The following is a 56,497-nucleotide window of genomic DNA, read 5'->3' as shown; positions in this document are numbered from 1 at the left end:
GGTAGCGTTCTTGGAGCTTTTCCAGGACTGCCACGAGGGTCTCTCCGCTGTCGGCGATGTCGTCGAGGATGAGGACTTTCCTGGCGTCAGAGAGATCGGGGATGTTGAAGATTTCCATGGTTTCGAGCTTCTTCGTGCCGTTGTAGTGGATGGAGTTGAGAGCGAAGAGGCGTCGCGTATCCATAGCGTTGGCCAGGAAATGCCCCATCGTCAATCCTCCCCTCGCCACGGCCAGGAGGGTGTCGGGCCCATAAGAGCGGATCATCTGATGAAGCGTGCGGATATCGTAGAGGAACTCTTCGTATCCGTAGTAGTATTTATCCATTGGGTCCTGCCCTTTAATGCAGGATGAAAACGATCAGACTGATCAGAGTGATGAGGTAGACCCCCACATTGAGTTCGGAGAATTTCCCCTGGGCCAGCTTGAGGAGTGTATAAGCGACAAACCCGGCGGCCAGACCGTTGGTGATGGAGTAGGTCAGCGGCATAAGCAGCACCGTGAAAAAGGCAGCGCTGGCGGTAGCGAGGTCCATGGCGCCGAAGTCCATCTTGCCCAGCTCGGTGAACATCAAGATCCCCACGATGACCAGGACGGGATAGATGGCGGGTCCAGGGATCGCCTTGAAGATCGGCAGCATAAAGAGGGTCAGGATGAAGAAAGCGGCGGTAAAGATAGCCGTCAGGCCGGTGCGTCCGCCCGCTTCGACTCCGCTGGCCGATTCGATGAAGCTGGTCGTGGTGGAAACCCCCAGCAGCGACCCGGTGACCGTGGCGACGGCATCGGCTTCAAACGTTTTTTCCAGCGCTCTGTCGGGGTCATCTCCCTCCTGGAAAAGCCCCGCCCGGGCTCCGACGGCGGTGAGGGTTCCCAGAGTATCAAACATATCGGTTACCAAAAAGGTGATAATGACCGGTAAAAGGGAGAGACTGAGGGCGGAGACCACATCGAGCTTGAAGGCGATGGGTGCGATGGAGGCGGGCATACTCAGCAGCCCCTCCGGCAGTTTCCCAAGCCCCGTGACCCAGGCGACGACGGAAGTGAGCAGGACACCGAGGATAAAAGCCCCCTTGACCCGGTAGATATAGAGGATCAGCGTCAAAAAGAGTCCGAAGATCCCCAGTAGTACTTCGGGAGATCCCAAATGTCCCAGACTTACAAGGGTGGCTTTACTGGGGACGATGATGCCCAGCTGCTTGAGGCCGATAAAGGCGATGAAAGCCCCGATTCCCGCGCTGATGGCTCGGCGCAGGTCCATAGGGATCGAGTGCATGATCCAAACCCGAAAGCGGGTAAAGGAGAGGAGCACGAAGATCACCCCGGAGAGAAAGACGATTCCCAGAGCCGTCTGCCAGGGGAGCTTCATCCCCAGAACCAGGCCGTAGGTGAAGTAGGCATTGAGCCCCATCCCCACGCTCATTGCCACAGGAGTGTTGCTCCAAAAGCCGTTGAAAGCGGTGGCGAGGATGGTGATGAGGGCGGTGGCGGTGATCACCGCGGGCATAGGCAATCCCGCGTCGGCCATGATGAATCCGTTGACCGGGACGATATACATCATGGTCAAAAAGGTGGTCAAGCCGGCAATCAGCTCGGTTCGTACGTTGGTTCCTTTTTCAGCCAGTTTGAAACGTTGGAGCAAGGGCGATCCTTTTTAAAAGGGTAGGGAGAGAAAAAGTATAACACGAAGAGCGAAAGGGCAGGTAAAAAGTTTTTGATGAGCTTCGGGAGGACGGGGGCTTATTGGCAGATCCACTCTGCCTGTACGATTTCCCTCTCTCCTTCATAGACCGTCGCGATGAAACGGTCGCTCCGCTCATAGGTTGAAACACCCTTTGGCGTTCCGGTCATAATGATGTCTCCATCCTCCAGGGTCATAAAGCTTTGGATCTCCCGGAGCATCTTCTGGGGTTTGTAAATCATCAGGTCATAAGAGGCGTGTTGGGCCAATTTTCCGTTGTGATAGAGTTCGAAACGCAGATCCTCCAGTTTTCCCTCAAAGGGGACAAAATGGCTCAATACCGCCGCCCCGTCGAAGGCTTTGGCCCGTTCCCAGGGTAGTCCCTTGGCTTTGAGGCGGTTTTGGATCTCGGCGTGGGTCAAATCCAGGCCGAAGCCGATCCCTGCGATTTCGCCGCTTCTTATCAAAAGGCAGAGCTCCCCTTCGAAACGGGTATCGGGCCTGAAGGCGCGCAGCGTATCGGTGACGGCGGAGTTGGGTTTGTTGAAGATGACCATATCCTCAGGCATTTCGTTGCCCAACTCTTCGATATGCTCGACGTAGTTTCGGCCGATACAGACCACTTTGCTCGGGGTGAGGAGCTCTTTTCCCATTTGGATCGTATTCATCAATATTCCTTGCGGTTTTTATTGCCTATATTCGGGGAGATTTTCAGAGTGATTGTAACAGTTTTTTTGAAAAAGGATGAGGGATAAATCGCCGGGATCAGCGGGAGGAGGAACACTGCAGCATCCAGATCGCCGCCAGCGCCAGGGGCGTGCCCAGTGCCATCCCCCAGGTGATCGGCTCATCCAAAAAGAGGGCGCTCAGTCCGATGGCGCTGAAAGGCACGAGGAAGGTGAAGCTGCTGATGCGGTCAGCCCCCAGTTTTTTGCCGCCGATGAAGTAGATCGAAGTGGCGAAGGTGGTGCTAAAGAGTGCCAGCAGCAGGAGGTTGGCCCAGGGGAGGGTCCCCAGAGTGCCCAGATCGGTACTGAATTCGGTGAAAAAGAGTGCTTCGAGTACCGTCACCCCCAGATACATATAAAAGCTGTAGACCAGGGGTTCGATCCTGCCGGCGATTTTGGCACTGACGAGGGTGAGAATCGCCCAGCATAGAGCCGCCAGGACGAAGTAGAGATTTTCCAGGCGAAAGATATCCCCGGACCGAAAGCTCCAGACATTGAGGATGGTCATCACGCCCAATGCCCCCAGCCCCAGGGCGAAGAGCTGCCGCCGTGTCAGCCGCCTGTGTGCGATCAGGGCGCTGAGGAGAAAGGTGAGGATCGGGATGAGGGTGGTGACGAAAGCGCCGCCCAGCCCGGCGGTGCCCAGCTTGGTCCCGGCGATGAAGAGCCAGGTGTAGAGGATCATGATCCCCGAGCTCACCAGGGTCAGCAACAGGCTTTTGAGCTCGATCCGCCAGGAGAGGCCGAGCCAGAGAAGCACCGGGATCATACTCAGGGCGGTCAAGAGGTAACGGTAGAAGATAATTTCGTGGATCGTCAGAAAGCTGCTGAGGTATTTGACGTGCACCCAGGAAGCGCCCCATCCGACCATAGCCAGGATCATCAGCAGATAGAAGAGGGTCGCTTGTCTGGGCTCTTGCATTGTTCATCCTTGTGAAGCGGTATTCTACTCCCGGGAGTGTTATAATAGACTGGAGAGTAAGCAAAAAGGATCACCGATGAGATTTCTCGTAATGATCATTGCATGGGTGATGAGTATGACATTGTTAACAGGAGGTGAAAAGATGTTCGTCAAGAGTCCTGCCTTTGAGAACGGTGGAGAGATCCCGGCCAAATACGGTTGCCACGGGGAGGATGTTTCGATTCCTCTGGAGTTTGGCAATATTCCCGACGGGACCAAGTCCCTGGCGTTGATTATGGAGGACCCTGATGCCCCGATGGGACTCTTCGTCCATTGGGTTATCTACAATATGCCCGCCACGGTGAGGGGATTGCCCGAGGGGGTTCCGCCCGCTCCCGAACTGGAGTACGGGATCCGACAGGGGATCAACGATTTCGGCAAGATCGGCTACGGAGGCCCCTGTCCCCCGGACCGTCCCCATCGCTATTTCATCCGACTCTTCGCTCTGGATGTGCCGTTGCCGCTGGAACCGGGTATCGATCGCAACACCCTCCTGGCGGCGATGAAGGACCATCTGCTGGCCGAGGCGGAGCTGATGGGGATCTATCCCCGCTAAGCCGATGCAGACCCGCGCCTATATCGGAACGTCGGGGTTCTACTATGAACACTGGCGGGGAGTGCTCTATCCGGAGGATTTGCCCAAAAACCGCTGGTTCGAGTATTTCGCCACCCGATTCGACACGGTGGAGATGAACAGCACCTTCTACCATCTCCCCAAAGCCAAGACCATCACACATTGGGATGAGAAATCCCCGGAAGGTTTCCTCTTCGCTTTCAAAGCCCATCGGGGGATCACCCATTACAAAAAGCTTGCCGATACCCGAGAAGAGCTTCTGCGTTTTTTGCATCTGCTTAAACCCATCAAACACAAACTCGCCGCCGTACTCTTCCAACTGCCTCCCTCGCTCCACCGTAACGATGAGCTTCTAGGGGATTTCCTGGCGCAGCTCCCCCACGGGGGCGGGTGGCGTTTCGTCGTGGAGTTCCGTCACGAAAGCTGGTATGACGAAGCGGTCTATGTGATCTTGCGCCATCACGGGGTTGCCCTCTGTTGGCACGATTACGGCCGCAAAAGCGTGCCCGATGTGAGCACGGCGGAGTTCGCCTACCTGCGCCTGCACGGCCCTTCGGGCCACTACCGCGGCAGCTATGATGACGCGACCCTCCAGCACTGGGCCGAGCGCCTCCAAAAAGAGCTGAACCATAACCGCCCTGTCTTTGTCTATTTCAACAACGATATGGAGGGAAATGCGGTGAGGGACGCACGGAGGCTGAGAGAGCTTTTGGCGAATGAGGAATGAGGAATAAAAATTTTGGATTTTGGATTTTGGATTTTGGATTGAGAAATTTTTGCCAATCCCCAATGACCAATGACTAATGACCAGTGACTAAACGCTTGCGACTTGAGGGGCGAAGCCCCGTGCTTGCGACGTGCGACTAAAATGAAAGGCAAATTTTATGAAGATCGATGACCGATTCTATATGCAGTTGGCACTCGGTGAGGCGTGGCGTTACCAGGGATTGACCTATCCCAATCCGGCGGTGGGGTGCTGTGTGGTCAAAGAGGGGCGCATCCTGGCGGTGGAGGCGCATCACAAGGCGGGGGAATCCCACGCGGAGTTGTGGGCGATGCTGGCGGCCTACGAAGCCTTGGAGGGGCGTGAAGCAGCGGTGGATTCTGCCGATGCCGACGCGGTTTACGACTTTTTGCAAACGGTCCCCGAAGAGCTCTTTCGGGGGGTGAGCCTCTATGTGACCCTGGAGCCCTGCGCCCACCACGGCCGCACCCCCTCGTGTGCCTGGGCTTTGAGCCGCTTTCCCCTGCATCGGGTGGTGGTGGCCACTGCCGATCCGATCCCCGGCCACGGCGGCGGCTTGGAGATCCTGGCCGATCACGGGATCGAAGTGGCAACGGGTGTCTGTGAGGAGGAGGCCCGGGAACTCTTGGAGCCTTTTTTGATTTGGCAGGAGCGGGCCTTTGTCCTCTTCAAGCTGGCCCAGACCACCAATGGACGCATCGGGGGAGGGTATCTGAGTTCCCCCGAATCCCTGGAGCACGTTCACCGTCTCAGAGCCGTGGTCGACGAGTTGCTCATTGGTGGGTCCACCGTCCGCACCGATCGGCCGACGCTTGATTGCCGTTTTGTCGATCAAAAGCGGGCTCCTAATGTCTGCATCTACTCCCGTCAAAATGAGTTTGACCGTTCCATTCCGCTTTTTGGGGTTTCCGACCGCCAGGTGCGTATTACCGATGACATAGAGCCTCTCCTGGATCGTCCCTCCTTCCTGCTCGTCGAGGGGGGTGAAGGGATGCTCAAAGCGCTGCAGGATCGTATCGATTGGCTCCTTCTCTATCAGACCCCTAAGCTGAGTGCGCACCCCTTATCCTATAATGTCGATCAAAAATTGAAGTATCTACACCACGCATCCATCGGTGTGGATCTCATACTCTGGAGCCGTTTTGAATAGCAAGGAAAAACAGGACAAGATCGTCCATATGTTCGACGAGATCGCCGAGACCTACGACTTGGCCAACCGGGTGCTCAGCTTCGGCATCGATGTGCAGTGGCGCAAAAAAGGTTGCGACAAGGCTTATGAACTCCTGGGCAAGCAAAAGGTCGAGCGGATCGCCGATGTCGCTACCGGGACGGGAGATCTGCTGCTGCATTGGCGGGACCGTGCCGCGCTCAAGGGAATCGATGTGGAGGATTATGTCGGCATCGATCCCTCCGGCGGGATGCTGGAAGTGGCACGCAAAAAGGTGGATTTCGCCCGTTTCGTGGAGGGAAAGGCCCAGGAACTCCCTCTCGAAGACGAGAGCACGGAGATCATCTCCATCAGCTACGGTATCCGCAACGTCGTCGACCGCCAGGAGGCACTCTCCGAATTTCACCGCGCCCTCAAACCCGGAGGGATGGTGGTGATCCTGGAGTTTACCAAGCAGGAGAAAAAGGGGCTCACCGCCCCCCTGGTGGATCTCTATATGAAAAAAATCCTCCCCACCGTCGGCGGCCTGGTGAGCAAAAACTATGCCGCCTACCGCTATCTGCCCGATTCCATCGAGCAGTTTCTCACCACCGAAATGCTCAGCAGAGAGCTCGTAGAAGCCGGCTTCGAAATCCGCTACGTCAAACCCTTTTCGATGGGGATCAGCACACTGTTTGTTGCGCAGAAAAGATAGTGGGTAGTGCGTAAATAAATGAGGCATTGGGCATTGGGCATTGGGCAATTTGGAGCACCGGTTATTGGTGTATTGGTCTATTGGTTATTGGGGAATGGGGTCGCCTGCGGCGACGATTTGAATAAATGCGTTGCACAGCAACGCTTACCTAAACTCCTCATTCCTCACTCCTCATTCCTCATTAAAAATTCACGGAGATTTCCGTGAATTTAATAACCGTTTCCGCCCTCAACGAAAAAATCAAGTCCCTCCTCGAAGCGACCTTTATGCATATCCGCCTGGAGGGGGAGATCGCTTCGGTGACTTATCATTCCAGCGGGCATATCTACTTTTCCGTCAAAGATGATCGCAGCACCCTGCGCTGTGTGATGTGGCGTTCCAATGCCGCGCGACTGAAATTCCGTCTGGAGAAGGGGGCGCACGTGGTGATCGACGGCTCGGTGGGGGTCTATACGCCCCGCGGAGAGTATCAGATGATCGCTGTGAGTGTGGAACCGTATGGACGGGGGGCTTTGGCCGTGGCGTTTGAGCAGCTCAAAAAGCGTTTGGAAGCCCAGGGCTATTTCGCCGCCGAGCGCAAAAAGCCACTTCCCCGCTACCCGCGACGCATCGCGTTGGTGACGGCAGTGGGAGGGGCGGCGCTGCAGGATATGCTCAAGATCGCCCGAAGGCGCTGGCCTCTGACGGAACTCATCGTCGTTGATACCCTGGTGCAGGGGGAGGGGGCGGCGGAGTCCATCGCCCGGGCCATCGCCTACGCCGACACTCTGGGAGCCGACATCATCGTTACCGGACGGGGCGGGGGGAGTGCCGAGGATCTCTGGGCCTTCAACGAAGAGGCGGTAGCCGAAGCGATCTTCCAAGCCCAGACTCCGGTAGTGAGTGCGGTCGGACACGAGGTGGATACCCTCATCTCCGATTTCGTCGCCGATCTGAGAGCGCCCACCCCCAGTGCGGCGATGGAGATGATCCTACCCGATCAAAACGAGCTGCTCCGCACCCTGGATGAGCGGGCCGATCGCCTGCGGCGAAGGATGCGGGAGCTGTTGCGAAGCAGCGAAGAACGCCTGCGCCGGGAAGAGGAGGCACTGAAACGTGCTTCGATTTTGAGCCGACTGCAAAGCGCTTTAGAAGAGTTTGCTCGGCTCCGGCGAGACTATCGGGAAGTGATCCGATACCGTCTCAGCCAATTCGAGGGGGAGTTGCTTCCCCTGCAACGTCGCTGTGACGAGACGATCCGGCGTCAGTTGGCACGCCAGGAGGGGCGGGTGAAGATACTCGAAGAGCAACTGCGCCTTCAAAATCCGAGACAACGCACCCGGGAGGGCTGGGCCGAGGTGAGCCTGGATGGCCGGAGGGTGCCTCTGGAGCACCTCGATCCGGAGATGGAGTTTCAGCTGACCGATGCCCAGTCACGCCTTCGTGCCAGGGTTTTGCACAAGGAGCCCCTGGATACAAAAGTCCGCTAAATCTTTCCGCTTCGGTCAAGGAGAGATCGTACTGAGCAGAGGCATGATCCGGAGACGCCGGGTGACTTTTTTCTCAGCCGGCAGGGATGAAAATGCTATAATCCTTCCAAAAATCAAAGGATTGTTTATGCCGATGCTCGATAGCTTCATGGTCGATCACACCCGGATGCCCGCCCCGGCGGTGCGGGTCGCCAAGACGATGCAGACTCCCTGTGGGGATACGATCACTGTCTTCGATTTGCGTTTCTGCCGCCCCAACGAAGAGATGATGAGTGAGAAGGGGATCCATACCCTCGAGCATCTTTTCGCCGGGTTTATGCGGGAACATCTCAACCGGGAGGGGGTGGAGATCATCGATATCTCTCCGATGGGATGCCGGACCGGATTCTATATGTCCCTGATCGGCACACCGGACGAAGAGGAAGTGGCCAAAGCCTGGGAAGCTTCGATGCGGGATGTATTGGAAGTTCCCGCTCAGGAGGCGATCCCCGAGCTCAATATCTACCAGTGCGGCAGCTGCAAGATGCACTCCCTGGATGAGGCCAAGGAGATCGCCCGCCGGGTGCTGGATCGAGGAATCGGCGTGATGAACAACGAAGAGCTCAAGCTCGATCCCGAGAAGATCAAAGGGGCGACATGCTGATCTTGGTCCCCGTCAAAGGTTCGGATCCCAAAAAGGCGCAGATCGCTTCCCGCTCCGAGGCTGAACAGTGGGCGCTGATCGATTTCGATGAGGGAGCCGTCCGCGAAGTGACCTTCCATCCTACGTGGGAAGAGACGGGTGCCGATTGGATCGATTTTGCCGTGCTTGAAAACCGATTCGAGAACTATATGGATTTGATGGAAGCGGGAATGATGGTTCTCGTGCGCCGCGAAGGTCAGGATACCCTGGAGTTGATCGTCGAAGCCTTCAAATTCAAAGAGTTGGATGAGATAGGGCTTTAAGATCCGAGATTAAAATTATTCCGGTGTCGTTCCTTTTATCCTCAGCAAGCTATTCCATTGATTAGGATAAGATTCTTGAAACTACACAAAGGATTACAAATGTGGAAAGATTTCAAAGAATTCCTGATCAAAGGGAATATGGTCGATATGGCTGTGGGCTTCATCTTCGGTGCGGCTTTTGCTACCGTCGTCAAATCGATGGTCAACAATATTATTATGCCGCCGCTGGGCCTGCTTCTGGGCAAGGTCGATTTCTCCCAACTTTTCATTCCCCTCGACGGCAAACACTATCCGAATCTTGAAGCTTTGGACAAGGCCGGTGCGCCCGCCATCAAATACGGTCTGTTTATCAACGATTTCGTCTCATTCGTTATTTTGGGATTCGTCGTCTTCATTTTCGTGCGCTATTACAACCGCCTGACGAAGAAAGAAGAGGTTGTCGAAGAGGCCACGACCAAAAAGTGTCCCGAATGCGCTATGGAAATTCCCATCGAAGCCAAAAAGTGCCCCTACTGCGAATCTATGCAGCCCTGATTTTCTTTCGGGAAACGGGACACTTGAAGTCTCATCCCCTTTTATCTGATTCCTTTTCCAATCTTTTTTGAAAGTTTAACCGAGGTATTTGCCCAGGGATTATTCTTTTGAGTGGATTCTTAGACGTTTGAGCTTCAAAGCGCGGAGAGGACCGTAAAGAATATAGCCGAGGATGATAGCGGCAAAACCTTCCGCAGGGTAGAGATAGAGCAATGATCCAAGAAGCGTCAGGACGATCAGTGTCTTGAGGACGAGGGGACGACGCAGATCGATCTTTTTGAAGGAAGGGTAACGGATATTGCTGACCATCAGCAAAGCCACCAGGAGTGAAAGAACGAGCAGGGTTCCTTCCAGAAGCCGCAAAGAGGGGTGTTCCGTCAAAAGCAGGGACGTCGAGGCGACAAAGACAGCGGCGGTGGGAATGGGTACCCCGATAAAGACATTGGGATCTCCCGCTCCGTGGGTCACGTTGAAGCGGGCGAGGCGAATGGCTCCGAAGATCACATAGAGCGCACTGACCAGGACGCCGAATCTCCCATAGTTGTGGCCGAATTGAAAATAGATCAGCATCGCCGGAGCGACGCCAAAAGCGATGATATCTGCCAGGGAGTCGAATTCTACACCGAATCGGCTGGTGGTCCGGGTCAGGCGGGCGACCCGTCCATCCAAGCCGTCGAAGACCAGGGAGAGGAAGATCAACCACGCCGCCTGGACGAAATCTCCCTGGGAGGCTTTGATCATGCTCAGAACCCCGGTAAAGATCGATGCCGCGGTGAAGAGGTTGGGCAGGACATAGGCCAGTCTTGATTGGGACATCAGCAGCTCCTATCCAGAGCGTTAACCCTCATTCTGTCCGCTCGGGTCTTGTTGTTTTTCATCGTTCTCTCCGGATGATTCGCTCTCGGAAGAAGATTCATCTGACGGCTTTTCAGCCGTGTTCCCTTTCCGCTCTTCGGCGCGCTTTTCCGCCCGCTCTTCCCGGGCACAGCGCTCCTCTTCGACCTTGTCTTTATGGGCCAGGCGGCTGGGGAGATTGTGGCGCTTTTCAAACTCTTCGATGATCTCCCGGACCTTACATCCCTCGATTACTTCGACATCGAGGAGCACCTTGGCCATTTCATGGATCGCCTCCGCATAATCCTTGAGGGTGCTCTTGACATGCTTGTAGCGCTCATCGAGGAGCTTTTTGACCGCTTCGTCGATCGCTTCGGCAGTCTTTTCGCTGTAATCTTTGATCACTTGTCCACCGTTGAGGAAGGCGCCGCCGGCATTTTTCTCCAGGACCATCAGCCCCGCTACATCGCTCATACCGTATTTGGTGATCATATCCTTGATGATATCGGTGGCACGCTGCAGGTCGTTGCCGGCACCGGTGGAAATGTCTCCGATGAAGATCTCCTCGGAAGCCCGTCCCCCCAGCAGGACATCGATCTCGGCCAGGAGTTCATGTTTTTGCTTGAGGAAGCGGTTCTCTTCGTCAGGCAGGTGCAGAGTGTATCCCAGAGCCCCGAGCCCTCTCGGGATGATCGAAACCTTGGTGACCCGGGTCGCTCCCTCGGTCAGTTCCGCCATCAGGGCGTGGCCGCTTTCGTGGTAACTGACGATACGCTTCTCCAGGTCGTTGATCTTGCGGTTCTTCTTTTCCAGTCCCACAAAGGCCCGTTCGATCGCCTCCATCAGATCGGACTGTTCGATCTGTTTCTTGTTCTGACGACCGGCAAGCAAGGCTGCTTCATTGATGATATTGGCCAGATCGGCCCCCGCCAGTCCGGCTGTGGCTTTGGCCACCTCCTCCAGGTCGACATCAGGGGCCAGCTTGACATCCCGGCTGTGGATCTTCAGGATCGCCAGACGTCCCTCGAAATCGGGCTTGTCCACCAGGACTTGCCGGTCGAAGCGCCCTGCGCGCAAGAGCGCCGGGTCGAGGACTTCGGGGCGGTTGGTCGCCGCCAGGACGATGACCGGCGTGTCCGAACCGAAACCGTCCATCTCCGCCAGAAGCTGGTTGAGGGTCTGCTCCCGCTCGTCGTTGCCGCCCATCGGGCCTCCGGCTGTCCGGCTCTTTCCAATGGCATCGATCTCGTCGATGAAGATGATGGAAGGTGCCTCTTTTTTGGCCTGCTCGAAGAGGTCACGGACCCGGCTTGCCCCCACCCCGACGAACATTTCGATAAAGCTCGATCCGCTGACGGAGAAGAAGGGGACACTCGCCTCTCCGGCTACCGCTTTGGCGAGCAGGGTTTTTCCGGTCCCCGGAGGGCCCACCAGCAGGACCCCTTTGGGGATCTTGGCTCCCAGGGCGATGTAGCGTTCGGGATACTTGAGAAAGTCGACGATCTCTTTGACCTCTTCTTTGGCCTCATCGACTCCGGCGACATCATCAAATTTGACGTTGGGCTTTTCACTGTTGATCAGTTTACCGGCCTTGCCGACACCTAGAATGCCGCCGCCCATTCCCTTGGACATACGTTTTGCCAGGAAAATCCATATAGCGAAAAAGATAAAGATGGGCAGAAGCATACTGATCATTTCACTGACAAAGCCGTTCCCCATCACCCCACTGTATTCGATATGCTTTTCATCGAGGATTTTGATGAAATCGGGGTCATTGGCGGGAATTTTCTCCGCGATATACCGGAGGGTGCGTCCATCCTCTTCCCCGATCGCCTCGATGGTGGTCGGGGTGATCTTGACCTTTTGGATCTTGCCCTCTTTGGCCAGGTTTTTCACAGCGGAATAGGTGACCTTTTTGGTCGCGACAATGCCCTGTCCCTGAGGCATCATCATCTGATTCAGCCCACCGGCTTGATCGCCAATCAGGAGTTTGAAAACCAGGATAATGACGATGGAAAAGAGGGCGAAGGCCAGCAGTGGGTTGTCATTGAAAAAATTCTTATTGTTTTTGTTGTCGTTGGGTTTCTTAGCCATTGACGTCCTTTTTATTTGTATAGATCAGGGTGACCCATTCATCTCTTTGCTTGCGTTCCAGAAGCTCAAGGTCCTGGAATGCCGCCGATACAATAGCCTCTTTTTTATCCAAAATCCCTGAAAGAATCAAGAGAGAATCTTTTTCCATTCTTGCTTTTAGTTGCGGGGCGATGGCTTTGAGGACATCCGCGATGATATTAGCCACGACGACGGTGTATTTTTGATCGGTTTTATGGGCCGAGCCTTCCCAGATTTTCTCAAACCGCTCATCGTTAAGGCGGAAGTTTTCGGCGGCGCTCTCCACGGCCAGGGGGTCGGTGTCACAGAGCTCCACAGTAGCGCCGAGTTTCCGGGCTGCCAGGGCCAGGATCCCGCTGCCGCAGCCCACATCCAGGAGACGATCCTGGGGAGTGACATACTCGGCGATCGCCTCCAGGCAGCTATAAGTCGTAGCGTGATGCCCCGAGCCGAAGGCCAAAGCGGGGTTAATCAGGATGTTGATCTTCTCCTCCTTGGGAGGATACCACTCGGGATGGATGTAGAAGGGCCCCGCTTCGATGGGTTGTACCGAATCCTGATAAGCCTGGATCCAATCGACGTTCTCCTTCTCCTCCTCGGAAATTTCCAGGGGAAAGTCATTGGAGATTTCACGAACCATCGCTCGGACTTTGTCGATTAGTTCCCCGGTATCCTGTTCCGTGCGCAGGATGATGCGGTCCTCCCCGTATTCGATCGCCTCGTTGCTGACGGTGCCGATAAAATCGGCCAGGAGATCCACATAGGCCGAATCGGTGACAAAGGTCACTTCACTGTAACGCTCCTTCATCGGTTGGCTCCTTTCGCCAGGCGGAAAGCCTCTTCGAGATCAAGCGTCCCTTCGTAGAAGGCTTTGCCGACAATCGTTCCGTAGATTCCGGCTTCGATGAGACGCCGGATATCTTCGATGTCTCGGAGGCCGCCGCTGGCGATGGTGGGTAGGCCGCTGGCGTGGGCGATGGAGCGGGTAAATTCGACATTGATACCGCTGAGCATTCCGTCGCGTCCCACATCGGTGCAGATGATCGCTTCAACTCCCGCGTCGGCAAAGGCTCTGGCCAGGTCGGTGGCCTTCATTTCACTCACTTCGGCCCAGCCCTCCACGGCCACCATCCCGTCGATAGCGTCGATCCCGACCACGATGGGGTATTTTGCGGCCATTTTCCGCACGAAATCGGGGTCTTTGACCGCTACGGAACCCAGGATCAAACGATCGACCCCTAGATCGAGATACATTCGGATCGTCTCCTCGTCCCGAATACCTCCGCCCAGTTCCAGTTTCAGGTTGCAGTTTTCACGGATTTTCCGGATTTGCTCCAGATTCTTCGGTTCACCGGCGAAGGCACCGTTGAGATCCACCAGATGGAGCCATTCGCTCCCAAGCTCTTCGAAATGCTTGGCGACCTGCCAGGGCTCGTCGCTATAGATCTTGGCCGAATCCATCAAACCCTTGGAGAGACGGACGGCTTTTCCGTCTTTGAGGTCTATCGCGGGGAGGATAATCATTTTTGACCTTTGTCAAAAATATGTGAGGAGTTCGAGGTCATATTCATCCTTTGTTATACCAATAGGTTTTTAGAGTTTCGTGAAATTTTTGACGATCTTCAAGCCGTTATCGTGGCTCTTTTCGGGGTGAGGCTGGATGCCGAAGATATTCTCCCTCTGGACGGCAGAGACAAATTCATAACCATAATAGGTCTTGCCGATAGCATACTCATCATCGCAGACCGCATGGTAGGAGTGGACGAAGTAGAGATAGAATTCGTCGGGCAATCCCTCAAAGAGGGTTGATCTTCCATCTTCCGACTTCCATCTTTTATCTTCCCCTCCTTTCGTTCGCTGAACGAAAAGCTCGTTCCAGCCCATATGGGGAACCTTCAGAGTATGGTCGAATTTGCTTTCATCAAAGCGGACCACCCGACCGGGGATCAAACCCAGCCCCTGGTGCTTTCCAAACTCTTCACTCTCTTCAAAAAGAAGCTGCATCCCCAGGCAGGTTCCCATCAGCGGTTTGCCGCTTCGGGCGAACTCCCGGATCGCTTCGTCCATACCGGTCGAGCGTAAGTGCTCCATCGCATCGGGAAAGGCTCCCACTCCGGGCAATTGAATCCGATCGTATTTTTTGAGGTGTTTGGGATCACTCACCAGCTCAGCTCGGGCCCCCACCTTGGCAAAGGCGTTCAGGACCGAACCGAGGTTCCCCATTTTGTAGTCGATGACCCCAATCACGATGTTCTCCTGACGGGAACAAATGAGGAATGAGGAATGAGAAATGAGAAATGTGGAGTGACGCTAACTTGTTTTGCTTTTCTTGAATTCACCATTCTTCCCAATATACCAATACACCAATACACTAATACACCCTTCTTTCTGTAAGTATGCGATTATATCCAATGGGAGCTAACGTTAAATCTCCAAGCGTTCCAGCTCCTTTTCGATCGCTTCGGCGAAGGGGAGATAATATCCTTGTTCCTGCGGCATTTTCTCTTTCATCGATAGGAGAAAACGGGCATAGTCTTCCCGGGTCAGTTTGCCTCTGAGCAGTTCGTATTTCAGCCAGAGCCAATAGGTATTCAACACGTCCGATTGGCAATACTCTCTGATCTGTTCCAGTTTTCCCTCGTAGTAAAGTTGCGTTACCTGATCACCGCTCACATCGTATTTGCCCGGGATGCCGGCCATCGTGCAGAGCAGGTCGAGCTTGAGGTTCCTCACGGCGCCGAATCCCCCCAGACTGTCGAGCAGGTCGGTGTGGAACTCTTCGGCATAGCGTTGCCGGTAATTTTCCCATTTGGTTTTGTTGAGCTGGGGATTGTTCTGGTCGAACCAGGCCGGAAATGAGAAGTTGTAGCGCATGGCACGGATCAGAAGCATCGGCATATCGAATCCGCGGCCGTTGAAGGAGACCAGCCGGGGATTCTTTTCTTCGATGAAGTCAAAAAAATGCCGAATGATTTTTGCCTCATCCTCCGAATTGTGCCCGAAATCTCCCACTTTGATGAAATTGCCGAAATCATCGGCGATGACTGCGGAGAGGGCGACAACGCGATGATAGGGAAGCGGCAGAAAGGTATTGCCGTTGTGCGCTTCTGCATAGAGTTCTTGGGCTTTTTCGATGGCTTGGAGATCATCAAGCCCGCTCACCTCGAGGTTTTTACGGATCAGTTCGATATCGGGAATGGTTTCGCAGTCAAAAATACAAATCATTGTTTGCCTTTCGCTAGAATTATAGCAAGAGCCCAGAGAACAGGGAGTATTTCCGCTATGAGAAAACATCTCGAGTACTATGCCGTCAGAACGCTCCTGGGGGCTTCCCGATTTATGCCCCGCCCGGTACTCTACGGATTGGCTCGTTTGATTGTCGAGCGGAGCTATGCCCCCGGAGGACGGCGTGAACGGCGCATCCTGGAGCATCTAGCCTTGGCCTTTCCCGACAAATCGGCAAAAGATCTTGATCGTCTGGTCGAAGAATATCGATGGCATAAAGCGCACTTCTATACGGAGATGGTCCTGATGCTGACCAATCGAATGGATTATCGAGGGAGTATTGTCAATCTGAAGGAGGCCCAGGAAAAGATTGAAGCGCTCAGAAAACAGAATGAGCGAGGCATCGTTTTCCTGGTTTCCCACTACGGCAACTGGGAATTTCTGGCCCAGTTCTTTGCCATCAACGGATTCCCGGGTACTTTGGTCGCCAAAGCCCAAAGCAAAAATCCGCTGATTGATGAACGAATCATCCAACCCTATCGCCAACGCTTCGGGCATCGTGTCGTGGAACGCAAAGGTGCTTTGCGCAGCATCGCGAGAATTCTGAAAAAGAGGGAAGGGGTCGGAATGCACATCGATCAGATGATTCCGCCTCCCAATGGGATAGAGGTTCAATTTTTCGGCCATAGGGCCTATGCATCCAAAAGTATGGCGCAGATGAAGCTGAAATTCGATCCTTTGATGGTCCCGATCTTCGCTGTGCGCAAAGGCAGGGAACAGTTTCGCATTCTCATCGATGAACCGATCGAGTATGTGGCGGATGAGATTGATGCGTCGGATGAGAAATTGCGTGCGATCACCCAATGCTACACGAATGTGCTGGAAAAACAGATTCGGAGGGAAGCTTCACAATGGGAGTGGGCCTATCAGCGATGGAGGAAACCGAATAATGAGTAACCGAGCAACCGAGTAACGGAGCAACCGTTAAATTCCCCCCATAATTACTTCAAATTGCCACTGTCCAATACCTCTCAACGCTCAGCTCTCAACACTCCCAATGCCCAATGACCAATACGCAAATGCACAAATAACCCACGAATCCTGTCTAAATTCTCTTTCATATAATGTAAGTACAAAAAAAATTTCGATATTTTCGTAAATTTTCCTGCAAACCCCTTGACAAGCGGTGGAGAATTGTCTATAATACGCGTCCTCAAACACAGAGAGCGATTGAAAGCGATCTGAGAGAGATACCCAAAGTATGGGATCTTGAGAGTGTTTGAACGTGATCTTTGACAACCGAATATAAGTAAACAATCAACCGTCTATCCGATAGGTTTTTTTCAATAAAAACAATCGAGATAGAAACACAATAGTGATTTCATCTTGAGACACTGGATTGAATGTCCATTTTTAATGGAGAGTTTGATCCTGGCTCAGAGTGAACGCTGGCGGCGTGCCTAACACATGCAAGTCGAACGAGAACGGCCCCTGGCTTGCCAGGGGTGTCAGCTAAGTGGCGCACGGGTGAGTAAGGTATAGCTAACGTGCCCTATGGAGGGGGATAACGGCTGGAAACGGCCGCTAATACCCCATATTCCTTCACCACATAAGTGGTGTTGGGAAATGGATTCCGCCATAGGATCGGGCTATATGGTATCAGCTAGTTGGTGAGGTAAGAGCTCACCAAGGCTATGACGCCTAGCTGGTCTGAGAGGATGATCAGCCACACTGGAACTGAGACACGGTCCAGACTCCTACGGGAGGCAGCAGTGGGGAATATTGCACAATGGGCGAAAGCCTGATGCAGCAACGCCGCGTGGAGGATGACACCCTTCGGGGCGTAAACTCCTTTTATAGGGGAAGATAATGACGGTACCCTATGAATAAGCACCGGCTAACTCCGTGCCAGCAGCCGCGGTAATACGGAGGGTGCAAGCGTTACTCGGAATCACTGGGCGTAAAGCGCGCGCAGGCGGGTTGGTAAGTTGGGTGTGAAAGCCTGCAGCTCAACTGCAGAACTGCACCCAAAACTGCCAGCCTAGAGTCTGGGAGAGGTGAGTGGAATTAGTGGTGTAGGGGTAAAATCCGTAGAGATCACTAGGAATACCGAAAGCGAAGGCAACTCACTGGAACAGTACTGACGCTGAGGCGCGAAAGCGTGGGGAGCAAACAGGATTAGATACCCTGGTAGTCCACGCCCTAAACGATGGATGCTAGTCGTTGCCATGCACGTCATGGCAGTGATGCAGCTAACGCATTAAGCATCCCGCCTGGGGAGTACGGTCGCAAGATTAAAACTCAAAGGAATAGACGGGGACCCGCACAAGTGGTGGAGCATGTGGTTTAATTCGAAGATACGCGAAGAACCTTACCCGGCCTTGACATCCCGCGAACCCTCCAGAGATGGAGGGGTGCTACTTCGGTAGAGCGCGGTGACAGGTGCTGCACGGCTGTCGTCAGCTCGTGTCGTGAGATGTTGGGTTAAGTCCCGCAACGAGCGCAACCCTCGTGTCCAGTTGCTAACGGTTCGGCCGAGCACTCTGGACAGACTGCCTGGGTAACCAGGAGGAAGGTGAGGACGACGTCAAGTCATCATGGCCCTTACGGCCGGGGCGACACACGTGCTACAATGGGCAGGACAATGAGATGCGATACCGCGAGGTGGAGCAAATCTAGAAACCTGCTCTCAGTTCGGATTGCAGTCTGCAACTCGACTGCATGAAGCTGGAATCACTAGTAATCGTGGATCAGCCATGCCACGGTGAATACGTTCCCGGGTCTTGTACTCACCGCCCGTCACACCATGGGAGTTGAGTTCACCCGAAGACGGGAAGCTAAACCGGCTACCGTCCACGGTGGGCTCAGCGACTGGGGTGAAGTCGTAACAAGGTAACCGTAGGAGAACCTGCGGTTGGATCACCTCCTTTCAAGAGTACGCACGGCACTTTCTCACGGGAGTGTCGTCAGAGCCCTGAGGGTAGACGGTTGATTGTGAGCCGATATTCGGTTGTCAAAGATCACAGCGTGTTCTTTGAGAGAGTAGAGAAAGAGGGCGTATAGCTCAGCCGGTTAGAGTGCACCCCTGATAAGGGTGAGGTCCCTGGTTCAAGTCCAGGTACGCCCACCAGAGATGGGGAATTAGCTCAGCTGGGAGAGCGCCTGCTTTGCACGCAGGAGGTCGCCGGTTCGATCCCGGCATTCTCCACCAGGTGAAGTTTGATTGAAATCTTTTGCGGAAGATTTCAATTAGACTTCGGTCTAAGGTTATTTAACTTAGCATTGTTAAGAGTCTGACGTAATGCCGCAAAGACTTGAAAAAGAATTTGCGAACAATTACACTGTAAACAGAAATCTTCGAAAGAAGAATTCTTCCAAGCGAAACACTCAGAAGCAACATTGTTTGATGCGTGATGCATTGAGCAAGGTAGTGCCTTAGATTCAAGAGATTGAATCAAGGGCAGACGGTGGATGCCTTGGCACAGAGAGGCGATGAAGGACGTACTAGGCTGCGATAAGCCGCGGGGAGCTGCCAAGAAGCTTTGATCCGCGGATTTCCGAATGGGGCAACCCGGCTGGCTTAACGGCCAGTCACTCCTTTTAGGAGAGCGAACCCGGGGAAGTGAAACATCTCAGTACCCGGAGGAAAAGAAATCAACCGAGATTCCCAAAGTAGCGGCGAGCGAAATGGGATTAGCCCGGTCAGTGATAGCACAGTGGATAGTAGAAGGATCTGGAAAGTTCCGCCATAGAGGGTGAGAGTCCCGTATACGAAATCCATTGTGTGGTACTAGGCTGACGAACGAGTAGGTCGGGACACGAGAAACCCTGACTGAAGATGGGAGGACCACCTTCCAAGGCTAAATACTACTCTGTGACCGATAGTGCACAAGTACCGTGAGGGAAAGGTGAAAAGAACCGCGGTAAGCGGAGTGAAATAGAACCTGAAACCGTCTGCCTACAATCATTCAGAGCCCTATGTTCTTCGGAACAGGGTGATGGACTGCCTTTTGCATAATGAGCCTGCGAGTTGTGGTCACTAGCGAGGTTAAGCACACGCGAAGCCGTAGCGAAAGCGAGTCTGAACAGGGCGAATAGTTAGTGGCTGCAGACCCGAAACTAAGTGATCTATCCATGGGCAGGTTGAAACCGGTGTAAGAGCCGGTGGAGGACCGAACCGGTGGAGGTTTAAAACTCCTCGGATGACCTGTGGATAGGGGTGAAAGGCCAATCAAACTTAGTGATAGCTGGTTCTCTCCGAAATATATTTAGGTATAGCCTCATGTTCGAAGCACAGGGGGGTAGAGCACTGATTCGGCTAGGGCCGTACACCAAGGTACCAAACCGAGTCAAACTCCGAATACCCTGTGTGGATTCATGGGAGTCAGGCCCTGGGTGATAAAATCCAGGGTCGAAAGGGAAACAGCCCAGACTACCAGCTAAGGTCCCCAAGTCCTACTTAAGTGGAAAAGGAGGTGGGGTTGCTTAGACAACCAGGAGGTTGGCTTAGAAGCAGCCATCCTTTAAAGAAAGCGTAACAGCTCACTGGTCTAGCGATCCTGCGCCGAAAATATAACGGGGCTAAAGTAGGCACCGAAGCTGTAGGTTCTCACTGATGTGAGAGCGGTAGGAGAGCGTTCTTGTCAGCGTTGAAGGTGTACCGGTAAGGAGCGCTGGAGCGGCAAGAAGTGAGCATGCAGGCATGAGTAGCGATAAAACAGGTGAGAATCCTGTTCGCCGAAAACCCAAGGTTTCCTACACGATGCTCGTCAATGTAGGGTTAGTCGGGTCCTAAGCCGAGTCCGAAAGGGGTAGGCGATGGCAAATCGGTTAATATTCCGATACCGGCTATGGCGCGCGATGGGGGGACGCATAGGGCTAAGCGAGCTCACTGATGGAATAGTGGGTCGAAGGGTGTAGGCCGCCATCCAGGTAAATCCGGATGGCAGTAAGGCCGAGACCTGACAGGCCCCCTGAAGCCTTCGGGCGGAAGGGGGAAGTCGCTGATGCCGTCGTGCCGAGAAAAGCCTCTAAGTATAGCCATAGTCGCCCGTACCGTAAACCGACACAGGTGGGTGAGATGAGTATTCTAAGGCGCGTGGAAGAACCCTGGTTAAGGAACTCTGCAAACTAGCACCGTACCTTCGGAATAAGGTGTGCCTCCTCGGGTGAAGCTCCTTGCGGGTGGAGCCTGAGAGGTTGCAACAAAGAGTCCCTCCCGACTGTTTATCAAAAAACACAGCACTATGCTAACTCGTAAGAGGATGTATATGGTGTGACGCCTGCCCGGTGCCGGAAGGTTAAGTGATGGGGTTAGCCCTTTGGGCGAAGCTCCTGATCGAAGCCCCGGTAAACGGCGGCCGTAACTATAACGGTCCTAAGGTAGCGAAATTCCTTGTCGGTTAAATACCGACCTGCATGAATGGCGTAACGAGATGGGAGCTGTCTCGACCAGGGATCCAGTGAAATTGTAGTGGAGGTGAAAATTCCTCCTACCCGCGGCAAGACGGAAAGACCCCGTGGACCTTTACTACAGCTTGACACTGCAATCGGGATATACATGTGCAGGATAGGTGGGAGGCTTTGAAGCCAGGGCGCCAGCCCTGGTGGAGCCGTCCTTGAGATACCACCCTTGTATATTCTGGTTGCTAACTTGCGCCAGTTATCCTGGCGGAGGACAATGTCTGGTGGGTAGTTTGACTGGGGCGGTCGCCTCCTAAAAAGTAACGGAGGCTTACAAAGGTTGGCTCATGGCGGTTGGAAATCGCCAGTAGAGTATAATGGTATAAGCCAGCTTGACTGAGAGACACACAAGTCGATCAGAGACGAAAGTCGGTCATAGTGATCCGGTGGTTCTGTGTGGAAGGACCATCGCTCAAAGGATAAAAGGTACCCCGGGGATAACAGGCTGATCTCCCCCAAGAGCTCACATCGACGGGGAGGTTTGGCACCTCGATGTCGGCTCATCGCATCCTGGGGCTGAAGCAGGTCCCAAGGGTATGGCTGTTCGCCATTTAAAGCGGTACGCGAGCTGGGTTCAGAACGTCGTGAGACAGTTCGGTCCCTATCTGCCGTGGGCGTTGGAAGATTGAGGAGAGTTGCCCCTAGTACGAGAGGACCGGGGTGAACGAACCACTGGTGTACCAGTTGTCCTGCCAAGGGCACCGCTGGGTAGCTATGTTCGGATGTGATAACCGCTGAAAGCATCTAAGCGGGAAGCCAACTCCAAGATGAATCTTCCCTGAAGGTCCGTCGAAGACTACGACGTTGATAGGCTGGATGTGTAAGCGATGAAAGTCGTTTAGCTGACCAGTACTAATAGACCGTTTGAAATCTCTTGAAATCTAGGCACTACCTTGCCCAGTGCATCTTGAGCGTTTGATCGTGTATGCATTACCCGGACTCTTAACAATACTAAGTTACCTCTCCCGAGAGAGACAAGCACATTACGATGTGTTTCTCTCTCTCGGTGGTGTCGCTGGCGAGAGGGTCACACCCGGCTCCATTCCGAACCCGGAAGTTAAGCCTCTCAGCGCCGATGATACTGCAGACTACGTCTGTGGGAACGTAGGTCGACGCCACCCTGAGATATCCTCTTATTTTTTAATCTCCCTATTGTTCTATTTATAATGTTTTTTACTTGTAAGAACTTCCAAAATAATTTTTCTTGACCAAATCTGGTTCAGGCCATTGTGCATATTATTCGGATATCATATAAAGCATATCAATGGAGTTGGACAGTCTCTAGATGCCAAAGAATGTGTTTGAGCCGATTCATATCTATTCACAGGATAGTTGCGAGCTTGATCAATATAAACGTATCACTGAACCCCGATGAACTTTCAGTAAGGATTTCATCGGAGAGAAGAGCCCCCCATCCAGAGCATTGGTCGTATTGGCAATGCCAAGATGAGAATGAGTTTTATAAGTGAAAAGATAAAGAAGATTGCGTTCAAGACTTCGATAGGCTGAACGGAGTCGATCGTGGGTGTAGTGCCATCCGCGAGGAGAATCATCTTCCGTTTTCTCTTCATAGAAGTCCTTGTGTCTCTGAAGCCAAGCTTCTGGCATATAACGGAAACGACAGGGAGTGGTTTTGCCGAGATATGATGCAATACGTTTGAGATCCCTGGAAGCTTGATAGGTGGGTCTGCGCGTAAGATAACGGGTCAATATCGCCTGTTGGTGAAAGTGGCACATTTGAACCGGAAGATCAGCAAAGAGCCCGAATAATCCCCGTCGGCCATCGACGGTCGCTGCCTGAATTACAAAGCCCTGATCGAGAAGGCTTTGACGAATCATCGCATATTCATTGAGTGTCTCAGTCTGAATAAAACGATACGCTACTGGTTGGCCACTCAGAACATCCTTGGCCACAAGAACACCAAAGCCTTCTCCCCGTTTTCCGAAGAATGTCGCATCGATGACCAAAGTGACCGGCCTGGGACGAGGTAAAGCCTTCTGCGGTTCATAGCTATGAATCTGACGTTGAATCCACTCCCGATCCTTATGATAGGTCCGGGATAAGGCTTTGAGGGTTTGGTGTTCATAGAAGTAGGCAATAAAAAGTTGTTTCTGTATTCGGGAAGGACGTCTACTTGAAGAAAAGCCATGCCGACAGCTTTAACAAAAATAGCGCTGAATTCCGGCTCTTTTCCCATTCTTTTTCGTCTGCCGGGAACCGCATATAGGGCACTTTTTTACAAGCCATCTGTAAAAAAGTCCTTTTTAGACCCTATATTACCGAAGCTATAGAGGATTTTTAGCAACCCGAAAAACCGCTTTAGCTCGAAATATAAAAAAAGGATGGAATTAGAGTCTCAATTGATAATTGGTAGTTAATTCCACCTTAGTACAGGTGGAATTAAGAGAAAGCTGCATTTAAAAACGGTAGCTGATACCCACCATTACCCGGTTATCATTATAATCGACATTAGAAGGACCGGCATGTACAAACTGTGCCGTATCATAATCTGTATAGCGATACTCGATACGGGCATGGATATTTGTCGTCAGCTTCATTTCTACACCGGCGCCAATGGTCCATCCGTTGACAGTATCCTTTTTGCTACCCCACCCCCCATCGGGAATATAGGAAGTTTCCAGCTCTGTCCACGCAACACCACCGGTTACGTAAGGCATCCATGTATCATCGATCACTTTACCGATTCTCAAAAGAATCGCAGCATCCCAGTTCTGTTCGACTTTGTACTTTTCTCCACCCATACCACCACTAAGGCCTTCATCATCTGCAGAGATGAAATTACCTGCAACTTCGAGGCCAATAAGAAAGTCGTTCTCCAGCAGCCAATTATAACCGGCATAAACTCCACCTCCGAATCCATCGGGGTCGAGGCTGAAATTGCTGGGATAGGCGGGGATATTTACATCCGCATTTCCCCAGATTCCTCCCGCCTGCAGACCGACGTAGAAGCCGCTCCAACTATCGGCAGGTGCGGGAGCGACAGGAACGATGTCTCCTCCTGCCATTGCGAAACTACTCAATGCGACAGCTGTTGTTAACGAAAATATAACCCTTCTCATTTTAACTCCTTTTTTTAGAATCGCTTTATGATCGCACAAAAGATGTTAAATCAAAATTAAACCAAATTATTTATATTGGAATATTTAGAAGTTCATAATGTATTTGATTGTAGATAGATCCCATCTTATGGAGTGGGATAATAAAAAATGAAGAGATGAAACAAATTATCGGGTTCAATCGACCGGCCGATACTCTTTTTCTTTTTTCTTCTTCTTTTCAAGCGCCTCTTTTTTCTTCCGTTCCATCATCACGGCATCTTTGAGCTCCTCTTCACCGTCGAAGCGTGCGCCGTCGAGGAATTTGCTCTGGTCCTCGAATTGCCCGCTGCGCAGTCCCCAGAGCAGGGCGATGAGTCCCAGGGCTCCGAGAAAAGTGGAGACCCCAAGCATCAGGGCCATAATCGAATCGCTCATTGTCGTTCTCCTTTTAGTCGAAGGCGCAAATTTTTGCGCCGGTCATTGGGAATCGGTATCACCTTCGGTGACGATTCCAATAGAGGCGTTGCAAAGCAACGCAAACCGAAATTCCTCATTCCTCATTCCTCATTCCTCATTTCTTTAGTTTGATTCTCGTCGAGTTCCCCACAACGAAGAGGGAACTGAGGCTCATCGAGAGGGCAGCGACAAGGGGGTTGACGAAGCCCAGCACCGCCAGAGGGACGGCCACGAGGTTATAAAGCAGTGAAAAGCCAAGATTCTGTTTGACGGTGCGGAAGGTTTGCCGACCGATCCGGTAGGCGGCCAGGAGGCTTTCGGGCTTGTCTTCCAGGAGTACCACATCGCTCACTTCGATAGCCACATCGGCGCCGCTGCCCATAGCGATGGCGATATCGCTGGAGGCAAGGGCCACGGCGTCGTTGATTCCGTCGCCAGCCATGACGACGATGTGCCCCTCTTCGTGGTAGCCTTGGATCTTCTCCGCCTTTTCCTGGGGCAGGAGCCTGGCGTGGACCTCTTCGATCCCTACTTCTTCCGCCACTTTTTTGGCACTGGCTTCGTGATCTCCGGTGAGCATCACCACCCAGATCCCCATCGCTTTGAGGTGGGTAATCACTTCCCGGATACCGGGGCGGATGCGGTCGCGCAGCTCGAATTCTGCGGCGATTTTGCCGTCGACGGCATAGACGAAAAGTGTATGCTCGCTTTCGAAGTCGCAGGCGATCCCCAGGCTTTGCATCAGCTCCCGGTTGCCCCCGGCCAGCTTTTTGCCGTCGCAGAGCGCCGTGACTCCTTTGGCTTCGATGCTCTTGAGTTCGCTGAGTTTGATCTCGGCCAGATTCTCATAATGCTCCAGCAAATAGCGTTCGATCCCCCGACTGACGGGGTGGTTGGAGCTATGCACCAGTGCCAAAAGCTCGGCGGGGTCGAAGCTCTCATAGGTTTTGATCGAGAGGACGCTGGGGCGCCCTTCGGTGATGGTACCGGTCTTGTCCAGTGCCAAAAGGTCGCTTTTGGCCATCGTCTCCAATTGCGCCGCCTCTTTGAAGAGGATTCCCTCTTTGGCGGCCCGGCCGATACCCACCAGGGTCGCCATCGGGGTGGCCAGGCCCAGAGCACAGGGGCAGGCGATGACGATAACGCTGATGGCGACGATGAGCGCCGTCTCAAAGGAGCCGCTGTGCCAATACCAGCCGGCAAAGGTGAGCAGGGCAATGCTCAGGATCGCCACGGAGAAGTAGCCTGAGACCACGTTGGCCAGCTGTTCGATTCGGGGCTTTTTGGTCACGGCGTCGCTGAGCAGCTCGGTGATCTGGCTCAGCAGCGAATCGCCGGCCCGCTTGGTCGCCTCGTAGCGTACCACCGAATCGAGGCAGATGGTCCCGCTGAGGATCTCGTCGCCGGGCTCCTTGAAGACCGGTTCGCTCTCGCCGGTGAGGGAACTCTCGTCGAAGAGGGCTTTGCCGCTGCGCAGGATACCGTCTACGGCCACTTTCTCCCCCGGTTTGAGTTCGATGAGGTCCCCGATCTCGATATTCTCCACGCTGACAAGGGCTTTGGATCCGTCGGCTTTGACCACCATAGCCTCGGTAGGCATGGAGCCGATGATCCGATCGAGGGTGTCGGCGGCCTGCTTTTTGCTCAGCACTTCGAGGTATTTGCCCACCAGGACGAAGGTGATGATCATCGTCACCGAGTCGAAGTAGACTTCCCCTTTGTGGGTGATCATCGCGTAGATGGAGTAGAGGTAGGCCAGGGTGGCGCCGGTGGCCACCAGGACGTCCATATTGATGAGGCGGTTCTTGAGTCCGTACCAGGCCCCCCGAAAGAAGATCCAGCCGCTGTAGAAGAGGGTGGGGGTAGCCAGGATGAATTCGGCGATATTGAGGATGTTTTTGTGTCCCTGCTCCATCCCGGTGAAGTAGCCGGCGTATTGGGCGATGGCGATCCACATAATGTTCATTGTGGCGAAGACGCCGACGAGGATGCGGGAGTAGTAGTCGTTGCGGGTCTTGACGGCCCGCTCCTCCTGGAGCGCCGGGTCGTAGGGGTAGGCGTTGTAGCCGATATTGCGGATGGTCTCGATGATCTGGGAGAGTTTGATCTGTTCGGGGTCCCAGACCACCTTGGCTTTGTTGTTGGAGTAGTTGATGGTCGCTTCGATGATGCCGGGGGTCTGGTGGAGCACCTTTTCGTTGAGCCAGACACAGGCGGAGCAGTGGATTCCCTCGATGATGAGGTGGATCTCGTTGAACCCCTCCGGCGTGGTGCGGACATATTTCTTGTGAAAGCCCTCCAGGTCGAAACGGGCCAGCTCTTCGCCTTTTTTGAGGGCGGTCTCGGCCGGTTCGAGGGTCTGGTTGCCGAGCTTGTCGTAGAAGCTCTCCAACCCCTCCTCTTTGAGCAGATGGTAAACCCCCTGGCAGCCGCGGCAGCAGAAGTGGAGCTTTTTGCCCTTCTCCTCTTCGGTGATCATTACCGATTCGTCAAACTCCAGATGACAGTGGGTACAGGGGACTCTGGCCAATCGAACGCTCCAAACTATAGATGGGGCATTTTAGCCAAAAAGGGTAAATCTTTGCTCGGACATAGATGAGGGTGATTTACCGATACCAGTTAAAATCCCCGCTCGCAAACCCGATCGGATCCTCGCTGATGAATCTCTGAATCGTAGGATCATAATAGCGGGCGCGGTAGTAGTAGAGCTCTTGGGTGTCAAACTCCCTGCCGGTGTAGGCGTAGGGGTTGTTGGTCTCTACACTCCTGGTATGGCTTAGGATTTTACCATAGTGGTTGTCGTAGGTAAAGGATTCTACTACTTCTCCGCTGCTGTCGGTCAGGACTACGATGGAGCCCTATGGCGGGCGAGGTTCTCGGATTAGGTTTGTTTGGTATCGTAATTGTATAAAACACTAAATCTTATTACAAAATCTTTTAAAGTCATATCCAAAATTGTATGTAATAATTCTTCATCGTCGATTTTTTCTTTACCAAACAACTTAATATTGAGTACATAAATATTTATATTTTTGTATATTTCTATGTATTTCTGATATTGCCTGTCTATAAAATACAACTAATCATAAACAGCATGAGAACAATAATGATCATTATGCCTAAAAAGAAATTTATTTAAAGTGATATTTTAATTTGTATTTTTTATGGGAAGACAAAATATATTATAGATCTTTTGATCCAACAGATATGGGAGCTGTTCACAATTCAAGTATTTTGATAGATTGTCAAGAAAGTGTTTTTTGCTTTTTTGATAAAAGATTATATTCCTCGGGAATATAACTAATATCTTTTTTGCAGATTTCCGCAAAATGCTTTTCAATTTCCGACATCCAATCTCGTACACTAGTATATTTCAATCTGTCATAAATAAGTGCAAAGATCACAACGATGAAAATGAGTATGAGATATATCATTCTAGACTACCTTTAATAAATAATTCGCCAAAGGACCCAAAAAATACCCTGTTGAAAAAGCCCAGATACCAATAGTGGCATCCCCAAATTTTCAAGTAGTTATTGTTAATAAGAATCCCCCGTCTTTAAACTGGAAAGTAGAAGCAAATTATATTTTTTTTCATATTCATAAAGTTTCAGAACTTTAGTGGAATTTTCCTTTGTCGCATTTGCATCATTAATACCAACACATATGTACCCCTGCTTCAATATAATATTTTCATCATCAATGCCAGGGATTTTTTCACTTAAACCTTTTAAGCATAAAAATTTTTTTATATAATTGTCATTTTGTCTAACCTTAGTTTTCAAGTCATAAATATTAAATTTTTTGTAGAATAAGATCATATCATTTTTTGATTCAATATTATATACACAAGTATCTTTCTTGTTGCATCCAAATAAAAAGAAAACTGATATCAAGAATATCATTTTAATAATTTTCAACTTTGTATAGGTCATCTTCTTAAAGATTTAATATTCTCAAAATTATGTTTTGCAGAATATTCAAAAAAGTAAAAGAAATCATCCATTTCAAACGGATCGATATCTTTTGACCACTGTTTACAAAGATAATCTACTGTATTATTGATTTTTATCTTTACTAATCTTATCAAAAAGTAGAAATCATTTATTTTAATTGCAATATCATTATTCATTCTATAGTATTTTTTATCCCAGATGAAAAAAACTTCTCCATTTAGATAAAACAATCCTGTTGTGACGATTTTCTTTTTAAACAACCCACATTTTTCAAAAGCCACCCAGCCAGTGAACTTGTCATGCTTGATACTGTTTTCCAGCAGGAGTAAGACATTTTTATCCAAGTCGTAGAGATACAGTTTGTCGCTGTAATAGTCTGACAAAACAATGTTATTAGCAGGCATAAGACTCCTCCGGCTCTAAGCCGTTTTTCATTGGGTGGTTTCTTCCCTTTTCCCTCTTTGCTCTTGCATCCATCGCTCCAGGTCCTCTTTGAGCTCCTGGGCATTGGAGTTGCGTAGATAGTAGATTTTTCCGTCTTTGAGGGTGAGTTTGACCACCGGTTTGTAGAAGCGGAGCATCGCACCCAGGGTTCGTCGCCATTTTCGTTCCCGGGCGGGGACGACGTCGATGGCGGCGATCTGGTCCTTGTCGATGGCGAGTACGCGGTTGCCCAGGGCGATCATCCTGTCATCCGTGACAAAGAGTTTGGCGTAATAGCGCCAGAGGAGGTAGTAAAGACCCACATAGAGGGCCAAAAAGAGGAAGAACTCCAGGAACCATATGAGATGCCCCAGGGGCGCGTCGATGCGTTCGACCCAGTAGGGATCGTGAAAGATCCATTTGCCCACCAGGTAGATGACCCACCCTTCGGCCAGCGCGGCGAGGAGGTAGGTGACGATGAAAATGAGCGTCCCGGTGAAACGGCTGCTGAGACGGCGACTCAGTCTGACGTCCCGTTGGGTGAAGCGTATTCCCTTGATCCTCATCAGCCATGAGGGGTAGAAGACTATGGTCAGGATAAAAAGAATTAAAGTCAGCAGGCTCATAGCCACAAGCTCCATGGGGAAGAAGGCGTAATCCCTCCAGACCTTCAGATAGCGGTGCCGGGGAGCGAAAGCTTCCGAAACCGTTCGGGCGAAGGTCTCGGGGGTGATCGACTTGAAGAGATCGTAGGGGGTTTTGTCGGTGATATTGAAATCTTCCCGCAGGTATTGCATGGCTCCCAGCATACTCATCAGTGTATCGGTGTCGTGCTCGATGTCAGTGAAATTCTCTTTTTCATACCTCCAGAGCGTCTTTTCGATGAGGGGGTGCGGCATCTTTTGGCGGTCGGCGGAGATCATCGCTTCGGCGGCGTGGATGTTGGCGTCGAAACTGCGGTGGGGGCCGTCGAGGGAAATCCCCATCACCTGGGCATATCCCCGGCCGAAGGAGGTGGCGCTGACGGTATAGGTCTTCCCCGCGCGGTTGCGCAGTTGCTGCTGGAGTCGCTCGGCCAGCATATCGGTATAGGCATCGAGGATCAGATAGCGACGGTAATCCTTCATCACAAACATCGTCGCGACACTGGCGTAGCTCTTGGGGGAGCCCAGATTATAGGCGGCGTAGGGTTTCTTCGGCAGCCGCGGTTGGGGGTGGGGTTCGCTGACGCTGAGGGTCCCGCGGCGTTTAGTTTTGCCGAAACTCTCCCGGATGGTTTGCCGCATACGCTCGGGGTCGAAGTTCCCGGCGACGAAAAGTTTCATATTGGCCGGGTAGTAGTAGGTACGGTAGCGCCTGAGAACATCGCCGAGGGTAAAGCGTCGGTTGTTGATCTGGGCGATGTAGGGGGAGGGGAGTTCTTTTTGTTTGGGGAGCGAAAACCAGTCACGGTAGAGATCCTCCGATGGGGGAGTGATGGTCTGGATGAGACGGCCGATCTTATAGAAAATCTGATAGATCAAGTGAGGTTCACCGATCTCGATCTGGAGGGCTTTTTTCTCGACGTTCAGATCCTCCTGGGTGAGGTTCTTATCCAGCAGCATCTGCGCGAAGCTTTGAATGAGCCACTCGGCCTTGGGGGGCGCGATGGTGGCGTAGTAGTCGGTCTCGTAACGTTTGGTGCTTGCATTGACCCCGGTGCCGCCCTGGTCTTTGATGTAGTCGAGATAGTCGTGATGGGGGATGCGCCGGTCGCGGAAGACCATATGCTCCACCAGGTGGGAGAGGCCGTAATTCTTTTCGTTTTCATTGTCGTATCCCACTCCGACATCGACTTCGGCCTGGACTTTTGATGCCTTGGGGTCGGGAAGCAGATAGACCTGCATCCCGTTGGGGAGTCGATAGTAGATCACCCTTTTGAACGGGTCGGGGTGGGTATGGGAGCTTTGGTTGTTCTCCGATGTAGTCGAAGCGGCCATCGCTGTTATGCCATAGGTGGCAAGCAGCAATGCGATGGTCGATCTTTTGAAAAAGCGCATTAATTTTTCGGTTCCGCTCACGGTGCGATCCCCCTTTTGGTTTCATATTTGAACTGCACATCAGGCTTGAGTACTGCGTCGAAGTCGTAAGTCTCTTTGCCGTTGAGGTAGTAGTGCTCCACGACGACGGTGGCGATTTCTCCGCTGGGGATGTTTTTCATATAGTCCATAAATTGCCGGTGGGTCGCATTTTCGATGCGTGTGGGACCTTCCCCGACGGCGTAGATCTTGTCTCCCCTCTCCAGGCCGAGGCGCACCTGTGCCGGGGAGCCCGGCCAGACGTAACGGATCCAGGCCCGGACATCCTCCCGGCGGTCCCCGGGGTGGTAGTAGCCCCGAACCCAGAAGCCCCATCGCGTATCTTTGGGCTTCGGTTTATCGGGGGTATAGAGGTAGCCGTTACGGCCTATTCCGTAGCCGTCGAAAGCGTAAGCGTAATAGATCCCTTCCCCCTGAAGGCGTTTGGCCGTGTCGAAATGCCACTGCATCTGGGTATTGAAATGCAGCACCTGGGCCATCGTGGCGATGTCGAGCCTCCATTTGCCCTCTTCTTTCCTGAAAAAGTAGGGAGAGCATTTGCGGTTTTTGTCGTAGGGGAGTACGGCAAGCACCGCATGAGTTCGATCGGGGTTGTAGAGGGTCTCCATCCGGTCGATACAGGGGGAGAGGAAGCGCACTTCGTTGTTCTGGTTGACCTCGGTGACGGTCCAATGGTGAAAAAACTTCCTGCTTGCCTCGGTGTAGATGTCGAGGTCGGGGTTTTTGTTGTGCTTTTTGAGTACCTCGTTGAGGTAGCGTTTCAGGACGGCTTTGGGGGGTTCGGCTGCCTTGACCGTCACTTGGGCCCCCTCTTTGGCGTGGGGGTCTTTTTGTCCGATGTGGGCTTTGTTTTTGGCCCCGCCTCCGATCGATTTGGTCTTCATGGGCGGGAGAAACTCTTTGCCGGCCGCTGCGTCGTTGAGCCGGTCTTTGATCAGCTCCATTGCCATAAAGACCCCTTCGGCGATGGATTGGTCGCGGAAATAGGGGATGAAGCCCTTGCGCTCGATGTAGCTAACAAAAGCGTCGGTGAAGATGGGCTCCAGCGCTTCCGAAACCTCCAGGCGCACCTTGTCCTGAACGGGGTTGATCACCAGGAGAAGGGCTTTACCGCTGTGGCTGCGGCTCTCTTTCATCAGTGTGTTGAAGCGGCGGTTGGCGTAAAGGTCGATATCGCCGTCGTCGATGGTGGTTACGACTCTGAAATCGATGTCATAACGCTTTTTGAGCCAGCGGTTGTATCGGGTGAATTCCCGGACGAATCTGTCATTGTCCAGCAGTACGGCGGCATCGTCGTAGATGATCTGTGCGGCCGGAGCCTGTGAGGCCACGCTCCGGGAGTTCTCCGCCTGATTTTGGCAGCCGATGAAGAGGGTGGAGATCGTCAGGAAGATCAGGGTTTTGACCAGGGTTTTCATAGATTCAGCTCCAGGGGTTTTTCTGAGCCGGGTGCGGCTTTGAAATAGGCTTTGCGCCGGAAGTGGGCGAAGCCCGCCACGATGCTGGCGGGAAAGGTGCGCATATAGCGGTTGAAATCCCCGACCGCTTCGTTGAACTGCATACGGGTGATGTTGATGCGGTTCTCGGCTCCCTCGATCTGGGATTGCAACTGCAAAAACTGCTCCGAAGAGCGCAGAACGGGGTAATTTTCCGCCACGGCGAAGAGCCGGGCGGTCTGTTTCCGCAGCGCTTTTTGCAGGGTGTCGAGTTTGGCGAGCCGCGTTTCGTCGGGGCCGCTGGAACTCTCTTTGAGCACCGAAGCGGCCTGGGCGCGCAGTGCGGCGATCTTCGTGTAGAGGTCGCGTTCGTGTTTGGCGTAGGCTTTGACGGTTTTGACCAGGTTGGGCAGCAGATCGACCTTGCGCTGGAGATTGCTCTCTACTTGCGACCAGGCGGTTTTGACCGCCTCTTCTTTGGCCACCAGGGTGTTGTAGCTCAGGATGAACCAGATCAGCATCCCCGCCGCCAGCAGCCCCAGCACGATGAGGAGGTAGGCTCCTACGCCCCGTTTGCTCCGCGTGATTTCATTCTCTTTCATTCTTCCTCCTTGTTGCTTGGTAATGGCCCGATCAGCCTGGCCAGGGCACCGACAAGCCCCCGGCGCAGCCGGAGATATTCGCTTCGGGTTTCGGCCCGCTCGTTTCGACATTGCCGTAGAGCCGTCTCCAGCTCGTATCGCCAGGAATCGACGGGATTTTCGTCGGGGTCGAGGCGAAGGACAAATTCACGGCGATCGGCGGAAGGCTCCTCCTGCTTGGATCTGCCGGCTTTTTTCTCCAGGGCCTCCTGCATCAAAAGCAGATGCTCCTCCTCGGCATCCAGTTGCCCCAGTCGCGCCGCTTTTTTACCCAGAGCGGCATAGGAGAGCCTGGCAAGCAGATAAAGTACCACGTAAGCCACACAAGTCCACAGCAGCAGGACGATTCCAAAAAGGGCGTAGCCCGCTATGCCGCTTTGCACCGGGGCATTGAGGTTTTGACGGACATCTTCGACAGCCTGGGGAGCGGAGGCCGTGCCTGTGACGAGCCAAAAGAGCAGGATCATACTCTCCAACAGAAACACCCCGATCCACTCCATGGTGTGGGATCTCGGGGGGAGATCATCGGCGGGGCGGCTTTGGAGGGAACCGCGCAGCTCGATGGCCTCTTTTTCGTCGAGGATCCCTTTTGCCAGCATTTGCCGGATTCGTTCTTCATAGTTCACCGTTGATCTCCTTGATACGTCGGATTCCCTCTTTGGCCGAGATTGTGCCGCTTTCGATGGCTTCGAGGATCTCTGTGATCGTCTGTTCGTCATGCTCTTTGAGTTTCTTGAGGGCCAGGGAGAGGGCATTGAGCCTCTTTTTGAGGGTGGGATAGCTGATATCGAGGGCTTCGCTCATCTCTTTGAGATTGCCGCCATACTCGATGAGGGTCTCGGCCAAACGTTGGAATTGGGCATCGAGGCGAGCAAGCCTGGGAAGGATGAATTCCCCTTCGTATGCGGTCTTGCATGCATCGCATCGAAGCTTCACCGCCTGGAGCGGTTCATGGCAGATGGGGCACTCTTTCATCTATAGCCTTTTAATATAATTAAAAAATTATATCCTGAATTTTAATTATATTCAAATACAAATCTAACACACAGAATAAGATCAAGGGAAACATTTCCAAAGTTTATGCAAGAGTTGCTTGGGGGAGAGTACAGAGTTGAGCTGATCTGGGCGGCTATGGGGTGTGAATTTTTAGAGTCCCCCATCGGGGATCCGTAAACCCCACGCCTTTAGGCGGCCGGGATATGGTATGCTTGAAAGATGCAAGAGTATAGAAATGGTGGGCATACAGTATGGGACTGTAAATACCATCTCGTGTGGACGACAAAATACCGTTATCCCGTCTTAAAAGGGGATGTGGGGTACCGATGCCGAGATTTGTTACGTGAGATTGCGATGAGTCGGGAGATGGTGATTTATGCAGGATCCATCAATCGGGATCATGTACATTTGTTGATAGGGATACCGCCAAATATGTCCGTATCAAAGGCAGTGCAATATTTGAAAGGGAAGAGTTCGCATAAATTGATGAGTGAATTTCGGATGCTGAAGAAGCGGTATTGGGGGCAGCATTTGTGGGCGAGAGGATACTGGGTTGCAACGAGTGGAAATGTGACCGATGAAGTCTGGATGGAATATATCAAGAACCAACAACCACCAGAGCTTGATGATGAGTTCCGAGTTGTCTGATCAACCGACGGCCTTCAGGCTGAATGACCGGCTTTCAGCCGTAATCTGAAGCCACCGGCTATTAGCCGGTGGAGACATTCACAGGTCTCAATGTCCCAGGAGCGCTTGTGCCCCTTTGGCCGCCAGCAGCACCAGCAGTCCCGCCGCGAAGCCGGCGAGCACGTCGTCGAGCATGACTCCCAGGCCTCCTTTGACATTACGGCGGATCCAGCCGATGGTGGAGGGGGCCAAGAGGAGCATCAGGAGGTAAGCACCCAGGGCTCCGGCGGCGAGGAGCCAGAGGTTCATCGCAGAGGAGGGAAGCCAGCGCAGGGCGGAGGCGCTCACGCTCAGAGCAACCCAGACTCCCACCGCTTCGTCGATGACGATCCAGGAGGGGTCGTGGACGCCTGAGCGGTTCTCCTCTTTGGTGATTTCGAAGATCCCGATGATGAAGAGGGCGAAAGCGAGGGTGAAGAGGCTCTCTGCTCCCAGGGCCCAGAGCAGGCCCAGGCCGATGATCCAGGCGAGTACCGTCGCGCTGATCCGCGGGGAGGGGAGCTTGCCCGCTCCCAAAAGGCTCAAAAAGATCTCTGAAAGGTTCATAGCGTTTCTCCTTGGTGTTTTTTCGCTTCCTGTCGGATCAGGTGAGGGAACTGGTCTGGTAGAGCTCCATCAGTTTGACGTAAAACTGCTCGTCGCTCTTGGGTTCGAGCAGCCCGCTGCTGGGCATCAGGGAGTAGTAGGTCTCCTGGAGATTTTCGAAGCGGTTGGGGAAGAGGGAAGCGAGAATATTGGCGGAGATCTCCTTGCGCACCAGGATTGGCGGGGGGAGGATCCCGTTTTGGATCAGGGTCATGATCGATTCGGAGTGGTAGTGGATGTGGTGGTGCTGTCCGTGGGGACAAGTCTCGGTGCTTACCAGGGTTCGGCAGGTATCGCAGTAGACATACTCGTCGACGGTAGTGATCTCCAGATCCAGGCCGCTGAGGGTATCGAAGATGGTGTTGAGGCGGTTCTGGTCGTAGTAGAGCCCCAGGCCGGCGTGGTTTTTGCCGATGACCAGTTCGTTGCAGCCGGCGTTCCTGGCCAGGAGAGCGTCGAGGACCAGTTCGTTGTATCCGGCGAAGATGTAAGTATTCTCAAAGGGGACCACCAGGACCTTGTTGCGGGGGAGGAAATTGTCGATGAAGAGTTGCACGGCATTGTGGCGGATGTCGTAGCGCAGCCCTTCGTCGGTGAAGGGTTTGCGCAAAAAGAGCACCACCAGGTCCGCCCGGGTGAGGATCTGGCGGATGATCCGTTCGTGGGCCCGGTTGAGGGGGTTGGCGGCCAGCATCATCGCCGAGATCTTCTGCGCGCCGGTGCGCCGGATCATCTGGCGGATCCGGTTGACGGTATCCCGGATCAGCGGATACTCCACCCGATAGGGACCGCTGACGGCCCACTCTCCCAGGCGGGCCATCGTGTTTTTGACGCCGGGATGGGTGGGGTCGGCCGAGCCGTAGATGTGGATCAGCCGCTCCTTCGGGTCGATGGGAAAGACCTCCTCCACCGTCAGTTCGCCCACCTTTTTCCCTTCGTTGATCAGATCGACGGTTTCACCCGGCTCGAGGGTAGGGATGATCGTTTCATTGCGTTTCCCCCTGGGGGCCAGGATGAAGGAGAAGGGAAAAGGCAGCCCCTGGTATTGCCGGGTGCGGTCAACCTCCTCGGCTTCCCGGCGCCCCATGAGCTTCGTGACGGGGGCCAGCAGCCCCTCCTGGACCAGGGCCAGGGTCGAGAGGGCTTCGGTGTCGATGTAGAGGCTCTTATTTCTTTTTGAAGAGGTCATACTTTTTCCTTTTTTCCCAGAGGCTTTTACGGGAGATCCCCAGCTTTTTACTCAGTTCGGTATCGGGGAATTTGTATTGGAAGGTTTTCACGATGTATTGGACATACTCGTCGATGGTCAGGATCTCGTCCTGGTCGTAGAGTTTGTTGTCGGCGGTGAGGGTGAGGGTGGGGTAGGGGGTCTCCACCTCTCCGGAACTGTCGGTCAGGAGGAACAATTTGCCCTCCAGGAGTTCGAAGAGCTGCTGGCGCTCGTTCTTTTTGAGCTTCTCCAGGTGGATGATGTAGCCGATGTGCTCATTGTCCAGGGCCGCCACCTTCTCCTTCCAGCCCGCTTCGTCCAGGGAGATGAGGGTGAGGATGTTTTTCTTGATCCGATTGAGCCGAAGGGCCAGCTTATCCGCCGCGCGCTGGTAGTTGGTGCGGATCACCAGGGGCAGAGTAAGGCTTTCCGCTTCCACGTTGCACTCCACTTCCCGGTAGAGGTGGTCGAGATACTCCTGGTAGAAGCGGTTGCGTTCCTGGAGCATCCGGTAGTCATGGAAGTGTTCGATTTTGCGCAGGAGCTCCTCGATGGTGAAGGGTTTGACGATGTAGTCCCGTGCTCCTGCTTTGAGGGGTTCGCCCACGGTGTCGTTGTTGATGTAGTTGACCATGAGCAGGACGTTCTTGTCCCGGAACTTTTCGATCAGGGGCATGAAGTTCTGCCCCGGGAGGTTGGTCGAGAGGAGGTAGACATCGGCCCGTGCTTCCATCGCCTCTTTGACTGAGCTGTAGATCTCCGTATCGAAATGGAATTCCGAAAGCTTGGCGGCGATGCTTTGGGCCAGGTAGAGCTCGTTTTCTATAATGACGATTTTCATACTTTTCGACTCCAGTCGTAGATTCCCAGGGTGGCGACTGCCTGGACCGCGACCCCCTCTTCACGCCCGATGAAGCCCATCTTTTCGGCGGTGGTCGCTTTGACATTGACCCGGGCGGGGCTCAGCCCCAAAAGCCTCGCCAGTTTGCGGCGGATGGGCTCTTTGTAGGGGCCGAGTCTGGGCACCTGGGCGATGATGGTCAGGTCGGCATGCAGCGGGGTCAGTCCGCAGCCCTGGATCCGCTCTAGGACCGTCTGGAGCAGTCGTGTGCTGTCGGCGCCCGCCCAGCGGGGGTCGGTGTCGGGGAAATGCTCTCCGATATCCCCCATGCCGGCGGCGCCCAGCAGGGCGTCGATGAGGGCGTGGATCGCCACATCACCGTCGCTGTGGGCTTTGAAACCCACGGGGGCATCGACAGAGACCCCGCCCAGGACCATCGGCTTGCCCGGCTCGAAGGCGTGAATGTCCATCCCGAAACCGGTGAAGGTCTGTGCTGCCGGGGGGATCAGGCACTCGAGGTGTTTCAAGTCCTGGGGATGGGTGAGCTTGCGGGCTTTGGCAGAGCCCTCTACCAGGAGGACTTTGCCGCCGGCAGCGTGAATGGCGCTGCTCTCGTCGGTAAACTCCTGGTCCCGGCTGAGGGCATCCCGCAGCAGGGCGGCCCGGCTCAGCTGGGGGGTTTGGATGAGGCGGATCTTCTCTCGATCGATGGGACGGCCCTCTTCGTAGACTGTATCGACCGCGGGAAGAGCGGGGACGATGCAGTCGGCTTCACCGCAGCGGGAGAGGACCCTACGGAGCATTTCCCGGTCGAGGCAGCAGCGCGCGATATCGTTGACCAGGACCCATTCGCTTTGGACCTGGTTTAGGGCATTGAGCAAGGACGCCTGCCGGCTCGCTCCGCCGGGGACGAAGGTATAGTCGGCGAATTGGCGCATATACTCCAATTCGTCGGGATGGCCCGTGATGATAATGTCTCGGAAATCCCCCGCCGCTTCGAAGGCTCGGGCTACGTGGAGCCAAAGGGGGATCTCTCCCTGATAGAGCCACTGTTTCTTGACGGGTAAAGCGAAGCGTGTGGAGCTGCCTGCCGCCAAAAGTATGAGGGAGATTCTATTCATTTAATGTTCCTTTTGGTGTCATCAAATCCATTCACGTATCGAATAAATACTCTGTTTATCTCTATACTATTGACAATTGTAGTATAGCTATGTAACGAAATTATACACCCGGAATCTTATAGAGCATAAGAACGCCACTTTTTGGAACAATCCCTCATCGACCCCTGTCGAAACTGGCCAAAGTGGACAATTTTACTCATAATTTCTCTCGATTTAGGTTTCGTTTAAGATTCGGTTGGTATAACTCCTAATACCACTTCAGCACGAGGACAAAGAGTATGCGAGAAGAATGGCTTGAAAAGCGCAAGAACGACCCGGTGCGGACCCAGATGTACTATGCCCGTCAAGGGATTGTCACCGAAGAGATGCGGCATATCGCCGCCAAAGAGAAGATCGATCCGGAGTTTCTCCGCAGCGAAGTGGCCAGAGGCCGCTGCATCATCCCCGCCAACGTCAACCACAAGCAGCTCGATCCTATGGCGATCGGGATGGCGGTCAGCTGCAAGATCAACGCCAACATCGGTTCCTCGGCCCTGGCCAGTGATATCGCCGGTGAGATCGAGAAGGTCGATGTCTGCCTCAAATACGGGGCCGATACGATTATGGACCTCTCCACCGGCGGGGATCTCGACGCCATCCGCGAAGCGGTGATCGCCCACTCCACGGTGCCCATCGGGACGGTACCCATCTACCAGATCCTCCACGACATCAACGACAAGGTCGAGGACCTCACCATAGACATTATGCTCAAGACCCTGGAGAAGCAGGCTCGGCAGGGAGTAAGCTACTTCACCATCCACGCCGGCTTCCTCTTGCGCTTTATGCCCCATGTGGCCAAGCGCAAAATGGGGATCGTCAGCCGGGGCGGCTCATTGATGGCGGCCTGGATGATGCACCACCACCGGGAGAACCCCTTCTATGAAGCGTTTGACGAGATCCTGGATATCTGCCGCAAATACGATGTCTCTCTTTCCCTGGGAGACTCCCTGCGGCCCGGCTGCCTGGCTGACGCCAGCGACGAGGCGCAGCTGAGCGAATTGAAGGTGCTGGGGGAGCTGACCCTCAAAGCGTGGGAGAAGGATGTGCAGGTGATGATCGAAGGGCCCGGCCACGTGCCCCTCAATCAGATCGAGCGCAATATGAAGCTGGAGCGGGAGTATTGCCACGAGGCGCCCTTCTATATCCTGGGGCCTCTGGTGACCGACATCGCCGCGGGATATGACCACATCAGCTCCGCCATCGGCGCGGCGGTGGGCGGTTGGCACGGAGCGAGCATGCTCTGCTACGTCACCCCTAAGGAGCACCTGGGCCTGCCCAACGCCGCCGATGTGCGCGAAGGGATCATCGCCTACAAGATCGCGGCCCACGCCGCGGACATCGCCCGTGGCCGTCCCGGTGCCCGGGATGTGGACGACGCGATGAGCGATGCCCGTTACGGCTTTGATTGGAACCGGCAGTTCGAGCTGGCCCTCGACCCCGATCGGGCCAGAGAGTATCATGACGAGACTCTGCCCCAGGATGTCTTCAAAGAGGCGGAGTTCTGCTCTATGTGCGGGCCGAAATTCTGCTCCTACAAGATCACGCAGAGCATCGTCGAAGAGCACGGCGATGTAATGGAGAGTGAGGAATTAGGAGTGAGGAATTAGGAATTGAGGTATGCGTTGCTTCGCAACGCTTTTTCTTATGGAAAGGCGGGCAGGGTTCGCAAATACTAATGACTAGCGACTAAAGCTCAATGGTCATAAACTTGCGACGTGAGGGGCAAAGCCCCGTGCTTGCGACTTGCGACTAAAAATTAAAAGAAGGAGTTTTAATGACAGAAGATAAAGTATTGGAGGCGTTGAGCCACGTCATCTATCCGGGATTTACCAAAGACATCGTGAGCTTTGGTTTCGTCAAGGGTGTCGAGATTGACGACAACGACCGGGTCAAAGTGACCATAGAGATCACTTCCAGTGCCGATGAAGTGAAGATGCAGCTTATCAAAGACATCGAGACCGAATTGGCCAAGGCGGGTGCCGAGGATGTGCAGGTAGAGATCATTGCTCCCAAAAAGCCCGTCGAGCGCAGCAACTCCATGACCGGCAAAAACATCGCTCCCCAGGTCAAAGACTTCCTGATGATCAGCTCCGGTAAGGGGGGCGTGGGTAAATCGACCACCGCCGTCAACCTGGCCATCGCGATGGCGATGCAGGGCAAAAAGGTGGGTCTGCTCGATGCCGATATCTACGGCCCCAACATTCCCCGGATGATGGGGATCGAGAATGTCAAGCCCGAAGTGGTGGGTAACAAAGTCAAGCCCATCGAAGCCTACGGGATCGAAGTGATGAGTATGGGAAGCCTGATGGAGCCCGGCCAGTCATTGATCTGGCGGGGGGCGATGATCATGAAGGCGATCGAGCAGTTCCTCCGCGATATTCTCTGGAGCGACCTGGATGTCTTGGTGATCGATATGCCTCCCGGGACCGGGGATGCCCAGCTGACTCTGGCTCAGAGCGTACCTGTGACCGCTGGTGTCACCGTCACGACTCCCCAGGAAGTGAGCTTGGACGACAGCCGCCGGAGCCTTGATATGTTCCAGAAACTCCACATCCCCATCGCCGGGGTTATCGAAAATATGAGCGGCTTCATCTGCCCGGGTGACGGCAAAGAGTACGACATCTTCGGAATGGGGACTTCCAAGCCTGTTGCCGAAGAGTACGGTACCGAGCTTCTGGCCCGTATCCCCATCGAGCCTCAGGTCCGTATCGGTGGAGATACCGGAAAGCCGGTAACCTATCATCATCCCGAGAGCGAAACGGCCAAACGTTTCCAGGAAGCGGCCAATAAAGTAATCGCCTTTATGGAAAAAGTCGATGAAGAGGGCGGTGCCGACAATGCCGCCATCCAACCGACCACCCCTCCGGGTGTAAGTGCCTGCAGTATGAAATAATTTCGGCCAATCCCTCAGATTTCACGTCATCTGTATCGATCATCGGCGTCATGAGCGCCGATGTGAATGCTCAACGCACTTTCCAAGTGCGCCTGCGCTTCCCATCAACACTCCTACACACCAAGCATCGACACATCTGACGCAAACTCTTCGGCGTTGTCCGAAAAACGATAAAAATAACAGGGATAGCAGGAATAATGCTTATTCAGGTTTTTTTCAGTTTAATTCGCTAATATTCTACTCCACTTTCAGTCGGGGTGTGGCGCAGTCTGGCTAGCGCGCTACCTTGGGGTGGTAGAGGTCGCAGGTTCGAGTCCTGTCACTCCGACCATTTTTCTCAATTTCAAATCTTCTTCCCAACTTATTACATTATTTTTGTCAGTGTTCATCTGATCCTTCCCATATTTTCATTTTAGCTCTTCATTTGTGTCAAATTTACTCAGCCGATCATTCATATATTATAAAATCGAATAAAATAAAATTAATTAAACAAAAAGGAATAAATTGATCGTTAAAATAGATTATCTTTACAATGGAAGGGAGATATTCTATGAAATTCTTCAAAAACCTCTTTGCGATTATCGGCCTGCTGATCACGATCCTGATCATCTATCTCTGGTTCGCCCTGGATCTCGGCACGCGTATCGAGCAGGTCAAACAACTCGACCCCAAGGCCAAGGATGTCTATACCCATATGATGTCCACCCTCCTGGAGACAGGAGATATCGGTAAGGCTACGGTCCGTAAAGTAAAAGTGGAGAAAGGGATCGAACCGGATGAAGTGGTCGATGCTCTCAACAGCGTCGCGACGGAGATGGGAATCAAGCCGGTGGGGGACCTGCCCCTCTCCAAAGAGGTGGCTTTGCGTACCGGCAAGCCCCAGCCCTATACCCGGGTGCTGAGCTATTGCAATCCCGCCATCGCTATTAAGATGGTCAAATGGTCCATGGCCTACGGAGCCTATCTACCCTGTCGCATTACGCTCATGCAGGATAAAAACGGCGACTATTGGCTCTACACCCTTGATCTGGATATGATGATCCACGGCGGCAAACCGCTGCCTCCCGATATGCTCAAATACGGAAATCAGGTCAAAAACACGATCTATACCATGATGGACAAAGCCGCCCACGGCGATTTCTAATCCTCAATTGCTCTCCCCCTTTATGGGGAAGGCTCTATTGAAGACCTCCAGACAATTCATCACTTTTATCAGGAGTATTTATGCATAAAGATCTAGTGATTTCGGGATAAGGTGGTTTCGTCTTCCTTCTCACAAGGCTCAATATCCTGGAACCGACGGACTTTAGCGGGGTGGAAATTTCACTCTTGCCACTCTTCCTTACCCGGGAAAACCGATTCAACCCAATGCCGCAGCGATGAAGATCATTGGCGAGATCACGTTGATCGTGGTACTTTTCAGATCGAAGCATTGAAGGGTTTTTGGCAATCATAATTTCTGCTTTAACTCAAATTCTTTGTGTGGAGTCGGGATATTAGGTGGTAGCTAATATTACAGATTGCTGTGGCGGCTTTTCATCTCTTCTTCAGTGATACCGTAATGTTTCATTAGCTCGCTGACGGCGGCTTCGAGGAAGAGTAGAGCGCTCAGTTCAAATTTCGATCCCAGAGGGAGGGGGCTGCTTCCATCTTCTTTCGGGTCATTTGAAGGAATATAGATGACGAAGTCGCTCTTCTGAGCCAGAGGGGAAGAGGTGTCGGCGGTGAGAGCCAGTGTTTCGGCTCCATGGCTCAGCGCTTTTTTGGCGGCATTGACGACGCTGTCGGTCGTGCCGGAAGAGGAGATCGCCAACAACAGATCATCCGGGCGAATAGAGGGAGTATTGGTCTCCCCGACGACGAAGGCTTCATAACCCAGATGCATCAGACGCATGGCAAAACATTTTCCTACATAGCCGCTGCGGCCTGCGCCGGCTATAAAAATACGCTTACCGGGCTGGAGTCTGTCGAGAAATCGCTCAAATGCCTTTTCATCCGTTTTGGAGAGGATCCTCTCGAGATCGTTTAGAATCTCTTCTGCGATCATGATGCTTTCCGGATTTTCTTCGAGATTTTTTTGGCGATCTTTTTGGGGTTTTTGGCTCCGGTGATGGCCCCGCCAACGACGACCACCTCCGGCTTGCAGGCGATAATCTCATCAAGCGTATCCAGATTGATTCCTCCGGCGACGACGAGGGGAATATCGACGGCCTTGGAGAGCTTTTTGAGGTCCGCCAATGGGGATTGGCCTGCATTCTGTTGATCGATTCCTGAGTGGATCCCGACATAGTCGGCTCCCAGCTCGGCAACCTCTTTGGCCCGGGTGATCTTGTCGGCGACGTTGATCATATCGACGACGACCTTTTTGCCATGTTTTTTGGCACTGACAATCGCCCCTTCGATCGTTTTGATATCGGCTACCCCCAGGACGGTGACGATATCCGCCCCCGCTTCGAAGCAGAAGTCCGCCTCATACTCTCCGACATCCATGGTCTTCAGATCGACCAGAAGTTCCTTCTTCGGGTGAAGGGCTTTCATCAAAGAGATGAGGCGGACTCCTTCGTGCTTGATCAGCGGTGTGCCGATCTCGATGATATCGATGTATTTGCTTGTCTTTTTGGCCAGGACAAGGGCCTCTTCACTCGTTAGAACGTCGATCGCCAATTGCAGTTTCATATTTTTCTCCCGGGAAATGATTGATCAAAATGTAGCGGGCCTGTTTTTTTCGTAGAGATGCCTACTCTTTCTCATCGGCTTCAGGAATCTCTTTGAGTATCAGTAGCGGCTGATCGGGCGAGAAACGCTCCATCTCTTTCAGCGTAGCGAGCAGGGCCATCAGTTTGTTGCGGACTTCCAGCTCTTCGAGCTCGGGGCGGCTGTCGGCTACGACGCCGGCGCCGGCTTGGAGGATGATCTTGTCGGGTTGGATCAGGGCGGTGCGGATGGCGATGGCGGAATCCATATCCCCCGTAAAGGAGAAGTAGCCTACGCTGCCGCTGTAGAAGCCCCGCTTGAGCCCCTCGAAGCGGGCGATGAGCTCCATCGCTTTGATCTTGGGGGCACCGGTCATCGTACCGGCGGTGAAGGTGGCGCGGAAGAGGTCAAACATATCTTTCCCCTCGTCGATCTGTGCCACGACGTCACTGACCATATGCATGACGTGGGAGTATTTTTCCACGCGCATCATCTCGGGGACTTCCACGGTGCCGGTTTTGGCGACCCGGCCCACATCGTTGCGTCCCAGGTCCACCAGCATCAAATGTTCGGCGCACTCTTTGGGGTCGCTCAGCATCTCCTGTTCCAGTTCGTGGTCGCGCTGGGGGGTGGCCCCCCGTTTGCGGGTACCGGCGATGGGGCGCAGCAGGATCTCCCCCTGGGTGAGGCGGACCATCACTTCCGGGGAAGAGCCGCAAATGCTGAAATCCTCGTAATCGAGGAGGAAGAGGTAGGGCGAGGGGTTCTTGGCGCGGAGCACCCGGTAGAAGCTCAGAGGGTCCACGTGTCCCCGCTGGGTATAGCGGTTGGAGGGAAGCATCTGAAAGACATCCCCGGCGCGGATATGTTCTTTGGCCTCTTCGACGATCTCCATATAGCGCTCCGGGGTGATGGAGAAGCTCCCTTCTCCCTCCAGCCGCGCGGGTTGAAAAGGGAGGGGATGATGAGCCTTGGGGAGCAGAGCGGCCACGCTTTCGAGCATTTTGGGATTTTCCCCGCCCGGGTCGATGAGGGTCAGTTCGCTGCTCTTGTGGGAGAAGCCGATGATGAGTTTGGGGCGGATCAGGTCGAGATCGGGAGTCTGGAGCGGATCTTCGAGATCATCCATCCACTCCCGAAGCACCGGCTCGAAGACTTTGACCATATCGTAACCGATAAAGCCGATAAATCCGTCGACGAAGGAGAAGCCGGCGTCCCGGGCGATCGCGCGGTAGCGCTCCTTGTCCAGGCGGCGGTAATACTCCTGGAGGAAAGCGAAGGGATCTTCCTCCAACTGCCGTGTGGTCCCGGTGTTGTCGGTATAGAGGGTCTCATTGTCCCGATAAACGAGGCGCTCTTTGGCTCCGATGACAATGAAGCTGAAGTTCCCCTCTTCGGAGGTGACCACACTCTCGAAGAGCATGGTGACTTCCTCGGGATAGAGTTTTTTGATTTCGCCGTAGAGGGCGACCGGGGTGAGCTGGTCGAAGAGATAGCTGCGCAACATCTACTGCTTCCTTACGACGAAACCGGAGATGCCCAGTTGATCTTTGATCGTGGGTAGTTTGGCCTTGGCATCGGCATAGGAGCCGTAGGGCCCGACACGGACCTTGATCATTTCGCCGGCTTTGACGATAATGGGCTTGTAGCCCCGGGCTTTGATCTTGTCGAGGAATTTTTTGTCCGGCATTCTTTTGAACGAGCCGAGCTGGATAAAGTATTGTCGGGTTCCAGTCGCCGTTTTCGCCGCCGGCTTTTTGTTTCGACTCTGTTTGGCGAAGAGCTCTTTGGGGCTTTTTTTCACTTTGGGCTTGGGCTTTGGTTTGGACACACTCACTTTGGCTTTCGGTGTTGACTGGGTCTTCGGTGTCTGCTTCACGATGTGGGGTTTACTCGGTACCTTGGCCGTTACAGGAGGATGAATGGGTGTGAGCTCTTCGGTGGAGGGGAGCGTCTCTTTGCTGATGGGTTGCAGCTCTTCGGGGAGGGCTTCACTCTTGGAAGCGGTCGGTTGCCGGGGCTTGGCGGCAGGGTGGGCTGCGGGTTTGCTGATCCCGGTAAGCTCGGTTTCCTGGGCTTCCTGGGGAACATCGGGTCCGCCCAGGATCAATTTGGCCAGGAAGACCCCGACGATCAGAATGATCAGGATCAGGCCGACAAGGGTCAGAAGGCTCTTGCTTCCTTTGTTGCCCGAGTCGGGTTCACCGATGATAAGGTCGTCAAGGTTGTGATCGTTCATTGGAGCACTCCAAGGTGAGATAGAAGATTATAACCAAAAAAATCTGAGCAATATATTACTTAATATATTCATAGGGAAGGGTGAAAATATTGTAGCGCTCGGGAAGGCGCCGGTCGGGAAGGATCTTCCAGGATTTTTCCAGGCGCGTCTGGAGCATATCGGAGATTTGACCCCCCATTTCATGCAAACGCTCAAGGGGCTGTTCCGGTACCTGAATGAGGACGGTGCGGCGATGTTTATGCTTGCCTCGGTAGAGACGGTAGTCTGTGATCCCGAGATGGTGGAAGAGGTGTTCGAGGATGGGGATGAAGAGTTCCGGCTCTTCTCCGAAATACTCCACGACCAGAAGATCGCCCCGCCCCTCACGGAGCAGAGGAAGAGCCAGGGTGACTTCACGATTCAGATGCTGACGGATCAGGATGGGATTGACCTCCTGATCGTAACGGCGGAATTTGCTGTAGAAGGTCCGTCCCTCGTGCAGGATCTTTTCTACGATGGCGGGGGATTTGAGATAGTAACAATGAGCGCCTTTGGCCAGGTCGCCCAGCTCCGACTCGAGTATAGAATCGGTTCGCTTAGTAGATGGGTCGGTCATAGATGACGAACTGCAGAGCAAGCTCTTTCATCTCCTCTTTGACTTTGGCTTGGAACTCGTGGTCGTCGATGCGGTCAAGGACATCGCAGATACGGTTGGCGATGAGCTCGAACTCTTTCTCTTTCATACCCCGGCGGGTCAGGGCGGGGGAACCGATGCGGATCCCGCTGGTGACGAAGGGGCTGCGGGTCTCTCCGGGGACGGTGTTTTTGTTGACCGTAATTCCGGCGCGGCCCAGCGCGGCGTCGGCATCTTTGCCGCTGAACTCTTTGTCGAGGAAGGAGACAAGTACCAGGTGGTTGTCGGTGCCGCCGCTAACGACGTCGTAGCCCCGCTTCATCAGCACATCGGCCAGGACCTTGGCGTTGGCTTTGACCTGCTTGGCGTACTCTTTCCACTCGGGAGCCAGGTTGTGCTTGAAGCCCACGGCTTTGGCGGCGACGACATGGACCAGAGGGCCGCCCTGCAGTCCGGGGAAGATGGCGGAGTTGATCTTCTTGGCGATCTCTTCGTCATTGGTCATGATGGCGCCGCCGCGGGGGCCGGCCAGGGTCTTGTGGGTGGTGGTGGTGACCACGTGGGCATGGGGGAAGGGGCTAGGGTGTTCCCCGGCGACGACGAGCCCGGCGATGTGGGCGATGTCGGCGAAGAGGAGGGCGCCTACCTCGTCGGCGATTTCACGGAAACGGGCGAAGTCGATCTCTCTGGGGTAGGCGGAAGCGCCACAGACGATGATCTTGGGCTGGACGATCTTGGCGATGTCGCGAACCCGGTCGTAGTCGATACGCCCGTCGAGTTCCACGCCGTAGGTGAAGCTGTGGTAGTTTTTGCCCGAGAAGCTGACCTTGGAGCCGTGGGTGAGGTGGCCGCCGTGGCTAAGGTCCATCCCCAGGATTTTGTCACCGGCTTTGATCAGCGCGGCATAGACGGCGCCGTTGGCCTGGGAACCGGAGTGGGGCTGGACATTGGCGTATTCGCAGCCGAAGAGCTCTTTGCAGCGGTCGATGGCCAGCTGCTCGACCTTGTCGGCGTATTCACAGCCGCCATAGTAGCGTTTGGCGGGGTAGCCTTCGGCGTATTTGTTGGTAAAAACCGAGCCCATCGCCTCCATGACGTCGGGGAAGGTGAAGTTTTCGCTGGCGATCATCTCCAGGTGCTCGGTTTCGCGTTTGAGTTCGTCGACGATGGCCTGATAGACCTCGGGGTCGAATTGTTCGATGTAATAGCTCATTCTATTCCTTTGTCTGGGGTTCATTTTCATTGGATTCGTTGGATTCGTTGGATTCCGCGCTTTCGAGTTTGGCTTCGGGGCGCATAGCGGGGAAGAGGAGCACGTCGCGAATGGAGTGCTGATTGGTCAGCAGCATCACCAGCCGGTCGATGCCGATCCCTTCGCCGGCGGTGGGGGCCATACCGTAGCTAAGTGCCCGCACATAGTCCAGGTCCATATGCATCGCTTCGTCGTCTCCGGTGACCTCTTTGGCTTCGACCTGCATTTTGAAGCGCTCGTATTGATCCAGGGGGTCGTTGAGCTCGTTGAATCCGTTGGCGATCTCCTTGCCGGCGATGAAGAGTTCGAAGCGCTCGGCGATCTCGGGGTTCTCGTCGCTGCGGCGGGCGAGGGGGGAGATCTCGACCGGGAAATCCACGACGAAGGTGGGGTTGATCAGCTTCTCTTCGACGAAGGCGTCGAAGAGCTCCGCCTGGAGGTAGCCCAGGCTCAGATTGGGGTCGGTCTCGACGCCGTGCTCCTTGAGATAGGCACGGGCCTTCTCTCTGTCGGTGATCACCGCTTCGGGGACCCCGCCGATGGTGTGCAGGGATTCCAGGTAGCCGACTTTGCGGAAGGGGGTGGTGAAGTCCACCTCCTGATCGCCGTAGGGGAGTTTGCGGGGGAGGCCCAGATTCTCGAAGAGATAGTCGAATAGCTCCTCGGTCAGGCGCATCAGGTCTTCATAGGTGTGCCAGGCCCAGTAGTATTCGATCATCGTGAACTCGGGGTTGTGGGTGTGGTCCATCCCCTCGTTGCGGAAGTTGCGGTTGATCTCGAAGACCGCCTCCATGCCGCCCACGATGAGGCGTTTGAGGTAAAGCTCGGGGGCGATACGCAGATAGCGGTCCACCCCCAGGGCGTTGTGGCGGGTGACGAAGGGGCGGGCGTTGGCCCCGCCGGGGATGGGGTGCATCATCGGGGTTTCGACTTCCAAAAAGCCCTTCTCTTCGAAGAAACGGCGCACCAGGGAGACGATGCGGCTGCGGAGTTTGAAGGTCTTTTTGACCTCCGGGTTCATGATCATATCAAGGTAGCGCTGGCGATAGCGGATCTCCTGATCAGTGAGGCCGTGGAACTTCTCGGGCAGGGGGTGGACCGCTTTGGAGACGATGCGCAGGTCGGTGCAGTGGAGGGTAATCTCCCCGGTGCGGGTAACGAAGGGGAAGCCTTCGGCTTCGACGATGTCGCCCACTTCGATGAGTTTCTTGATCTTGTTGTAGTAGCCCTCGGGGAGGTCGTCGCGGTTATAGTAGATCTGCACCAGTCCTTCGCTGTCCTCGAGTTTGGCGAAGGCGGCCTTGCCCATGATCCGGATGAATTTGATCCGGCCCGTGAGGCGGTAGTGGCGGTCCTGGGCGATGCGTTCCCCTTCGGGGCGTTCAAGCAGGTCCCGGTTTTCGGCGAGAAACTCTGCCGAGGGGGTGCCGCGGGTCCGGCCGGCGGGATAGGGATTGATCCCCTCTTCGCGGAGGGTTTGGGCTTTTTTGATCCGTTCCTGGACGTAGGGGTTTTCGAATATCAAAGGGTCTCCTGTTTTTTGTCTTGTTGTGAATTTTTCTCTTCGGCTTCACGGCACTCTTTGCAAATGCCGATGATCTTCATCGTGTGGTCGGTGATGGTGAAATCGAAGCGGCGCCCCACGGCCTCCTGACGCTCTTCGATCACCTCGTCGACGAATTCGATGATCTTTCCGCAGCGGGTGCAGATGAGGTGGTCGTGGTGTTTCTTCAGCCCGATCTCGTAGCGTTTTCCCTCCTTGCCGAAGGAGAGGGAATCCGCCAACCCCTCCTCTTCGAGCAGGGCTAGGGTCCGGTAGACCGTAGCGATGCCCACCTTGGCGTCGGGAGCGGTCTGCTGGACCAGGCGGTGGATCTCCTCGGGGGAGAAGTGGCCGGGATTGTCATAGAGGGCTTTGAGGATCAGCTCTCTTTGGCGCGTGAATTTTAATTGCTTTTCTTTGAGGATTCTCTTAAGCTCCTGGAGGAGGAAATCGTAATCGACCATTGTAGGCTCCTAGTGTCGGCGCAGCGGGGCGAGATGGATCACGCTGCGTCCGCTTTCGAGTAAGATGGGTGCCAGCAGCGAGCCCCGGGTGAGGGGCTGCAGTTTGTGGCGCACCGAAGGGGTGCGGTGGAGGGCGGCCAGGATTATGGCGAAGATCAGAAAATATTTCACTCCGGCGATCACGAAACCGCCGACCCGGGCCAGGGTGCCGCGCTCGCCTCTCGGGAAACGCAGATGGACCCAGCGTCCGAGCCAGCTGAACCCACCCCAGACGACAGAGAGGATCAGGACAAAGGCGATGAGGCGTGTCAGGGCCGGGTTGGGAAGATGGACGAGATGGGCTTCGACCCAACGGGCTAGAGGGGCTGCGCCCCGTGAAGCGAGGAAAACCCCGCCGATCAGTCCCAGAAAAGTAAAGAGCTCACGCTGCAGCCCGTTGAAAGCTCCTTTGAAGGCAAGCAGCAGGATCAGCAGGGTGACGATCAGGTCAAAGAGGTTGACGGACATAATGTTTCCTCGTCTCCACGTCAAAGTTGCCGGCGGAGTTCATCGGGCTTGTTAGACCACTGCAGGGCATCCTCTTTGCTGATGACCCCTTGCCGGATCAGGCGGAGCATCACCTGGGTCTGGGTCTGCATCCCGCTATCCTCCTGGCCCAGCTGCATGGCGGAGTAGATCTGGTGGACCTTGTCTTCACGGATCAGGTTGGCGATGGCGTGGTTGGTGATGAGGATCTCGGGCACGGCCACCCGGCCGCCGCCGATCTTGGGAAGCAGGGCCTGGGAGATGACCGCGACCAGGGAGCTGGAGAGCATAGCCCGGATCTGGGGTTGCTCATCTCCGCTGAAGACGTCGATGATCCGGTTGACGGTCCCGGGAGCGGAGTTGGTGTGCAGCGTGGCGAAGACCAGGTGACCCGTTTCGGCGGCGGTCAGGGCCGCGGCGATGGTCTCCTTGTCCCGCATCTCCCCGATAAGGATGATGTCGGGGTCTTCCCGCATGGCGTATTTCAATGCCGCGGCGAAGCTCTTGGTGTCTTCGCCGACGCTTCGGTGGGAAAAGACGCACTTTTTATGCTGGTGGACGAATTCCACGGGGTCTTCCACGGTGATGATGTGTTTGGACTCGGTGAGGTTGATCTCGTTGAGCATGGCGGCCAGGGTGGTCGATTTACCCGAGCCGGTGGGGCCGGTGACGAGAATGAGCCCCTTTTCCCTCCGGATGATCTTTCGATAGACCGGGGGAGCGTCGATCTCGTCCAGTGTCGGTACGGAGAGGGGGATGATCCGGAAGGCCGCCGCCATATCTCCGAGGGTGCGGTAGTAGTTGACCCGGAAACGCCCGACCCCTTCCAACTCCACGGCGAAGTCGAGTTCATTCTCCTCTTCGAAATGTTTCTTTTGCTTCTCGGTCAGCAGACCGTAGCACATCTCCTCGATATCCTCACCGGTGAGTTTGGGCATATTGATGGGGCGGAGCTTTCCGTCGACCCGGAGCAGGGGCTCTTTTTTGGCGATGAGGTGGAGGTCGGAGGCTTTGTGGACGACGACGCTTTGGAGCAGTTTTTTAATATTGAAGGCCATGGTCTTCCTTTTTCGGACGATGTTTAGTCGATAATGGCTGGAACGATGAAGTAGTCGTCACGGCTCTCGGGTGCATGATCCAGAATGATCCGGGGCACGTCGGGATCGTTGGCGGGGAGATCCTCGCGCATCGGGGTTCCCCCCTCGAGGGTGGAGAAGTAGCTGTCGAGCCCCTCGGTATCGAGTTCGTTAAGGTTCTCCACATAGTCGAGAATTTCGCTCAACTGGGCCAGTACCTCCTCCCGTTTACTCGCGTCGATACGCAGATGGGAGAGCTTTTCGAGCTTTTCAAGCGTCTGAAGATCGAGAGCCAAAGGCAATCCTTTTTCTACTGGGTTCTGAATGAGATAGGGCTTATTATATAGGATTTAGGATTAAGGATGGCGTCGGCAAAGCTCCCGGGCTTTCCCGGTGGGTATAATTGCGGGAATTTTGACCCGAAGAGTCCGGGTGGACGAGTAAGAGACGAAAGGTAGAAATCATGGGTATCGATTTGAAATGGTTGGAAGGTGATGCGGTCAACTCGGCGCAGCTGGAAGCGCTGCTGGCGGCACGGGAAGCCGGAGCGTGCGATTTTCTGCTGGTGGATGTCCGGGAGCCCTATGAGTATGAAGAGGCCCACATCCCCGGGGTGGATCTGCTGCGCCCGACCAGCCGCTTCCAGGAGTGGGCGGGGGAGCTGATCGAACTGAGCCGGCAAAAGCCGGTGATCCTCACCTGTCGCACCGCCAACCGGACGGGGCAGGTGCAGCAGATCATGAAGCAGCACGGCGCCGGGAAGCTCATCGACCACCGCAGCGGGATCATGAGTTGGCACGGGCCGGTAGAGGGGGGCACCTATGGAGGTGACTGATCTGCTGATTCGGCTGCTGAGCGCCCCTTCGGTCACCCCCGATGACGCGGGGTTGATGGAGTTTGTCCAGGAGTACCTCCCGGGCTACGAGATCATCCGCCTTGACGAAGGGGGAGTGAAAAATCTCTTTATGTATCGGAAGTTCGGGGAGGGAGAACACCTCTGTTTCGCCGGGCATGTGGATGTGGTGCCCCCGGGAGAGGGATGGCGCAGCGACCCTTTCACCCCCCGGATCGAAAAGGGGGTGATCACCGCCCGGGGCGCCCAGGATATGAAGAGCGGCGTGGCGGCCTTCGTCGAAGCGATGAAACGGGCGGAGCGCTTCAACGGTACCCTTTCGCTGCTCCTGACCAGCGATGAGGAGGGGGACGCCACCTACGGTACCCGGATCATGCTGGCCCATCTACGCCAGATCGGCCTCTTGCCTGACTACGCCATCGTCGCCGAGCCCACCTGCGAAGAGCGCTTCGGCGACGCCATCAAGATCGGCCGCCGGGGTTCCATCAACGGCGTCATCGAGAAACGGGGGCGCCAGGGCCACGCCGCCTATCCCGAAAAGGCGGTCAACCCCATCCACAAAGTCTCCCAGGTCCTTCCCCATATGGCCGGGGTGAACCTGGACGAGGGGGACGAGTTTTTCGCCCCCAGCCAATTCGTCATCACCGATATCCGGGCGGGAATGGAAGTAACCAACGTCACTCCGGGCAAACTCAAGATGATGTTCAATGTCCGCAACAATACCCATACCGACTTGAAAGATGTGGAAGAGTTCGTCCATCGCTATTTCTCGGGGATGGATTACGACCTCAAACTTTCCCAGAGCGCCAAGCCCTTCGTCACCGATCCCGATACCCGGGTTGTCCGGGTTCTGGACCGGGCCATCGCCGAGGTGACGGGCCTGGCGCCCAAACACTCTACCGCCGGCGGCACCAGTGACGCCCGCTTTTTCGCCGAGTACGGGGTAAAAGTCGTGGAGTTCGGGGTGCGCAACGACACCATCCATGCCCCCAACGAGCGGGTGCCCATCGATGAGGTGGAGGGGCTCTACCGGGTCTTCCGCCGGGTGATCGAGGCTTTTTGATGCAGATTTGGCATTGGGTCGCACTGAGTTTTCTGGCGGAACTGGTGGAGACCTCGTGGCAGTATGCGCCGCAGATGCGCACGGTGATGGAGAAGGTGTGGCGGCTCTACCGCCGTTCGGTCTTTGTGCTGCTGCTGGCCCATACCGGATACCTCTACATCCTCTATCTCTCCCTGCGCTTTGACCTGCTCAACTGGCCCATCATCCTGGCCATCGCCCTCAAGACCCTCGATATCTTTACCAAGATCGAAATGGTCCGCAAGATCTATGTCCGTCACGAGAGCGATCCGCTGACGGAGGAGATGCTCAAGATGGAGATGCCTTTCTGGCTCTGGGCCGTCGGGCCCCTGACCTATCCGTGGCTGGTCTGGCTGGCCCTGACCCACGTGTCGGTTTGACATTTAAGGCCAAAAAGCATTATAATGACGCCACTTACAAAACGTGCTTCACAGGATTCGCCTGCGAATTCCTAAGAGTGGACAATCTTTGCATTCATCTCTGCACATTTTTTACTTAATCTCCATAATTACGAGGACCCATGGAAGAAAACCGCCAGAAAAACGGCCATAATAATGGCAGAAAACAGCATCAGCGTACCCATACCCCTGTCGAAGGGTACAAGATCGAAGATTTGCAGAACAAACCGCTCGACGAGTTGGTGGAGATCGCCCGCAAACTCAAGGTGGAAAATCCCAACGAATATCAGCGCAAAGACCTGATCTTCGAAATCCTCAAAGCCCAGGTGAGCCAGGGAGGGTACATCCTCTTTACCGGTATCCTGGAGATTATGAGCGACGGCTACGGCTTTTTGCGTTCCATCGACGGCAACTTCGCCAACTCATCGAATGATACCTACGTCAGCTCGACCCAGATCAAGCGTTTCGCCCTGCGTAACGGCGACATCGTCACCGGCCAGGTGCGCGCCCCCAAGGAGCAGGAGAAATACTACGCTCTGCTCAAGATCGAAGCGATCAACTACCTGCCGCCCGAAGAGTCCAAGAAACGCCCTCTCTTCGATAACCTGACCCCCCTCTATCCCCAGGAGAAGCTCAAACTCGAGTACAACCCGATGAAACTCACCGGACGGGTCATCGACCTCTTCGCCCCCATCGGCAAGGGGCAGCGGGCCTTGGTGGTGGCTCCGCCCCGCACCGGTAAGACCGAACTGCTCAAAGAGGTGGCCCACGGCATCACCCACAACAACCCCGAAGCGGCCCTGATGGTTCTGCTGGTCGACGAGCGGCCCGAAGAGGTCACCGATATGCAGCGCTCCGTCAAGGGGGAAGTCTACGCCTCCACCTTCGACCTGCCGGCACAGAACCACGTGCGCACCGCCGAGATGGTCATCGAGCGGGCCAAGCGCCGGGTGGAGCTGGGCGAGGATGTGATCATCCTGCTCGACTCCATCACCCGTCTGGCACGGGCCTACAACACCGTTACCCCTAGTTCCGGTAAAGTCCTCTCCGGGGGGGTAGACGCTAATGCCCTGCACAAGCCCAAGCGCTTCTTCGGTGCCGCCCGGAACATCGAAAACGGCGGCAGCCTCACCATCATCGCCACCGCCCTCATCGAAACCGGCAGCCGGATGGATGAAGTGATCTTCGAAGAGTTCAAGGGAACGGGTAACGCCGAAGTAGTCCTCAGCCGCCACGTCGCCGACCGCCGTATCTATCCCGCCATCGATGTCACCAAGTCCGGCACCCGCAAAGAGGAGCTCCTCACCGATCCCGAAACCCTCCAGAAAGTCTGGGCGATCCGCAACGCTATGCAGAATATGGAAGAGGTCGAAGGGCTCAAATTCCTCTTTTCTAAAATGCTCAAGACCAAGAGCAACGATGAATTTCTTTCCATCATGAATGAAGGGGCATAAGCCGCTTCATTCATTACGCGATTTTGGATTTTGGATTTTGGATTTTGGATTAAATGAAGACGAGTCTTCACTTCTGGAGGCTAAAGAGAACAAAAATGAGATTGTTGAACTCTCATTTTCTTTTGCTAAACGTATAGTCTTACTTTATCGTCACCTCTGTAAAAAGCATAACGAGTATATTCTTTCCAAGCAGATTCTTCGTTCAGGGACTTCCATAGGTGCCAATGTCGAAGAGGCCCAAGCTGCACAGAGTCGCAAAGATTTTGTTTCCAAACTCACCATCGCGTCAAAAGAGGCGAGAGAAACCCGATATTGGCTTCGTTTGTTGATTGAAACAGGCTATTTGGAGGCTGACAGAGATCACGTGAAAAGTATGTTGGCAGATATCGAATCCATCAATCGCCTTTTGACAAGTATTATTTTGACACTTCAGAAAAACCAATGAAATCCAAAATCCAAAATCCAAAATCCAAAATTGTCAGAATCGGAATCTTCGACTCCGGCTTAGGCGGTTTGACGGTTCTGCGTCCCATTATGCAAGCCTTGCCGGGGGCGGAGATCCTCTATCTGGCCGATACGGCCCATGCGCCCTACGGGGAGAAGAGCCGTGAAGAGATTCGTAGCTACTCCCTGGGGATTGCCGAGTATTTCATCCGTGAACACGACGTCGATGCCCTGGTCGTCGCCTGCAATACCGCTACCTCCGCCGCCATTGCGACACTACGGGAACGTTTTCCCGATCTTCCCATAGTCGG

Annotated in this window: 56 protein-coding genes, 3 tRNA genes, 3 rRNA genes and 1 pseudogene (2 of these 63 running past the window's edge); 25 read left to right on the top strand and 38 right to left on the bottom strand. The window is 54.2% G+C overall.

Annotated features, from left to right (window positions below):
• From NITSA_RS08625 to NITSA_RS08610, 4 genes are all read right to left on the bottom strand, one after another.
• A protein-coding gene (locus NITSA_RS08625; protein ID WP_013554633.1) for a phosphoribosyltransferase crosses the window boundary here: on the bottom strand, positions 1-325 show its 5' portion. It extends 122 nt beyond the left edge of the window; 325 of the gene's 447 nt are visible here — the first part of the coding sequence; its start codon is at positions 323-325; its stop codon lies beyond the left edge, outside the window.
• Positions 326-338: 13 nt separating this feature from the next.
• Positions 339-1,637 carry an NCS2 family permease gene (locus NITSA_RS08620; protein ID WP_013554632.1) on the bottom strand — a complete coding sequence of 433 codons (1,299 nt, stop codon included), beginning with the start codon at positions 1,635-1,637 and terminating at the stop codon, positions 339-341.
• Positions 1,638-1,735: 98 nt separating this feature from the next.
• On the bottom strand, positions 1,736-2,344 hold the full coding sequence (locus NITSA_RS08615) for a fumarylacetoacetate hydrolase family protein (protein WP_013554631.1): 609 nt from the start codon (positions 2,342-2,344) through the stop codon (positions 1,736-1,738).
• A gap of 97 nt (positions 2,345-2,441) precedes the next feature.
• The gene (locus tag NITSA_RS08610; protein WP_013554630.1) at positions 2,442-3,326 is read right to left on the bottom strand and encodes a DMT family transporter; all 885 of its coding nucleotides are present in this window, start codon (positions 3,324-3,326) and stop codon (positions 2,442-2,444) included.
• A gap of 76 nt (positions 3,327-3,402) precedes the next feature.
• Between NITSA_RS08610 and NITSA_RS08605 the strand changes: the two genes are divergently transcribed.
• The 8 genes from NITSA_RS08605 (at position 3,403) to mscL (ending at position 9,494) form a co-directional block, all read left to right on the top strand.
• Complete coding sequence (locus NITSA_RS08605) at positions 3,403-3,921, top strand: YbhB/YbcL family Raf kinase inhibitor-like protein (RefSeq protein WP_013554629.1); 519 nt, start codon at positions 3,403-3,405, stop codon at positions 3,919-3,921.
• A 4-nt stretch (positions 3,922-3,925) separates the two neighbouring features.
• On the top strand, positions 3,926-4,666 hold the full coding sequence (locus NITSA_RS08600; protein ID WP_013554628.1) for a DUF72 domain-containing protein: 741 nt from the start codon (positions 3,926-3,928) through the stop codon (positions 4,664-4,666).
• Between the two features lie 157 nt (positions 4,667-4,823).
• A complete protein-coding gene (gene ribD, locus NITSA_RS08595; RefSeq protein WP_013554627.1) occupies positions 4,824-5,834 on the top strand; it encodes a bifunctional diaminohydroxyphosphoribosylaminopyrimidine deaminase/5-amino-6-(5-phosphoribosylamino)uracil reductase RibD in 1,011 nt (336 codons plus the stop codon).
• A complete protein-coding gene (ubiE, locus tag NITSA_RS08590) occupies positions 5,827-6,546 on the top strand; it encodes a bifunctional demethylmenaquinone methyltransferase/2-methoxy-6-polyprenyl-1,4-benzoquinol methylase UbiE (protein ID WP_013554626.1) in 720 nt (239 codons plus the stop codon). Before ribD ends, ubiE begins: the two co-directional genes overlap by 8 nt.
• Before the next feature lie 203 nt (positions 6,547-6,749).
• Complete coding sequence (xseA, locus tag NITSA_RS08585) at positions 6,750-8,015, top strand: exodeoxyribonuclease VII large subunit (protein ID WP_013554625.1); 1,266 nt, start codon at positions 6,750-6,752, stop codon at positions 8,013-8,015.
• A 127-nt stretch (positions 8,016-8,142) separates the two neighbouring features.
• Entirely contained in the window at positions 8,143-8,658 is a 516-nt protein-coding gene (luxS, locus tag NITSA_RS08580) for an S-ribosylhomocysteine lyase (RefSeq protein WP_013554624.1), read from the top strand.
• Entirely contained in the window at positions 8,652-8,960 is a 309-nt protein-coding gene (locus NITSA_RS08575) for a hypothetical protein (protein WP_013554623.1), read from the top strand. The genes luxS and NITSA_RS08575 overlap by 7 nt, the downstream gene beginning before the upstream one ends.
• Before the next feature lie 99 nt (positions 8,961-9,059).
• Positions 9,060-9,494, top strand: a complete 435-nt coding sequence (gene mscL / locus NITSA_RS08570; RefSeq protein ID WP_013554622.1) for a large conductance mechanosensitive channel protein MscL — start codon at positions 9,060-9,062, stop codon at positions 9,492-9,494.
• Between the two features lie 99 nt (positions 9,495-9,593).
• Here the strand turns inward: mscL and pssA are convergent, their stop codons facing one another.
• From pssA to NITSA_RS08540, 6 genes are all read right to left on the bottom strand, one after another.
• Entirely contained in the window at positions 9,594-10,310 is a 717-nt protein-coding gene (gene pssA, locus NITSA_RS08565; RefSeq protein ID WP_013554621.1) for a CDP-diacylglycerol--serine O-phosphatidyltransferase, read from the bottom strand.
• 21 nt (positions 10,311-10,331) lie between these two features.
• Positions 10,332-12,422 (bottom strand): ATP-dependent zinc metalloprotease FtsH, encoded by a 2,091-nt coding sequence (gene ftsH, locus NITSA_RS08560; protein ID WP_013554620.1) that lies wholly within the window; start codon positions 12,420-12,422, stop codon positions 10,332-10,334.
• Positions 12,415-13,248: a 50S ribosomal protein L11 methyltransferase gene (locus tag NITSA_RS08555; protein WP_013554619.1), complete on the bottom strand. Its 834-nt coding sequence runs from the start codon at positions 13,246-13,248 to the stop codon at positions 12,415-12,417. Before NITSA_RS08555 ends, ftsH begins: the two co-directional genes overlap by 8 nt.
• Entirely contained in the window at positions 13,245-13,964 is a 720-nt protein-coding gene (hisA, locus tag NITSA_RS08550) for a 1-(5-phosphoribosyl)-5-[(5-phosphoribosylamino)methylideneamino]imidazole-4-carboxamide isomerase (RefSeq protein ID WP_013554618.1), read from the bottom strand. The genes NITSA_RS08555 and hisA overlap by 4 nt, the downstream gene beginning before the upstream one ends.
• Positions 13,965-14,033: 69 nt before the next feature.
• On the bottom strand, positions 14,034-14,687 hold the full coding sequence (gene hisH, locus NITSA_RS08545) for an imidazole glycerol phosphate synthase subunit HisH (protein WP_013554617.1): 654 nt from the start codon (positions 14,685-14,687) through the stop codon (positions 14,034-14,036).
• A gap of 177 nt (positions 14,688-14,864) precedes the next feature.
• Entirely contained in the window at positions 14,865-15,665 is an 801-nt protein-coding gene (locus NITSA_RS08540; protein ID WP_013554616.1) for a 3'-5' exonuclease, read from the bottom strand.
• Between the two features lie 57 nt (positions 15,666-15,722).
• Here NITSA_RS08540 and NITSA_RS08535 point away from each other — a divergent pair, with 57 nt between their 5' ends.
• The 6 genes from NITSA_RS08535 (at position 15,723) to rrf (ending at position 22,249) form a co-directional block, all read left to right on the top strand.
• On the top strand, positions 15,723-16,622 hold the full coding sequence (locus NITSA_RS08535) for a lysophospholipid acyltransferase family protein (protein ID WP_013554615.1): 900 nt from the start codon (positions 15,723-15,725) through the stop codon (positions 16,620-16,622).
• 456 nt (positions 16,623-17,078) lie between these two features.
• Positions 17,079-18,595, top strand: a 16S ribosomal RNA gene (locus NITSA_RS08530).
• Between the two features lie 123 nt (positions 18,596-18,718).
• Positions 18,719-18,795 (top strand) — tRNA-Ile (locus NITSA_RS08525).
• 5 nt (positions 18,796-18,800) lie between these two features.
• Positions 18,801-18,876 (top strand) — tRNA-Ala (locus NITSA_RS08520).
• Positions 18,877-19,109: 233 nt separating this feature from the next.
• Positions 19,110-22,005 (top strand): 23S ribosomal RNA (locus NITSA_RS08515).
• Between the two features lie 128 nt (positions 22,006-22,133).
• Positions 22,134-22,249: ribosomal RNA gene (gene rrf / locus NITSA_RS08510) — 5S ribosomal RNA — on the top strand.
• The 16S, 23S and 5S rRNA genes sit together here with 2 tRNA genes alongside, the layout of an rRNA operon.
• 223 nt (positions 22,250-22,472) lie before the next feature.
• On the opposite strand, the pseudogene NITSA_RS11160 reads toward rrf, so the two are convergent.
• From NITSA_RS11160 to NITSA_RS08445, 13 genes and pseudogenes are all read right to left on the bottom strand, one after another.
• Positions 22,473-23,273: pseudogene (locus tag NITSA_RS11160) on the bottom strand (IS256 family transposase, variant Zn-binding type); the annotation flags it as partial.
• A 15-nt stretch (positions 23,274-23,288) separates the two neighbouring features.
• Positions 23,289-23,354, bottom strand: a complete 66-nt coding sequence (locus tag NITSA_RS11785; RefSeq protein ID WP_425357272.1) for a transposase-like zinc-binding domain-containing protein — start codon at positions 23,352-23,354, stop codon at positions 23,289-23,291.
• A 192-nt stretch (positions 23,355-23,546) separates the two neighbouring features.
• A complete protein-coding gene (locus tag NITSA_RS08500; protein ID WP_013554614.1) occupies positions 23,547-24,209 on the bottom strand; it encodes an outer membrane protein in 663 nt (220 codons plus the stop codon).
• A gap of 174 nt (positions 24,210-24,383) precedes the next feature.
• The gene (gene ccoS / locus NITSA_RS08495; RefSeq protein ID WP_013554613.1) at positions 24,384-24,623 is read right to left on the bottom strand and encodes a cbb3-type cytochrome oxidase assembly protein CcoS; all 240 of its coding nucleotides are present in this window, start codon (positions 24,621-24,623) and stop codon (positions 24,384-24,386) included.
• A 136-nt stretch (positions 24,624-24,759) separates the two neighbouring features.
• The gene (locus NITSA_RS08490; protein WP_013554612.1) at positions 24,760-27,174 is read right to left on the bottom strand and encodes a heavy metal translocating P-type ATPase; all 2,415 of its coding nucleotides are present in this window, start codon (positions 27,172-27,174) and stop codon (positions 24,760-24,762) included.
• Between the two features lie 76 nt (positions 27,175-27,250).
• On the bottom strand, positions 27,251-27,427 hold the full coding sequence (locus NITSA_RS11780) for an RHS repeat-associated core domain-containing protein (protein WP_425357271.1): 177 nt from the start codon (positions 27,425-27,427) through the stop codon (positions 27,251-27,253).
• 756 nt (positions 27,428-28,183) lie between these two features.
• A complete protein-coding gene (locus tag NITSA_RS08475) occupies positions 28,184-28,549 on the bottom strand; it encodes a hypothetical protein (RefSeq protein ID WP_148224966.1) in 366 nt (121 codons plus the stop codon).
• A 26-nt stretch (positions 28,550-28,575) separates the two neighbouring features.
• Positions 28,576-29,004: a hypothetical protein gene (locus tag NITSA_RS08470; protein WP_013554609.1), complete on the bottom strand. Its 429-nt coding sequence runs from the start codon at positions 29,002-29,004 to the stop codon at positions 28,576-28,578.
• 27 nt (positions 29,005-29,031) lie between these two features.
• Positions 29,032-31,083: a M16 family metallopeptidase gene (locus NITSA_RS08465; RefSeq protein WP_013554608.1), complete on the bottom strand. Its 2,052-nt coding sequence runs from the start codon at positions 31,081-31,083 to the stop codon at positions 29,032-29,034.
• Positions 31,080-32,519 (bottom strand): TPM domain-containing protein, encoded by a 1,440-nt coding sequence (locus NITSA_RS08460; protein ID WP_013554607.1) that lies wholly within the window; start codon positions 32,517-32,519, stop codon positions 31,080-31,082. Before NITSA_RS08460 ends, NITSA_RS08465 begins: the two co-directional genes overlap by 4 nt.
• Positions 32,516-33,139, bottom strand: a complete 624-nt coding sequence (locus tag NITSA_RS08455) for a LemA family protein (RefSeq protein ID WP_013554606.1) — start codon at positions 33,137-33,139, stop codon at positions 32,516-32,518. Before NITSA_RS08455 ends, NITSA_RS08460 begins: the two co-directional genes overlap by 4 nt.
• Positions 33,136-33,804, bottom strand: a complete 669-nt coding sequence (locus tag NITSA_RS11315) for a hypothetical protein (protein WP_013554605.1) — start codon at positions 33,802-33,804, stop codon at positions 33,136-33,138. Before NITSA_RS11315 ends, NITSA_RS08455 begins: the two co-directional genes overlap by 4 nt.
• Entirely contained in the window at positions 33,794-34,153 is a 360-nt protein-coding gene (locus NITSA_RS08445) for a DUF2089 domain-containing protein (protein ID WP_013554604.1), read from the bottom strand. The genes NITSA_RS11315 and NITSA_RS08445 overlap by 11 nt, the downstream gene beginning before the upstream one ends.
• Before the next feature lie 240 nt (positions 34,154-34,393).
• Between NITSA_RS08445 and tnpA the strand changes: the two genes are divergently transcribed.
• A complete protein-coding gene (gene tnpA, locus NITSA_RS08440; RefSeq protein WP_013553795.1) occupies positions 34,394-34,822 on the top strand; it encodes an IS200/IS605 family transposase in 429 nt (142 codons plus the stop codon).
• A gap of 87 nt (positions 34,823-34,909) precedes the next feature.
• Here the strand turns inward: tnpA and NITSA_RS08435 are convergent, their stop codons facing one another.
• The 4 genes from NITSA_RS08435 to NITSA_RS08420 are packed head-to-tail and all read right to left on the bottom strand — an operon-like array spanning position 34,910 to position 38,618.
• Positions 34,910-35,407 (bottom strand): phosphatidylglycerophosphatase A family protein, encoded by a 498-nt coding sequence (locus tag NITSA_RS08435; RefSeq protein ID WP_013554603.1) that lies wholly within the window; start codon positions 35,405-35,407, stop codon positions 34,910-34,912.
• Positions 35,408-35,444: 37 nt separating this feature from the next.
• The gene (locus NITSA_RS08430) at positions 35,445-36,635 is read right to left on the bottom strand and encodes a sulfate adenylyltransferase (protein WP_013554602.1); all 1,191 of its coding nucleotides are present in this window, start codon (positions 36,633-36,635) and stop codon (positions 35,445-35,447) included.
• The gene (locus NITSA_RS08425) at positions 36,613-37,497 is read right to left on the bottom strand and encodes a response regulator (RefSeq protein ID WP_013554601.1); all 885 of its coding nucleotides are present in this window, start codon (positions 37,495-37,497) and stop codon (positions 36,613-36,615) included. Before NITSA_RS08425 ends, NITSA_RS08430 begins: the two co-directional genes overlap by 23 nt.
• The gene (locus tag NITSA_RS08420; protein ID WP_013554600.1) at positions 37,494-38,618 is read right to left on the bottom strand and encodes a bifunctional 2-C-methyl-D-erythritol 4-phosphate cytidylyltransferase/2-C-methyl-D-erythritol 2,4-cyclodiphosphate synthase; all 1,125 of its coding nucleotides are present in this window, start codon (positions 38,616-38,618) and stop codon (positions 37,494-37,496) included. Before NITSA_RS08420 ends, NITSA_RS08425 begins: the two co-directional genes overlap by 4 nt.
• A gap of 278 nt (positions 38,619-38,896) precedes the next feature.
• On the opposite strand from NITSA_RS08420, the gene thiC reads away from it, so the two are divergent.
• From thiC to NITSA_RS08400, 4 genes are all read left to right on the top strand, one after another.
• The gene (thiC, locus tag NITSA_RS08415; RefSeq protein WP_013554599.1) at positions 38,897-40,264 is read left to right on the top strand and encodes a phosphomethylpyrimidine synthase ThiC; all 1,368 of its coding nucleotides are present in this window, start codon (positions 38,897-38,899) and stop codon (positions 40,262-40,264) included.
• Between the two features lie 167 nt (positions 40,265-40,431).
• Positions 40,432-41,550, top strand: coding sequence for an Mrp/NBP35 family ATP-binding protein (locus NITSA_RS08410; RefSeq protein WP_013554598.1), 1,119 nt, complete (start codon positions 40,432-40,434; stop codon positions 41,548-41,550).
• A gap of 253 nt (positions 41,551-41,803) precedes the next feature.
• A tRNA-Pro gene (locus tag NITSA_RS08405) sits at positions 41,804-41,881 on the top strand.
• 219 nt (positions 41,882-42,100) lie between these two features.
• Complete coding sequence (locus tag NITSA_RS08400) at positions 42,101-42,694, top strand: DUF302 domain-containing protein (protein WP_013554597.1); 594 nt, start codon at positions 42,101-42,103, stop codon at positions 42,692-42,694.
• 369 nt (positions 42,695-43,063) lie between these two features.
• Here the strand turns inward: NITSA_RS08400 and hxlB are convergent, their stop codons facing one another.
• The 11 genes from hxlB to gatC all read right to left on the bottom strand — a co-directional run bounded on the left by hxlB (position 43,064) and on the right by gatC (position 52,252).
• A complete protein-coding gene (gene hxlB, locus NITSA_RS08395) occupies positions 43,064-43,597 on the bottom strand; it encodes a 6-phospho-3-hexuloisomerase (protein WP_013554596.1) in 534 nt (177 codons plus the stop codon).
• Positions 43,594-44,226 carry a 3-hexulose-6-phosphate synthase gene (gene hxlA / locus NITSA_RS08390; RefSeq protein ID WP_013554595.1) on the bottom strand — a complete coding sequence of 211 codons (633 nt, stop codon included), beginning with the start codon at positions 44,224-44,226 and terminating at the stop codon, positions 43,594-43,596. Before hxlA ends, hxlB begins: the two co-directional genes overlap by 4 nt.
• A 61-nt stretch (positions 44,227-44,287) precedes the next feature.
• Entirely contained in the window at positions 44,288-45,751 is a 1,464-nt protein-coding gene (locus NITSA_RS08385; protein WP_013554594.1) for an anthranilate synthase component I family protein, read from the bottom strand.
• A complete protein-coding gene (locus tag NITSA_RS08380) occupies positions 45,752-46,483 on the bottom strand; it encodes an SPOR domain-containing protein (protein ID WP_013554593.1) in 732 nt (243 codons plus the stop codon).
• 55 nt (positions 46,484-46,538) lie between these two features.
• Positions 46,539-47,078 (bottom strand): DUF1882 domain-containing protein, encoded by a 540-nt coding sequence (locus NITSA_RS08375; protein ID WP_013554592.1) that lies wholly within the window; start codon positions 47,076-47,078, stop codon positions 46,539-46,541.
• Positions 47,059-48,309, bottom strand: a complete 1,251-nt coding sequence (locus NITSA_RS08370) for a serine hydroxymethyltransferase (protein ID WP_013554591.1) — start codon at positions 48,307-48,309, stop codon at positions 47,059-47,061. Before NITSA_RS08370 ends, NITSA_RS08375 begins: the two co-directional genes overlap by 20 nt.
• Before the next feature lies 1 nt (position 48,310).
• Positions 48,311-49,873, bottom strand: a complete 1,563-nt coding sequence (lysS, locus tag NITSA_RS08365) for a lysine--tRNA ligase (protein ID WP_013554590.1) — start codon at positions 49,871-49,873, stop codon at positions 48,311-48,313.
• Entirely contained in the window at positions 49,870-50,355 is a 486-nt protein-coding gene (locus NITSA_RS08360; RefSeq protein ID WP_013554589.1) for a Fur family transcriptional regulator, read from the bottom strand. The genes lysS and NITSA_RS08360 overlap by 4 nt, the downstream gene beginning before the upstream one ends.
• Positions 50,356-50,364: 9 nt before the next feature.
• Positions 50,365-50,862, bottom strand: a complete 498-nt coding sequence (locus NITSA_RS08355; protein ID WP_013554588.1) for a CvpA family protein — start codon at positions 50,860-50,862, stop codon at positions 50,365-50,367.
• Positions 50,863-50,882: 20 nt separating this feature from the next.
• Positions 50,883-51,938 carry a type IV pilus twitching motility protein PilT gene (locus tag NITSA_RS08350; RefSeq protein ID WP_013554587.1) on the bottom strand — a complete coding sequence of 352 codons (1,056 nt, stop codon included), beginning with the start codon at positions 51,936-51,938 and terminating at the stop codon, positions 50,883-50,885.
• A gap of 23 nt (positions 51,939-51,961) precedes the next feature.
• Positions 51,962-52,252: an Asp-tRNA(Asn)/Glu-tRNA(Gln) amidotransferase subunit GatC gene (gene gatC, locus NITSA_RS08345; RefSeq protein ID WP_013554586.1), complete on the bottom strand. Its 291-nt coding sequence runs from the start codon at positions 52,250-52,252 to the stop codon at positions 51,962-51,964.
• Positions 52,253-52,419: 167 nt separating this feature from the next.
• Here gatC and NITSA_RS08340 point away from each other — a divergent pair, with 167 nt between their 5' ends.
• The 6 genes from NITSA_RS08340 to murI all read left to right on the top strand — a co-directional run.
• Positions 52,420-52,791 (top strand): rhodanese-like domain-containing protein, encoded by a 372-nt coding sequence (locus tag NITSA_RS08340; protein ID WP_013554585.1) that lies wholly within the window; start codon positions 52,420-52,422, stop codon positions 52,789-52,791.
• Entirely contained in the window at positions 52,778-53,872 is a 1,095-nt protein-coding gene (dapE, locus tag NITSA_RS08335; protein ID WP_013554584.1) for a succinyl-diaminopimelate desuccinylase, read from the top strand. Before NITSA_RS08340 ends, dapE begins: the two co-directional genes overlap by 14 nt.
• Positions 53,872-54,270, top strand: a complete 399-nt coding sequence (locus NITSA_RS08330; protein WP_013554583.1) for a hypothetical protein — start codon at positions 53,872-53,874, stop codon at positions 54,268-54,270. The genes dapE and NITSA_RS08330 overlap by 1 nt, the downstream gene beginning before the upstream one ends.
• A gap of 140 nt (positions 54,271-54,410) precedes the next feature.
• Positions 54,411-55,742 carry a transcription termination factor Rho gene (gene rho / locus NITSA_RS08325; RefSeq protein WP_013554582.1) on the top strand — a complete coding sequence of 444 codons (1,332 nt, stop codon included), beginning with the start codon at positions 54,411-54,413 and terminating at the stop codon, positions 55,740-55,742.
• Positions 55,729-56,187 carry a four helix bundle protein gene (locus NITSA_RS08320; protein WP_013554581.1) on the top strand — a complete coding sequence of 153 codons (459 nt, stop codon included), beginning with the start codon at positions 55,729-55,731 and terminating at the stop codon, positions 56,185-56,187. The genes rho and NITSA_RS08320 overlap by 14 nt, the downstream gene beginning before the upstream one ends.
• Positions 56,184-56,497: the beginning of a glutamate racemase gene (gene murI / locus NITSA_RS08315; protein WP_013554580.1), read on the top strand. 523 nt of this gene lie beyond the right edge of the window; the window shows 314 of its 837 coding nt (coding positions 1-314); the start codon lies at positions 56,184-56,186; its stop codon lies beyond the right edge, outside the window. Before NITSA_RS08320 ends, murI begins: the two co-directional genes overlap by 4 nt.

The organism is Nitratifractor salsuginis DSM 16511 (assembly GCF_000186245.1).
In the GTDB taxonomy this organism is placed as follows: Bacteria; Campylobacterota; Campylobacteria; order Campylobacterales; family Sulfurovaceae; genus Nitratifractor; species Nitratifractor salsuginis.
Note: the sequence above shows the minus strand (reverse complement) of the source record. Positions and strands in the feature narration are given on the sequence as shown.

Excerpts from the sequence above, each read along its gene's own strand:
- NITSA_RS08500 (WP_013554614.1), bottom strand. The coding sequence starts at position 24,209 with ATGAGAAGGGTTATATTTTCGTTAACAACAGCTGTCGCATTGAGTAGT.
- NITSA_RS08320 (WP_013554581.1), top strand. The coding sequence starts at position 55,729 with ATGAAGGGGCATAAGCCGCTTCATTCATTACGCGATTTTGGATTTTGG.
- ftsH (WP_013554620.1), bottom strand. The coding sequence starts at position 12,422 with ATGGCTAAGAAACCCAACGACAACAAAAACAATAAGAATTTTTTCAAT.
- NITSA_RS08475 (WP_148224966.1), bottom strand. The coding sequence starts at position 28,549 with ATGATATTCTTGATATCAGTTTTCTTTTTATTTGGATGCAACAAGAAA.
- hxlB (WP_013554596.1), bottom strand. The coding sequence starts at position 43,597 with ATGATCGCAGAAGAGATTCTAAACGATCTCGAGAGGATCCTCTCCAAA.
- NITSA_RS08535 (WP_013554615.1), top strand. The coding sequence starts at position 15,723 with ATGAGAAAACATCTCGAGTACTATGCCGTCAGAACGCTCCTGGGGGCT.
- NITSA_RS08555 (WP_013554619.1), bottom strand. The coding sequence starts at position 13,248 with ATGAAGGAGCGTTACAGTGAAGTGACCTTTGTCACCGATTCGGCCTAT.
- NITSA_RS08455 (WP_013554606.1), bottom strand. The coding sequence starts at position 33,139 with ATGAAAGAGAATGAAATCACGCGGAGCAAACGGGGCGTAGGAGCCTAC.
- NITSA_RS08460 (WP_013554607.1), bottom strand. The coding sequence starts at position 32,519 with ATGAAAACCCTGGTCAAAACCCTGATCTTCCTGACGATCTCCACCCTC.
- NITSA_RS08540 (WP_013554616.1), bottom strand. The coding sequence starts at position 15,665 with ATGATTTGTATTTTTGACTGCGAAACCATTCCCGATATCGAACTGATC.
- tnpA (WP_013553795.1), top strand. The coding sequence starts at position 34,394 with ATGCAAGAGTATAGAAATGGTGGGCATACAGTATGGGACTGTAAATAC.
- NITSA_RS08385 (WP_013554594.1), bottom strand. The coding sequence starts at position 45,751 with ATGTTGCGCAGCTATCTCTTCGACCAGCTCACCCCGGTCGCCCTCTAC.
- NITSA_RS08410 (WP_013554598.1), top strand. The coding sequence starts at position 40,432 with ATGACAGAAGATAAAGTATTGGAGGCGTTGAGCCACGTCATCTATCCG.
- dapE (WP_013554584.1), top strand. The coding sequence starts at position 52,778 with ATGGAGGTGACTGATCTGCTGATTCGGCTGCTGAGCGCCCCTTCGGTC.
- thiC (WP_013554599.1), top strand. The coding sequence starts at position 38,897 with ATGCGAGAAGAATGGCTTGAAAAGCGCAAGAACGACCCGGTGCGGACC.
- mscL (WP_013554622.1), top strand. The coding sequence starts at position 9,060 with ATGTGGAAAGATTTCAAAGAATTCCTGATCAAAGGGAATATGGTCGAT.
- pssA (WP_013554621.1), bottom strand. The coding sequence starts at position 10,310 with ATGTCCCAATCAAGACTGGCCTATGTCCTGCCCAACCTCTTCACCGCG.
- NITSA_RS08435 (WP_013554603.1), bottom strand. The coding sequence starts at position 35,407 with ATGAACCTTTCAGAGATCTTTTTGAGCCTTTTGGGAGCGGGCAAGCTC.
- NITSA_RS08370 (WP_013554591.1), bottom strand. The coding sequence starts at position 48,309 with ATGAGCTATTACATCGAACAATTCGACCCCGAGGTCTATCAGGCCATC.
- NITSA_RS08430 (WP_013554602.1), bottom strand. The coding sequence starts at position 36,635 with ATGACCTCTTCAAAAAGAAATAAGAGCCTCTACATCGACACCGAAGCC.
- NITSA_RS08355 (WP_013554588.1), bottom strand. The coding sequence starts at position 50,862 with ATGTCCGTCAACCTCTTTGACCTGATCGTCACCCTGCTGATCCTGCTG.
- NITSA_RS08360 (WP_013554589.1), bottom strand. The coding sequence starts at position 50,355 with ATGGTCGATTACGATTTCCTCCTCCAGGAGCTTAAGAGAATCCTCAAA.
- luxS (WP_013554624.1), top strand. The coding sequence starts at position 8,143 with ATGCCGATGCTCGATAGCTTCATGGTCGATCACACCCGGATGCCCGCC.
- ribD (WP_013554627.1), top strand. The coding sequence starts at position 4,824 with ATGAAGATCGATGACCGATTCTATATGCAGTTGGCACTCGGTGAGGCG.
- NITSA_RS08380 (WP_013554593.1), bottom strand. The coding sequence starts at position 46,483 with ATGAACGATCACAACCTTGACGACCTTATCATCGGTGAACCCGACTCG.
- rho (WP_013554582.1), top strand. The coding sequence starts at position 54,411 with ATGGAAGAAAACCGCCAGAAAAACGGCCATAATAATGGCAGAAAACAG.
- NITSA_RS08425 (WP_013554601.1), bottom strand. The coding sequence starts at position 37,497 with ATGAAAATCGTCATTATAGAAAACGAGCTCTACCTGGCCCAAAGCATC.
- NITSA_RS08615 (WP_013554631.1), bottom strand. The coding sequence starts at position 2,344 with ATGAATACGATCCAAATGGGAAAAGAGCTCCTCACCCCGAGCAAAGTG.
- NITSA_RS08375 (WP_013554592.1), bottom strand. The coding sequence starts at position 47,078 with ATGACCGACCCATCTACTAAGCGAACCGATTCTATACTCGAGTCGGAG.
- NITSA_RS08350 (WP_013554587.1), bottom strand. The coding sequence starts at position 51,938 with ATGGCCTTCAATATTAAAAAACTGCTCCAAAGCGTCGTCGTCCACAAA.
- NITSA_RS08445 (WP_013554604.1), bottom strand. The coding sequence starts at position 34,153 with ATGAAAGAGTGCCCCATCTGCCATGAACCGCTCCAGGCGGTGAAGCTT.
- NITSA_RS08330 (WP_013554583.1), top strand. The coding sequence starts at position 53,872 with ATGCAGATTTGGCATTGGGTCGCACTGAGTTTTCTGGCGGAACTGGTG.
- NITSA_RS08600 (WP_013554628.1), top strand. The coding sequence starts at position 3,926 with ATGCAGACCCGCGCCTATATCGGAACGTCGGGGTTCTACTATGAACAC.
- NITSA_RS08420 (WP_013554600.1), bottom strand. The coding sequence starts at position 38,618 with ATGAATAGAATCTCCCTCATACTTTTGGCGGCAGGCAGCTCCACACGC.
- NITSA_RS08400 (WP_013554597.1), top strand. The coding sequence starts at position 42,101 with ATGAAATTCTTCAAAAACCTCTTTGCGATTATCGGCCTGCTGATCACG.
- hxlA (WP_013554595.1), bottom strand. The coding sequence starts at position 44,226 with ATGAAACTGCAATTGGCGATCGACGTTCTAACGAGTGAAGAGGCCCTT.
- NITSA_RS08575 (WP_013554623.1), top strand. The coding sequence starts at position 8,652 with ATGCTGATCTTGGTCCCCGTCAAAGGTTCGGATCCCAAAAAGGCGCAG.
- NITSA_RS08605 (WP_013554629.1), top strand. The coding sequence starts at position 3,403 with ATGAGATTTCTCGTAATGATCATTGCATGGGTGATGAGTATGACATTG.
- NITSA_RS08470 (WP_013554609.1), bottom strand. The coding sequence starts at position 29,004 with ATGCCTGCTAATAACATTGTTTTGTCAGACTATTACAGCGACAAACTG.
- NITSA_RS08610 (WP_013554630.1), bottom strand. The coding sequence starts at position 3,326 with ATGCAAGAGCCCAGACAAGCGACCCTCTTCTATCTGCTGATGATCCTG.
- hisA (WP_013554618.1), bottom strand. The coding sequence starts at position 13,964 with ATGATTATCCTCCCCGCGATAGACCTCAAAGACGGAAAAGCCGTCCGT.
- NITSA_RS08340 (WP_013554585.1), top strand. The coding sequence starts at position 52,420 with ATGGGTATCGATTTGAAATGGTTGGAAGGTGATGCGGTCAACTCGGCG.
- ccoS (WP_013554613.1), bottom strand. The coding sequence starts at position 24,623 with ATGAGCGATTCGATTATGGCCCTGATGCTTGGGGTCTCCACTTTTCTC.